Origin of the sequence: Streptomyces sp. NPDC003456, assembly GCF_042878735.1 — a bacterium.
Classification (GTDB): Bacteria; Actinomycetota; Actinomycetes; order Streptomycetales; family Streptomycetaceae; genus Streptomyces.
Map to the genome: position 1 here is coordinate 192,841 of NZ_JBIAOK010000005.1, position 57,671 is coordinate 250,511.

Below are 57,671 nucleotides of genomic sequence, written 5' to 3' on the forward strand. Positions count from 1 at the left end.
GCGGGGGGGGGGGCGCGGGGGGGGGGGGGGGGGGGGGGGGGGGGGGGGGGGGGGGGGGGCCGCGGGGGGGGCCGGGGGCGGGGGGCGGGGGGGGGGGGGGGGGGGGGGGGGGGGGTGGCGGGGGGGGGGGGGGGGGGGGGGCGCGGCGCGCGGGCGCCGCCGTCCCCTTGCGCGCGCGGAAGCGAACAACCGGGAACGGAAACGCGCGAGGAGCGCGTCAATGCGGCCTTCCGTGGTCAGGATGGAGGCATGGCATACCACGTCCACTCCGAGTCCGGGCGGCTGCGCCGCGTCATCCTGCACCGGCCCGACCTGGAACTCAAAAGGCTCACCCCCAGCAACAAGACCTCGCTGCTCTTCGACGACGTGCTGTGGGTGCGCCGGGCGCGCGCCGAGCACGACGGTTTCGCCGACGTGCTGCGCGACCGCGGTGTCGAGGTGCACCTCTTCGGTGACCTGCTGGCCGAGACGCTCGAGGTCCCGGCGGCCCGGACCCTCGTCCTGGACCGGGTCTTCGACGAGAAGGAGTACGGCCCGCTGGCCACCGACCACCTCAGAGCCGCCTTCGCGGCCCTGCCCGGCCGGGAGCTGGCCGAGATCCTGGTCGGCGGCATGACCAAGCGCGAGTTCCTGGACGCGCACCCGGAGCCGACGTCCGTGCGCTTCCACGTCATGGAACTGGACGACTTCCTCATCGGCCCGCTGCCCAACCACCTGTTCACCCGCGACACCTCCGCCTGGATCTACGACGGCGTGTCCATCAACGCCATGCGCTGGCCCGCCCGGCAGCGCGAGACCGTGCACTTCGAGGCGATCTACCGGCACCACCCGCTCTTCCGCGACGAGTCCTTCCGCGTGTGGTCGGAGGGGCAGAGCGACTACCCGTCCACCATCGAGGGCGGGGACGTGCTCGTCATCGGCAACGGGGCCGTCCTCATCGGCATGAGCGAGCGCACCACTCCGCAGGCCGTCGAGATGCTCGCGCACAAGCTGTTCGCCGCGGGTTCCGCCGAGACGATCGTGGCGCTCGACATGCCGAAGCGGCGGGCGTTCATGCATCTCGACACCGTGATGACCATGGTCGACGGCGACACCTTCACCCAGTACGCGGGCCTGGGCATGCTCCGCTCGTACACCATCGAGCCGGGCGTCGGGGAGAAGGAGCTGAAGGTGACCGACCACCCGCCGGAGCACATGCACCGGGCCATCGCCGCCGCGCTGGGCCTGAGCGAGATCCGGGTGCTCACCGCCACCCAGGACGTCCACGCGGCCGAACGGGAGCAGTGGGACGACGGCTGCAACGTGCTGGCGGTCGAACCGGGGGTCGTCGTCGCCTACGAGCGCAACGCCACCACCAACACGCACCTGCGCAAGCAGGGCATCGAGGTGATAGAGATCCCGGGCAGCGAACTGGGACGGGGCAGGGGCGGGCCGCGCTGCATGAGCTGCCCGGTGGAGCGCGATCCGGTGTAGCCGCGGCGGGGTGCTCCAGGACCGTCTCCGTATAGACATGCTGACACACGTATACTATTTCAATCGTCCGTGTCCCCGCATCCCTGGAGCGCCCCCATGGCGACTGTCCCGACCGCCCTCGCCGGCCGCCACTTCCTCAAGGAGCTGGACTTCACGGGGGAGGAGTTCCGTGCCCTGGTCGAGCTGGCCGCGGAGCTCAAGGCCGCCAAGAGGGCCGGGGAGGAGACCCGGCACCTGCGGGGCCGGAACATCGCCCTGATCTTCGAGAAGACCTCCACGCGCACCCGCTGCGCGTTCGAGGTCGCGGCCGCCGACCAGGGCGCCTCCACCACCTACCTCGACCCCGCCGGCTCCCAGATCGGGCACAAGGAGTCGGTCAAGGACACCGCGCGCGTGCTGGGCCGGATGTACGACGCGATCGAGTACCGGGGCGACAGCCAGCAGAAGGTGGAGGAGCTGGCCGCACACGCCGGGGTGCCCGTCTACAACGGGCTCACCGACGACTGGCACCCCACCCAGATGCTCGCCGACGTGCTGACCATGACCGAGCACTGCGCCAAGCCGCTCACCGGGATCTCCTTCGCCTACCTGGGCGACGCCCGCTTCAACATGGGCAACTCCTACCTCGTCACCGGCGCGCTGCTCGGCATGGACGTCCGCCTGGTCGCGCCCAAGGCCTACTGGCCCGCCGAGGAGGTCGTCGACCGGGCCCGGGAGCTCGCCGAGGTCAGCGGGGCGCGCCTGACGCTCACCGAGACCGTCGACGAGGGCGTGCGCGGCGCCGACTTCGTCGCCACGGACGTCTGGGTCTCCATGGGCGAGCCGAAGGAGGTCTGGGCCGAGCGCATCGCCGCCCTGGCGCCCTACGCCGTGACCATGGACGTGCTGCGCGCCACCGGCAACCCGGACGTGAAGTTCCTGCACTGCCTGCCCGCCTTCCACGACCTGGGCACCCAGGTCGGCCGGGACGTCCACGCCGCGCACGGCCTGGACTACCTGGAGGTCACCGACGAGGTCTTCGAGTCGGCCCACTCGGTCGTCTTCGACGAGGCGGAGAACCGGATGCACACCATCAAGGCGGTCATGGTGGCAACGCTGGCCTGAACAGGCCCTATGCTGACCGGCGGCCCGGAACCACCCCTCCTCCGGGGCCGCCCGCGCGACGCACCCGTCGCACTCCGCACCACCAGAAACGAGCACCACCCGCATGCCCCGCTACAAGTCGCCCCATCTGCTGGTGGCCGAATCCGGCGCCGACCGCGAAGGCCACGGCCTCAAGCGCACGATGGGCCTCTTCCAGCTCGTCTGCTTCGGCGTCGGTGCCATCGTCGGCACCGGCATCTTCGTCGGCCTTTCCGACTCCGTCGCCCAGGCCGGTCCGGCCGTCGTCGTCTCCTTCGTCCTGGCCGCGATCACGTGCGTCTTCACCGCGTTCGCCTTCGCCGAACTGGGCGGCGCGATCCCGGTGTCCGGCTCCTCGTACTCCTTCGCCTACGCCGGGCTCGGCGAGGGCACGGCCTTCCTCGTCGGCTGGTGCCTGCTGCTGGAGTACGGCGTGTCGGTGTCCGCGGTGGCGGTCGGCTGGAGCCAGTACGTCAACGAGCTGCTCGACAGCCTCCTCGGGGTGCAGCTGCCCGCCGCGTTGTCGGCGGGGCCGGCCGAGGGCGGGGCCGTGAACCTGCCGGCCGTCCTCGTCATCGCCATGGCCGCCGTGCTGCTGGTCCGCGGGGTGCGCGAGAGCGCCCGGGCCACGGCCGCGATGGCCGTGCTGAAGCTGGCCGTGCTCGTGGCCTTCGTCGCGATCGGCATGACCGCCTTCGAGGACGGCAACCTCACGCCGTTCTCCCCGGAGGGCCTGGCCGGCATCGGCGCGGGCACCACCGCCGCCTTCTTCTCCTACATCGGCTTCGACGCGATCACCACGGCCGGTGAGGAGGCGAAGAACCCGCGCCGGGACATCCCCGTGGCGATCCTCGTGTGCATCGGCCTGGTGACGCTGCTGTACTGCGCGGTCGCCCTCGTCGCGATCGGCGCCATCGGGGGCGACGCGGTCGGCGGCCGTCCCGCCGCCCTCTCCTACGTCGTCGACCAGGTGACCGGCTCCACCGTCGGCGGCGGGGTGATCGCCTTCGGAGCGGTCGTCGCCATCGCCTCGGTGGTGCTCGCCGTGATGTACGGACAGACGCGGATCCTGCTGTCCATGTCCCGCGACGGACTCGTCCCGCGCGTGTTCGAGAAGGTCTCGCCGCGGACCTCCACGCCGGTCGCCGGCACGCTGATCGTGGCGGTCGTCTTCGCCGTGCCGGCCGCCTTCGCGCCGCTGGACGCCGTCGTGAACCTCTGCACCATCGGCACGCTCGCCGTCATGGCCGCCGTCAACATCGCGGTGCTCGCCCTGCGCCGCCGCGAGCCGGACCTCGCCCGCACCTTCCGGGTGCCGCTGTACCCGGTCACCCCGCTGCTCGGTGTCGGCTTCTGCCTGTATCTGATGTACGAGACGGGCGTGACGACCTGGATCCAGTTCGCGGTGTTCCTGGCGGTCGGGGCCGCCCTGTACCTGCTCTACGGGCGCCGGAACTCCCGGCTCGCCCGCGTCACCGCGGCGGACGCCGAGGAGCGGGTACCGCAGGCAGTCTGAACCAGACCGCCTTGCCCGACTCGGTCGGCCGGTGCCCGCAGGAGGAGCTGAGGGCGCGGATGAGGAGCAGTCCGCGCCCGTGCTCCTGCCAGGGGTCGGGCGGCCCGCCGGCCGGGCGGGTGAGATCGCCGGGCGGGGCCGGGTCGGTGTCGTGCACCTCGACCCGGCAGCCCGACGGCATCAGCTCCACGACCAGCTCTATCGGCTTCTCGCCGGTGGTGTGCTCCACGGCGTTCGCCACCAGCTCGGCCGTGAGCAGCTCCGCGGTGTCGCAGTCCGCCCCGTGCTCCAGCTCGGCCAGCGCCGTGCGGACCAGGGCACGGGCCACGGGCACCGCGGCGGCGGTGTGCGGCAGCGCGACGCGCCAGGAGGCGGGGGCTGAGGGGAGTTCGTACAAGGCGGGTCCGTTCATGGAGCAGGACATCCTGCTTTCAACCTGATGAATGGTACGGCGCCGCTTTCCGGAGACGTCCGAGGGGCACCGCGGGAGGCACCGTCGCCCCCTCGCCGGACGGCTTACCCAGGTGAACGCGTGCTTGCGCACCGTCGCTCCCGCCGTTACGCCGGTGTGGACGATCTGTGACGGATGTAACCGGCCCAGGTCACCTCCGGGCCCCTCACCGGGTGTCTACCCGCACGGCGTATCGCGCACTCATGACGACGGTCACGAATGAGTGATAGCTTCGTGGGGTAGAGCTCAGTGAGGCAGTGCCCGCCCGAGGAGGCCGCACGTCATGAGTCCCTTCACCGGCTCCGCCGCCCGCACCCCGCGCTGGGAGCATCTGCGCGTCGAGGTCTCCGACGGCGTCGCCACCGTCACCCTGGCCCGCCCCGAGAAACTCAACGCGCTCACCTTCGGCGCCTACGCCGACCTGCGCGACCTGCTCGCCGAGCTGTCCCGGGAGCGGTCCGTACGGGCGCTGGTGCTGTCCGGTGAGGGCCGCGGCTTCTGCTCCGGCGGCGACGTCGACGAGATCATCGGCGCCACCCTGGCCATGGACACCGCCGAGCTGCTGGACTTCAACCGGATGACCGGCCAGGTCGTCCGGGCGATCCGCGAGTGCCCGTTCCCGGTGATCGCCGCCCTGCACGGAGTGGCGGCCGGCGCCGGCGCGGTCCTGGCCCTGGCCTGCGACTTCCGGATCGCCGACCCCACCGCCCGCTTCGCCTTCCTCTTCACCCGGGTCGGGCTGTCCGGCGGCGACATGGGCGCGGCCTACCTGCTGCCCCGCGTCGTCGGTCTGGGCCAGGCCACCCGCCTGCTCATGCTCGGCGACCCGGTCCGCGCCACCGAGGCGGAGCGCATCGGCCTGATCAGCGAACTGACGCAGGAGGGCCGGGCCGACGAGGCGGCCGGGCAGCTCGCCCAGCGCCTGGCACAGGGCCCGGCCCTGGCGTACGCCCAGACCAAGGCCCTGCTGACGGCGGAGCTGGACATGCCCCTGGCCGCGTCGGTCGAACTGGACGCCTCCACCCAGGCACTGCTCATGCACGGCGCGGACTACGCCGAGTTCCACGCGGCCTTCACGGAGAAGCGCCCTCCCAAGTGGAGCGGACGATGACCGGCCGGGCCCGGCGCGTCGCGGTCATCGGCGGCGGCCCCGGCGGCCTCTACGCCGCCGCCCTCCTCAAGCGCCTGGACCCCGCCCGCGAGATCACCGTCTGGGAACGCAACCCCCCGGACACCACCTTCGGCTTCGGCGTGGTCCTCTCCGACGAGACCCTCGGCGGCATCGAGCACGCCGACCCGGAGGTCTACGAAGCCCTCCAGCAGGACTTCGTCCGCTGGGACGACATCGACATCGCCCACCGCGGCACCCGGCACACCTCCGGCGGCCACGGGTTCGCCGCACTCGGCCGGCAGCGCCTGCTGGAGATCCTGCACGCCCGCTGCCGCGACCTCGGCGTCGACCTGCGCTTCCGCGCCGAGGCCCCGCCGGACCTCGCGCGGACCCACGACCTGGTCATCGCGGCCGACGGCGTCCACAGCACCACCCGCGAGCGGCACGCGGACGTCTTCCGCCCCCGCGTCACCCCGCACCGCTGCCGCTACATCTGGCTCGCCGCCGACTTCGCCTTCGACTCCTTCCGCTTCGAGATCGCCGAGACCGAGCACGGCGTGATGCAGCTGCACGGCTACCCCTACTCCCCGCACGCCTCGACGGTGATCGTCGAGATGCGCGAGGAGGTCTGGCACGCCGCCGGCCTCGACGAACTCGGCGAGAGCGAGTCCGTCGAACGCTGCGCCAAGATCTTCGCCGACGCCCTGCACGGCCGTCCCCTGCGGTCCGGCAACTCGACGTGGACCACGTTCCGCACGGTGGTCAACGACCGCTGGTCGCACGGCAACGTCGTGCTCCTCGGCGACGCCGCCCACACCGCCCACTTCTCCATCGGCTCCGGCACCAAGCTCGCCGTCGAGGACGCCCTCGCCCTGGCGGCCTGCCTGAGCGAGCACCCCACCGTGCCCGAGGCCCTGGCGGCCTACGAGGCGGAGCGGCGCCCCGTCGTGGCCTCCACGCAGCGCGCCGCCCGGGCCAGCCTGGAGTGGTTCGAGAACCTCGCCCTCTACCTGGGCCAGCCGCCCCGCCAGTTCGCCTTCAACCTGCTCACCCGCAGCCGCCGCGTCACCCACGACAACCTGCGCCTGCGGGACGCCCGGTTCACGGAGGCGGTGGAGCGCGAGTTCGGCTGCCCGCCCGGCACGCCCCCGATGTTCACCCCGTTCCGGCTGCGCGGCCTGACCCTGCGCAACCGGGTCGTCGTCTCCCCGATGGACATGTACTCGGCGACCGACGGCGTCCCCGGCGACTTCCACCTGGTCCACCTGGGCGCCCGGGCGCTGGGCGGGGCCGGGCTGGTGATGACGGAGATGGTGTGCGTCAGCGCGGAGGGCCGGATCACGCCCGGCTGCGCGGGGCTGTACACGGGCCGGCAGGCCGAGGCCTGGAAGCGCGTCACGGACTTCGTGCACGAACAGGCGCCGGGCACCGCGATCGGCGTGCAGCTCGGGCACAGCGGCCGCAAGGGCTCCACGAAGCTGATGTGGGAGGGCATGGACGAGCCGCTGGACGAGGGCAACTGGCCGCTCGTGGCCGCCTCCGCGCTGCCCTACAAGCCGGGCGGACCCACACCGCGCGAGCTGTCGCGGGCCCAGCTGACCGACCTCCGCGAGCAGTTCGCGGCCGCCGCCTGCCGGGCCGCCCGGGCCGGGTTCGACCTGCTCGAACTGCACTGCGCGCACGGCTACCTGCTCTCCGGTTTCCTCTCCCCGCTGACCAACCGCCGCACCGACGCCTACGGCGGCTCCCCGGAGAAGCGGCTGCGCTTCCCGCTGGAGGTCTTCGACGCCGTGCGCGCGGTGTGGCCGGGGGAGCGACCCATGACGGTGCGCATCTCCGCCACCGACTGGGCGGAGGGCGGCACCACGGCCGAGGAGTCCGTCGAGATCGCCCGGGCCTTCGCCGCGCACGGCGCGGACGCCATCGACGTGTCCACGGGGCAGGTGGTGGCCGACGAGCGGCCCGAGTTCGGCCGCTCCTACCAGACGCCGTTCGCCGACCGGATCCGCCACGCCACCGGCGTCCCCGTCATCGCCGTCGGCGCGATCTCCTCCTGGGACGACGTCAACTCCCTCGTCCTGGCGGGCCGCACCGACCTGTGCGCCCTGGCCCGCCCCCACCTGTACGACCCGAACTGGACCCTGCACGCCGCGGCCGAACAGGGCTACACGGGCGGGGGAGCGGTGTGGCCCGCCCCCTACCGCGCGGGCAGCCGCCCCCCGCGGACGGGACGCACGGACGCGCCGAAGCCCCGCCTGAGCCTGTAGAGCGTCCCGGCCCCTAGGAGGCGCCCTCGCCGAAGTCGGTCTCCTCGGCCGTGGTGATCCGGGCGCCCATGTTGAGCTCCATCATCTCCAGGGCGGCGGAGGCCAGATGCGGATGGATGGAGGCGACGGCATCCTTGGGCACCGTGACCTCCAGGTGCCGGATGTGCGCGTCCAGGGCGGAGTACAGCACGCACTGCTCGGTCACCTGGCCGGTCAGCACCACATGGCCGACCCCCAGGCTCCACAGCAGGTAGCCCAGGGGCGTCTCGTAGAAGACGGAGTGGCGGGCCTTCATCACGAAGAGCGACTCGTCGTCGGGCCGGATCGGCTCGATCAGGTCCGCGTGCGGCCGCGCGAGCGCGGTGTCGACCAGCTCCCCGTGGTGCGAGCGCCACCGCCCGAAGTTGTCGTTGGCGTAGATGACCGGCGCGTCGGCCTCCCGGGCCCGGCCGATCAGCTCCGCGATGACCGGCACGACCTTCTCGACGGAGGGCAGCAGCAGTTCCGCGTCCTCGTGGTCGTACGTGTTGATCATGTCGACCACGATCAACGCCGGCCGCTTGGGGCCCGACTGTTCTTCCATGGCCGTGTCTCCCGGTGTGCGGCGTGGGATGCGGGGACGCGCCGGGTACCCGGGGGTCAGGGGAGACTAACGACACCGTACGGGCAGGTCACAGCCCCACGAAACCGGCCCCCGCGTCCCGCAGCCGCTCGTGCAGCCCCCGGAAGACCTCCGCCGAGCGGACCCCCGGCCAGTCCCCGGGCAGCAGCGCCGAGGGCAGGCCCGGGTCGGTGTAGGGCAGGTGCCGCCAGGAGTCCAGGGCGAGGAGGTAGTCGCGGTAGGCCTCCTCCTCGGGGGTGTCGTCGCGCTTCTCCCACGCGCGCAGCACGCGTTCGTGGCGGTCGAGGAACGCCTCGTGCTCCTTGGCGATGGCGGCCAGGTCCCACCAGCGGGCCACGGCCTCCGCGGTCGGCGCGAAGCCCAGGTGGTCGCCGCGGAAGAAGTCGACGTACGCGTCGAGCCGCAGCCGCTCCAGGGTGTGCCGGGTCTCCTCGTACAGCCGCGCGGGCGCGATCCACACGCCCGGGGCCGCCGTGCCGAAGCCGAGGCCGGCCAGCCGGGAGCGCAGCACGTGCCGCTTCTGCCGCTCCGACTCCGGCACCGAGAACACCGCGAGCACCCAGCCCTCGTCCTCGGGCGGGGCGGTCGCGTAGACGCGCCGGTCGCCGTCGTCGAGCAGCTGGCGGGCGTCCGGCGACAGGGCGTACCCGGCGGCGCCCTGCGCGGTGCGGGCCGGCACCAGCAGGCCGCGTCTCTTCAGCCGCGACACCGAGGAGCGCACCGAGGGGGCGTCCACGCCGACCGCGGCCAGGAGCCGGATCAGTTCGGCGACGGGCACGGGGCCCGGCGCGAAGCGCCCGTACGCGCCGTAGAGCGTGACGATGAGAGACCGTGGGGCATGCTGGTCGGACACGTTGATCATCTTAGGTCGTACGGGTCAGTGCCGGTCCTCGTCCGCCGTGCTGCCCCCGCTGCCCGCCGTACGCAGCCGGAAGCGCTGGAGCTTGCCCGTGGCGGTGCGCGGCAGGGCGTCGAGGAAGACGATCTCGCGCGGGCACTTGTAGGGCGCCAGTTCGCTCTTGACGAAGGCGCGCAGCGCCTCGGCGTCCCGGGCGGCGCCCTCCTTCAGGACGGCGAACGCCACGACGACGTGCCCGCGCGCCTCGTCCGGGCGCCCCACGACGGCCGCCTCGACGACGTCCGGGTGGCGCAGCAGCGCCTCCTCCACCTCGGGGCCCGCGATGTTGTACCCGGCCGAGATGATCATGTCGTCGGCGCGGGCGACGTAGCGGAACCAGCCGTCGGGCTCGCGGACGTAGGTGTCGCCGGTGATGTTCCAGCCGCCGCGGACGTACTCCCGCTGCCGCGGGTCGGCCAGGTAGCGGCAGCCGACCGGACCGCGCACGGCGAGCAGTCCGGGCTCCCCGTCGGGGACCGGGTTGCCGTCCGGGTCCTGCACGCGCGCCTGCCAGCCCGGGACGGCCGTCCCGGTGGTGCCGGGCCGGATGCGGTCGTCGGCGGCGGAGATGAAGATGTGCAGCAGTTCGGTGGCGCCGATGCCGTTGATGATGCGCAGGCCCGTCCGCTCCTGCCAGGCCCGCCAGGTGGCCGCGGGCAGGTTCTCGCCGGCCGAGACGCAGCGGCGCAGGGACGACACGTCGTGGCCGTCCAGGTCGTCGAGCATGGCCCGGTAGGCCGTCGGGGCCGTGAACAGCACCGACACCCGGTGCCGGGCGATCGCCGGCAGCAGCTGCTTGGGCCCGGCCTGCTCCAGCAGCAGCGCGCTCGCCCCGGCCCGCAGCGGGAAGACCACCAGGCCGCCGAGGCCGAAGGTGAAGCCCAGCGGGGGGCTGCCGGTGAAGACGTCGTCGGGGCCCGGCCGCAGGACGTGCCGCGAGAAGGTGTCGGCGATCGCCAGCACGTCCCGGTGGAAGTGCATGCAGCCCTTGGGGCGGCCGGTGGTCCCGGAGGTGAAGGCGATCAGCGCCACGTCGTCGGCCGCCGTGCCGGCGGGCTCGTAGGGGGTGCCCGGCGCGGGGCGGGCGAAGAGGTCGTCGGGGCCGTCCCCGCCCCAGGTCGTGATGCGCAGCTCCGGGACTTCGGCCTTGGCGAGGTCGTCGACGGCCCGGATGTCGCACAGCGCGTGCCTGACCCGGGCGATCGCGCACAGGGTGCCCAGCTCGTGCGGCCGCTGCTGCGCGAGCACCGTGACCGCCACGGCCCCCGCCTTCAGCACCGCCAGCCAGCAGGCGGCGAGCCAGGGCGTGGTGGGGCCGCGCAGCAGCACGCGGTTGCCGGGGACGACACCGAGCTCGCCGGTGAGCAGATGGGCGACGTGGTCGACCCGGGCCCGCAGCTCGCCGTAGGTCCACCGCTCGCCCGCCGGGGTGAGGAACGCCGGGCGGTCGTCGGGCGGGCCGCTCAGCAGCTCGGCGGCGCAGTTGAGCCGGTCGGGGTAGTGCAGCTCCGGCAGGTCGAAGAGCAGCTTGGGCCACTGGTCCGGGGGTGGCAGATGGTCGCGCGCGAAGGTGTCGACGTGGGCGGTGCGCCGTGCATCCATACGGTTCGCCCCCTTGGCGTGGGTGGCTCGCTCCTGGAGCGTATCGTGTTGGTGACGACAGTCAACGGTTCGCGATAGCCTCGGAGTGGCCCGGCCGGAACGCAGGGTGGCGGAGAAGGGACCGGCGATGACCGCATTCTCGCTCGAACCGGCACAACTCGCCTGGTGCGCCGAGCTGCGTGCCCTCGCCGCGGAGCGGCTGCGCCCGTACGCCGAGAAGGGCGAGCCGGGCCGGGTGAACCGCGCCCTGGTCGCCGAACTCGGCCGGGCGGGACTGCTCGGCCGGCTGTTCACCTCCGGCGCCCTCGACCTGTGCCTGATGCGCGAGTCCCTCGCCCACGGCTGCACGGAGGCCGAGACGGCCCTGGCCCTCCAGGGCCTCGGCGCCCACCCCGTCCACCTGCACGGCACCCCGGGGCAGCGGGAGCGCTGGCTGCCCGGCGTGGCCGACGGCACCACGATCGCGGCCTTCGCGCTGAGCGAGCCGGGGGCCGGGTCGGACGCCGCCGCCCTCGCGCTCGGCGCCGTCCCCGACGGCCCCGCCCGCTGGCGTCTGACCGGCGAGAAGTGCTGGATCTCCAACGCCCCCGAGGCCGACTTCTACACGGTCTTCGCTCGTACCGGCCCCGACACCGGGGCCCGCGGCGTCACGGCCTTCCTGGTGCCCGCCGACCGCCCGGGGCTGACCGGCCGCGGACTGGACATGCTCTCCCCGCACCCCATCGGCGCGCTCGACTTCGACGCCGTCCCGGTCACCGGAGACGACGTGCTCGGCGAGGTGGGCGCGGGTTTCCGGGTCGCCATGGGCACCCTCACCCTCTTCCGGCCCAGTGTCGGGGCCTTCGCGGTCGGCATGGCCCAGGCGGCCCTCGACGCCACCGTGGCCCACACCGCGGCTCGGGACGCCTTCGGCGGCACCCTGCGCGACCTGCAGGCCGTCTCCCACCAGGTCGCCGAGATGGCCCTGCGCACGGAGGCCGCCCGGCTGATGGTCCACGCGGCGGCCACCGCGTACGACGCCGGCGACCCCGGGGTGATCCGGCGTTCGGCCATGGCGAAGCTGCTCGCCACCGAGACCGCCCAGTACGTCGTCGACGCGGCCGTCCAACTGCACGGCGCCCGGGCGCTGCAACGCGGCCACCTGCTCGAACACCTCTACCGCGAGGTGCGCGCCCCGCGCATCTACGAAGGGGCCAGCGAGGTGCAACGGGGCATCATCGCCAAGGAGTTGTACGCCGACCAGGAGGACCGCCGGTGACCACCGACCGCGTCAACCCGCCCCACCTGGCCCCGCCGGCCGGTTTCTCCCACGCCGTGGTGGCCTCCGGCTCGCGCGTGGTGTTCCTGGCCGGCCAGACCGCGCTCGACGGTGACGGCAAGGTGGTCGGCGCGACCCTGCCGGAGCAGTTCGCGCGGGCCCTCGCCAACCTGCTGGCGGCGCTGGCGGCCGCGGGCGGCTCCCCGTCCGACCTCGCCCGGGTCACCGTCTACACCACCGACGTCGAGGACTACCGCGCCCACGCGCCCCGGCTCGGGGAGATCTGGCGCGAGGCGGCCGGCCGGGACTACCCGGCGATGGCGGTCGTCCAGGTCGTCCGCCTGTGGGACGCGGAGGCCCTGGTGGAACTGGACGGCTTCGCCGTCCTGCCCTAGCGGCCGCGTCCAGTTCCGGCAGCGGCGTCCTGTTCCGGCAGTCCCGTTCCGCCCCGGCCGCCGCGTCCCGCCCGGCCGGCCGCCGTCCGGTCGACTCCCGGCGCCCGCGCGTCAGGCCGCGACGGTCAGGCCCTGCGCGGTGACCCGGTGGGGCTCCACCACCCGGCCGTCCGGCAGGAGTTCGCCGGTGTCGTCGAAGACGATCGCGCCGTCGCACAGCAGGCTCCACCCCTGCTCGGGGTGGGCGGCGACGACGTGCGCGGCGGAGGAGCCGGTCGCGGGGCACTGGGTCCGGTGGGCACACATGGCGCACCTCCACGTCGATAGGGCCGTGTGAAGCATTCCCATACCTCTTACGGACAGACGATCCTCCCGTCTCGACCGCGGCGGAACGGCGTGGCGGCAAGCGTGACGAGTCCAGGACATCGCCGCGACCGTTCCACGACGGCCGGTGCGGACTCGCCACCGAAGGGGTGAGGGTCACGGACCCCGGCCCGGAGGGCCGGTACCAGTGAGGTTCGGACAATTCACCTCATTCGGGAGGTTTCCCCCATGCGTCCACGTTCCCTTCTCGGCGCGGCGGCCGGTGCCGCGCTGCTCCTGCTGACCGGCGCGGGCGCGGCCCCCGCCACCGCGTCCACCGCCGCCGTGGCGGACAGCGTCACCGTCGACGCCGTCGGCCGGATCGCCGCCGACGGCACGGTCACCCTGACCGGCACCTACCGCTGCGCGAGCTCCAGCGGCCCGGTCTTCGTCAGCTCCTCCGTGAGCCAGGGCGTGTCCACCACCCGCCACGGCATCGGCGGCACCCGGGCCGTGTGCGACGGCGCCGAGCACCGCTGGGTGAACACGGGCCGTCCCATGCCCGGCTCCCTCCTGCCCGGCGCGGCCCGGGTCGACGCCACGCTGATGGAGCTGCGCCTCCTCGGCGGCCTGCCGCTGCCCAGCGCCCACGCCACCTCGGCCCAGGCGGTGACCCTGATCCAGGGCTGAGCGGCGGGACACCGGCGGACCGGCGCGCGAGCCGCACACGCGGCCGCCGCCGGTCCGTCGCGCGTCCTGGACCAGCGGCTTCCCCAGGGGGGTGGTGCGCCGCGGCCCTCGTTGACGGTTTAATTGCGAGGTCTGTGCAACAGCCATATGGAAGCAACAAGGGTGTGAGGTCACATGTCGACCCGTCGGATACGAGGAGCCGCCGCAACGGCGGCGCTGGCCGCGGCGGTCACCGCCTGCTCCGCTCCCGGGGGCGGCGCGACCGACGGCGCCGGATCCGCGGCGTCGGTCGTCATCGGCGTGGCCACCGAGCCCGACACCCTCAACCCGCTGCTCGGCTACGGCAAGGACGGCAACTCCAAGATCTTCGACGGGCTCCTGGCCCGCGACGCCGAGATGAAGCTGAAGCCCGCCCTCGCCGCGGCCCTGCCCGAGATCACCGACGGCGGCCGTACGTACACCTACACCCTGCGCGAGGGCGTCGAGTTCAGCGACGGCGAGCCGCTCACCTCCGCCGACGTCGTCCACACGTACCGGACGGCGCTGGACCCGAAGACCAACAACACCTTCAAGAGCGAACTGGACGCCGTGAAGGAGGTCCGGGCCGACGGCGACGACAAGGTCGTCTTCACCCTGAAATACCCCTACGCGCCCTTTGCCGCCCGTACCGTCCTGCCCGTCGTCCCCGAGCACATCGTGGGCGGGCAGGACCCGAACACCGGCTCCTTCAACAGCAGGCCGGTCGGCACCGGCCCCTACGTCCTCGGCACGTGGAGCAAGGGCGAGAAGCTCACCTTCAAGGCCAACCCCCGCTACTGGGGCGGCAAGCCGAAGGTCACCTCGATCACCATGGCCGTCATCGGCGACGACAACGTGCGCGCCACCCGGCTGCGCTCCGGCGACCTCGACGGCGCCGTCCTGCCGCCCAACCTCGCCGCCACCTTCGAGGACGACGACGGCAAGCGCACCCACGAGGCCCGGTCCTACGACTTCCGCGCCGTCACCCTCCCCACCGCGAACGAGGTCACCGGCGACCGCGCGATCCGGCAGGCCCTGGACGCCGCCGTCGACCGCGAGGCCATGGTCGACAAGATCCTCGACGGCGCGGGCCGCCCGGCCTACGGGCCGCTGCCCGTCGACGACCCCGCCTTCACCCCCGCCATCGAGCGCCCCCGCGACCTGGACAAGGCCCGCGGCATCCTCGACGCGGCCGGCTGGAAGCCCGGCAAGGACGGCGTCCGCGCCAAGGACGGGCAGCGCGCCTCCTTCACCCTGCTCTACCCCTCCGGCGACAAGGTCCGCCAGGACCACGCCCTCGCCTACGCCTCCGACGCCAAGGAGGCCGGCATCGAGGTGAAGGCCGAGAGCGCCACCTGGGAGGTCATCGAACCGCGCATGAAGGACACCGCCGTCCTTGCGGGCTTCGGCAGCATCGGCGACCCCGATTTCGGCCTCTACACCCTGCTGCACTCCTCCCTCGCCGGCGACGGCTTCAACAACATGGCCCGCTACGACAACCCGGCCGTGGACCGCGCCCTCGACGACGGCCGCCGCAGCCAGGACCCGGCCGAGCGCAAGAGCGCGTACGACAAGCTCCAGCGCGCCCTGGTGCGGGACCCCGGCTACACCTTCCTCACCCACATCGACCACCTCTACGTGCTGGCCGACCGCTGGGACGGGCTGAGCACCCAGCTGGAGCCGCACGAGCACGGCTTCGCCAGCGGCCCCTGGTGGAACATCGAGGACTGGCAGCCCGCACGGTGACCCGCCTGCCCTGGGCCGCGATGGCGCGGCTGACGGGGCGGCGGGCCCTGTTCGCCGGCCCCGTCCTGCTCGTCGTCACCTTCGGCGTGTTCGCCATCGCCGCCGCCTCCCCGTTCGACCCCGTCAAGGCCTACGCCGGGACCGCCGCGCTCGGCGCCGACCGGCGGACCCTGGAGCGGCTGCGCGAGAACCTCGGGGTGGACGAGCCGTTCGCCGCCCGCTGGTGGCACTGGCTGACCTCCGCCCTCGGCGGCGACCTCGGCCACTCCACCGTCATGCGCCAGCCCGTCACCCAGGTCATCGGCGAACGGCTGGTGTGGTCCGCGCTGCTGTGCGCGGCCGCGTTCGCCGTCGCCGTGCTCGCCGGCACGGTCCTCGGCGTGCTCGCCGCCCGCCGCCCCGGCTCGGCGGTCGACCGCGCCGTCACCTCCCTCGCCTACACCCTGGAGGCGGCCCCGGTCTTCTGGATCGCCCTGCTGGCCGTCTGGCTGTTCGCCCTCCAGTGGGACGTCCTGCCGGCCGGCGGACTGACCGACACCGGCAGCGAACAGGTCACGTTCGGGCAGGTCGCGAGCCATCTCGTCCTGCCCGCCGGGGTGCTGGCGGTGTCCCAGCTGCCCTGGTTCACGCTGTACGTGCGCCAGGGCGTCGGGGACGCCCTGGCCGAGGACCCCGTGCGCGGCGCCCGCGCCCGGGGCCTGAGCGAGCGCACCGTCCTGCTCGGCCACGCCCTGCGCTCCGGGCTGCTGCCGGTGCTCACGCTCATCGGCTCCCGCGTGCCCGAACTCATCACCGGCGCCCTGCTCGTGGAGAGCGTCTTCAGCTGGCCGGGCATCGCCGCGGCCACCGTCGAGGCGGCCACCGCCGTCGACTTCCCGCTGCTCGCCGCCCTGACGACCCTGGCCACCGCCGCCGTCCTCGCCGGGAACCTGCTCGCCGACCTGCTGTACGGACTGTCCGACCCGAGGGTGAAACTCCGTGACATGTGACGCACCCGCGCCCGCCGGCGCCCCGGAGGAGACCGCGTGGCGGTCGCACGGTCCGCGGCGCCGCTCCACCCGCGCCCTGCGCGTGCGCACCTCCGCCGCACTGGTGGGCCTGACCGTCGCGGCCGTGCTGCTCGTCCCGCCGCTGGTCCAGCTCGACCAGCAGGCCGTCGACCTGGCCGCCAAGCTCCAACCGCCCTCCTGGGCCCACCCCTTCGGCACCGACGACGTCGGCCGGGACCTGCTGCTGCGCTGCGTGTACGGGCTGCGCGTCTCCCTGCTCGTCGGAGTGGCGGCGGCCCTGACGGCGACCGTGGTCGGCACGGCCGTCGGCGCCGCCGCCGGGGCGCTGGGCGGCTGGGCCGACCGCGCGCTCATGCGGCTGGTCGACACGTTCTCGTCCGTGCCGCACCTGCTGCTCGGCATCTTCATCGTCGCCATGTTCCGGCCGGGGGTCTGGCCGGTGGTGATCTCCGTGGCCCTGACCCACTGGCTGTCCACGGCACGCATCGTCCGCGCCGAGGTGCTGTCCCTGCGGTCCCGGCCGTACGTCGACGCGGCCGTCTCGGGCGGGGCGTCGCGGTGGCGGGTGACCGTACGGCACCTGCTGCCGGCGGTGCTCCCGCAGGCCGCCCTCGCCGCCGTGCTGATGGTGCCGCACGCCATGTGGCACGAATCGGCCCTGTCGTTCCTCGGGCTCGGTCTGCCGACGCACACCGCGAGCCTCGGCACCCTCGTCCAGACCGCCCGCGGCTCCCTGCTCGCCGGCCAGTGGTGGCCGACCCTCTTCCCGGGCCTGTTCCTCATCGTCCCGACCCTCGCCGTCGCCGGCCTCGCCGGGGCCTGGCGGGAGCGGATCAACCCCCGTCACCGATCGGAGCTGATGCTGTGAGCACCGAGACCGACTCCGGGACCGGCCCCGCCGAGACGGCCGCCGCCGGGCGGAACGCCGAGGCCGGGCGGGCGCCCGTGCTGTCCGTGCGCGGGCTGTCCGTGCGGTTCCTGATGCCGGGTGGGCGCCGGGTCGCCGCCGTGACCGATGCCCGCTTCGACGTGGCGCCGGGGGAGTGCCTCGCCCTCGTCGGGGAGAGCGGCTGCGGCAAGTCCGTGCTGGCCTCCGCCCTGCTCGGGCTGCTCCCCGGCAACGCGCAGACCGCCGGATCGGCCCTGCTCGGCGACCTCGACCTGCTCACGGCCGGCGAGCGCGTCCTGGCCCGGACCGTCCGGGGCCGCCTCATCGGCCTGGTCCCGCAGAGCCCGGCCGCCCACCTCACCCCCGTGCGCACCGTCCGTTCCCAGCTGGAGGAGACGGTCGCCGCCCTGACCGCCACCCGGGGCCGGTCCGCCCTGCGCGCCGCGGCCGAGGCCGCCGCCGAACGGGCCGCCTTCCCCGCCGACCACCTCGACCGCCACCCCCACCAGCTCTCCGGCGGCCTGGCCCAACGGGCCGCCACCGCCCTCGCCCTGGTGGGCGGCGCGCCCCTGCTGCTCGCCGACGAACCCACCACCGGACTCGACCGCGACCTCGTGGACCGCACGGTCGACGAACTGCGCCGGCACGTCGACGACCCCGCCGGGACCGACGGCCGCGGACGCGCCCTGCTGATGATCACGCACGACCTGTCCGCCGCCGAGCGCATCGCCGACCGGGTCGCCGTCATGTACGCGGGCCGCATCGTCGAACTGGCCGGCGCCCGCGACTTCTTCGGATCGCCCGGCCCCCGCCACCCCTACAGCCGCGGCCTCCTCCAGGCCCTGCCCGAGCGGGCCTTCACCCCGATCCCCGGCATGCCGCCCGAGCTCGGCGACCTCCCTGCCGGATGCGCCTTCGCCGCCCGCTGCGACCGGGCCACCGGCACCTGCGTCACGGGCGCCGCGCCGACCGGCACGGTCGCCTGCCACCACCCGTACGTGCCGGAGGACGCCCGTGCTTGAACTGCGTACCGTCACCGCCGGATACGACCGGCACGCCCCCGTGGTCCGCGGTGTCTCCCTGACCGTGGCGGCGGGGGAGTCCGTCGGCCTGCTCGGGCCGAGCGGCTGCGGCAAGTCCACCCTCGCCCGGGTCGCGGCGCTGCTGCACCGTCCCGACTCCGGCACCCTCCTGCTCGACGGCGTGCCCGTACGGCACTGGCGCCACCGCGCCCCGCGCGAGCTGCGCACCGCCTTCGGGGTCGTCTTCCAGCAGGCCAGGCTCTCCGCCGACCCGCGGCTGCCGCTGGCCGACCTGATCGCCGAGCCGCTGCGCGCGACCGGCCGGGGCGGGCAGGCGGCGCGGCGGGTCGCCGAACTGGCCCCGGCCGTCGGCCTCACCGCCGATCTGCTGACCCGCAGGCCGCACGAGGTGAGCGACGGCCAGCTGCAACGGGCCTGCCTGGCACGGGCGCTGGCCCTGCGCCCGCGCCTGCTGGTCTGCGACGAGATGACGGCGATGCTCGACGCCTCCACGGCCGCCGCACTGGTCGCCGCCGTCGAGGACTACCGGGCCGCGACCGGCGCCGCCCTGCTGGCCGTGGGCCACGACCGCACCCTGCTGCGGCGCTGGTGCGACCGCACGGTCCACTGGGCCGACCTGAGCTGAGCGGCGCCGCTCACGCTCCCCGTCCGGGGGGCGCAGGGTCAGTGGTCGTCCCAGTGACCCTCGTGGGCGGCGTGCCGGTGGCCGTCGTGCACGTAGTCGGTGTGGTCGCCGTGCCGTACGGCCTGGTGGCCGCAGTGGTCGCCGTGCTGGTGGTCGTGGTTGTGGTGCACCGCGTGGGCGCCGGCGCCGCACTCGTCGGCGTGACCCTCGTGCATCCGGTGGATGTGGCCGTCGTGGGCGTAGTCGGTGTGGTCGCCGTGGGGGAAGGCGAGGTGACCGCAGTCGTCGCCGTGGGTGTGGGCGTGGTCCTGGTGGGTGAGGTGCTCGGCGGTGGTCATGGCGGGGCTCCTTGCCTGTGTGCCGGGCCGCCCGGCGGACGCGGGGCTGGTGGCGACATCGACCTTTAGCGGCTTCTGTACCGATTGTCCCGGCGGCGGGCCGCCGTGCACCATTCGGCGGGAACGCGGACGGGTGACCGGACCGGGAGCAACCTTCGCGATCGTCCGCGGGTCGTGCCGGGCGGGTGGCCCGTTCAGCGGACCGCCACGATCACGCAGCTGTCGCCGTACTGCCAGACCGGGCCCGCCGTGCCGAAGCCGGCCCGCCGGAGCAGATCCAGGTGGGCGGGCAGGGAGAGCCCCGCGGGACGCCCGGTGGCGGCGGCGCCCTCGCGGCGGGCGCGGTCGGCCAGGAGGTCCGTCAGCTCCGGGTCGCGGGCCGCGGCGGCCCACCAGGAGTGCCAGTCCTCCTGCGCGAACGCCCGCTGCCGGACGGCCCGGCACCGCCCGACGTGCGCGGCGATCGAGGCCGGACCCCCCTCGCCCAGGGGCAGGTGGTCGCCGTTGACCAGGACGCCCCCGGGCCGCAGCACCGCGGCGAGCTGCCGGTACACGGCGGACAGGGTGTCCCGGTCGAGGTAGTGCAGAGCCGTGGTGGAGACGGCCGCGTCCAAGGGCCGGTCCAGCTCCAGGGCCCCCAGCCAGCCGGGCGCGCCGATCTCCGCGTCCACGTACCGGGCCGCGTCCGGGTGGTGGGTGCGGCCCAGTTCCAGCAGCAGCGGATCGCGGTCCACGGCCACCACCTCCGCCTCCGGCAGCCGCCGGACCAGCCGGGCCGCCAGCGAGCCCGGGCCGCAGCCCAAATCCACGACCAGCGGCCGTGCCGCACGGCCCGCCGTCACGTGCTCGACCACGTCGGCGATCACGGTGAACCGCTCCTCGCGGTCGACGGCGTACCGCTGCTGCTGCAGCTCCCAGCGGTCCACCCACCGCTGCGCCGTCGCCAGACTCAGCCCCATCCGCCTCGCGCCACCTAGCCGTCTCGCAGCCGACCTTTGCCCGCCCGAGACTACAGGTGGAAACGGTTCCCATTACGCACTGGTGGCGCCGTCACGCGAGTGAGGCGAGAACGGACAGCAGTCGGTCGATCTCCTCCTCCGTGTTGTACACGTGCAGACTCACCCGGACCGAACCGGTCCGCTCACCGGCGTCGCCCTGGCAGAGATGGTCGGAGCGGACCATGAACCCGTGGCTGAACAGGACGAAGCCCAGGTCTCCCGAGTCGACGGCCCGGTGCCGCAGGGTCACGATGCCCCGCCGCCGCTGCACCGCCGAGTCGGCGGCCAGACTCAGCGGGCAGCCCAGCACCTCGTAGGCGTCGAGACCGCGCAGGCCCTCGGTCAGCCGCGCGGCCAGGTCGACCGTCCAGCGCTCGACCCGCTCCACCCCGGCCGCGTCCAGCCAGTCCAGGGCCGCCTCCAGGGAGGCGACACCCACGGTGTTCGGCGTGCCGCTCCATCCGCCGGGCGTGAACCGCGGCCCGCGTTCCTGCCGCGCCCACACCGCTCCGGAGCCCGGCAGAGCCAGCGCCTTGTGCCCGGAGAACACCACGAAGTCCACGTCCAGGTCGTCCACGGACAGCGGCACATGGCCGACGCCCTGAGCCGCGTCCAGGCAGATCACCGCCTCGGGGCCGACCGCCCGGCGGATGCGGTGCACGTTCATGTCGCCGCCGTACACGTGGTGCACGTGGGTGGCCGCGACGAACCGGGTGCGCGGTCCCGCCCGTTCGGCCAGCGCCCGGTGGTCGTAGTCCCACGAGCCGCTCTGGTACGGCATCTCCACCACGTGGATGCGCACGCCCTCCCGCGCCAGTTGCCGCCGGGTCTCCAGCCACGGTTCGATGTTGGCCCGGTGGTCGGCCCCGGGCACGACGATCTCGTCGCCGTCGCGCAGGAGACCGGGCAGCCAGTCCCGCGCGATCGTGCGCAGCCCCTCGGTCGTGCCGCTGGTGAAGTGCACGGCGGACCGCTCGGCACGGGCGTCCCCGAGGAACCGGGCGACCCGCTCCCGGGTGCGCTCCACCAGATCCGTCGTCCGGTTGGCCCAGGTGTACGTGCCGCGCGCGGCGTTGGCGTTCGACGTGGTCAGATACGCCTGCACCGCGTCCAGCACGGCCCGCGGCTTCTGCGAGGTGGCCGCGCTGTCCAGGTACGCCAGCTCCGGGTGCCCGGTGACGATGGGGAACTGTGCGCGCAGCTCCCGCTGCCACGCGCGCAGGTCCTCGCAGGTGGTGGGTGCCGTCATGGTCAGTCCCGCACCAGGGGCGCGCCCGCGTCCCGCCAGGCGATGATGCCGCCGGCCAGGCTGCGCACGTCCGGGTGGCCCATGCGGGTCAGCAGGGCCGCGTACCGGGCGGACTGCTCGCCGACCGGGCAGGCCAGCAGGACCGGGCGGCTGCGGCTGAACGGCAGCCCGCCGCGGGCGAGTTCGGCGAGCAGCTCGTCGACGATGTTGACCGACCCGTCGATGTGCAGCGCCGCGTAGGCGAAGGGGCTGCGCAGGTCGACCACGAGTGGATCCCCGGTGTCGATCCAGCGCCGGGCCTCGTCCACGGTGACCGTCGGTGCCCCGGCGACCTCGGCCTCGGTCAGGTCCGCCGCCGAGTTCCTCCGGGCCGGCCGGCCCAGCAGATCGGGCCGGCGCTCCCTGACGTAGCCGAGGTAGCTCTCGACGCGGTCGCAGACGATGAAGACCGCGGTCCGCCGCCCGGCCGACTCCTCGTCCAGCGCGCGCAGATGGCGGACGGCGCCGAAGTAGGCCGCGCCGCCGGTGGGCCCGCCCAGGATGCCGCAGCGGCGGTTCAGCGTGAGCATCCCCTCGATGGCCTCGTCCGCCGTCACCGGTTCCATCGTGTCGTACGTCCCCGGGTCGAACAGGCCGACCTCCTGCACCTCGTCGATGGTGCGGATGCCGGGGATGAAGTCGGACTTGGCCGCGACCAGGCCGACCACGCGCACCGACGGGTCCTCCTCGCGCAGCGCCCGGGCGACGCCCGTGGACGAGCCGGCCGTGCCCACGCAGGCGACGAACCAGTCCGGGACCCGGCCGTCCAGGTCCTTGACGATCTCGGGGCCGGTGCCGGTCAGATGCGCCTCGGTGTTGCGCCGGTTGAAGTACTGGTCGGTGTGCAGGTACGAGTCGCCGGAGGCCGACAGGGTCCGGTGGAACAGGGTCAGCGGATCGTCCGTCGCGGTCGGGTCCAGGCACTCGCTCTGCCCCGGCAGTTCCTCGATCTCCGCCCCGAGCAGCAGCAGGAGGTCCTTGATCTCCGGCACCCGCATCCGGTTGGTGACGCTCCGGAAGCCCAGGCCGTGCATGCCCGCGATCACCGCCAGCGCCTTCGCCGTGTTGCCGCTGGACAACTCGACCACCTGGCTGCCCCGTTCGACCGCCTCGGCCAGCAGCGGCTCCGCCATGCTCCACGCGGCCCGGTCCTTCACCGACCCGAAGGGGTTGAGCATCTCCAGCTTGGCGTACAGGTCGATGTGGCGCAGCCCGTGCACGGCCGGGTCGATCCGCACCAGCGGGGTGTTGCCTATCGCCTCGGTGATGCTGTCGTACCTCACTGGACTCCCCCCGAGGGCGTGATCGGCCAGAACTGCTCGTCGAGACACCACCGCCACGCGTCGCCGTCCTGCCAGGCGGCCACCTTCCGTGCCGCGGGCTGCAGTTGGGCACCGGTGGCGTGGAAGTCCATCGCGTACCCGGCGGTGTTGGCGAAGGCCAGCAGGTCGCCCGGCTCCGGGCGGCGCGGCAGGAAGACCGTACGCCGGGTGATCAGGTCCGACTCCAGGCACAGGCTCCCGAAGAGATGGACCGCGACGGGCCCCTCACCTGCCGCGCCGGCGTCCCGGGGGACGACGACCGGGTCCACCAGCACGCCGTGGTCCTCCAGGGCGACGTCGTCCGCCTTCGCGGCCAGCCGTACGAGCAGGGGCCCGCCGCCGTCCGGGGCGCGCACCTCCAGCACGCGCGCCAGCGTCAGTCCGCACTGGTCCAGCAGCGCCCGGCCGGGCTCGGTGTGCAGGTCGTACAGGTGCTCCAGCAGCAGCGACGCCAGCGGGCGGCCGCCCAGCGACGCCGCGGGCCGGCCGAGCAGTTCGTCCAGGTAGGCCGCGCCCGCCACAGGCCGGTAGGCCGGGTACAGCCCGAGCGCGCCGCGCAGGGTGCCGGACTCCGCGCGCAGCCCGTACCCGTGACCGCTCCAGGTCAGCGGCGGCCGGCGGCCCAGGACGGCCGCGGTGAGCTCCGTCGTGTACGCGTCCCACTGCTCCCGCTCGGCGAGGTAGCTCACCCCGAACCCGCCGCCGATGTCGACCGCGCGGGGCCGCAGCCCCCGGCTGCGGAACGCCTCCAGCGCCGCCAGGCACCCCTCCAGGGCGACGGCCTTCTCCGCGACGCTCGTGGTGTCCAGATGGAAGGCCACCCCGGCCGGCTCCACCGCGTCACCGTGCCGTTCCACCGCCTCCAGCAGCACCTCCAGCCCCCGCACGGGCGTGCCGAACCGGCTGCGCCGGCTCAGCAGCCGGACCCCGGGCGCCTCGAACCCCGACAGTCTCAGCAGCACCGGCACCGCAGGCAGCGCGTGCTTGCGCACCAGCGCGGCCAACTGCTCCAGCTCCGCCGCGGAATCGGCGCTGACGGTGACGCCCGTGCGGGCCGCCAGCCACAGGAACTCGGGGTTCTTGGGACCGGTGGCCGTGATCCGCCGTGCGTCGAACCCGGCCCCCAGGGCGTGCTGCAGCTCGCCGAGCGAGGCGACGTCCACGCCCGCGTCCGTCGCCGCGAGCCGCCGCAGCAGGGCGCTGGACCGGCTCGCCTTGTGGGCGTAGAAGATCTGCCCGGGCAGCCGGTGCGCCCGGTACACGGACCGGAAGCCCTCCACGTTCTCCGCGATCTGGTCGGGCACCACGACGTGCAGGGGCGAGCCGAGGGCGTCGGCGAGCGCGTGCAGCGTCCCGTGCGCCGCCACGAGCGACCGGAGCCGTGGCTCCAGCCGTGGTGCGAGGTACAAGGGCTCCGGCTGTGGTTCGACGTACAAGGGCCGGCCGTCCATGCGCGCTCCCTCCCCTGAAGCCGCTGGGCCCGATGTCCGGGCACGTCGGACACTCCCCGTGTGTCGCCGTATGACCCCTATCCATTCCCCGGTCGCTTTACGCCCTGCGCGGCCCGGGCCCGTCGCCGCGCCGGTGCGCAGCGGATCACGGGCCGGGGCAGGGCGCGCGCCGGGCGCATGGGGGCGGCCGCCGCGGCGCGGCGCCCCCGCCCGGCCGCGCCCCGGCGCTCCCCGAAGCGCCCGCACGCGCCTGCCGCCCCGGCGCTCCCCGGACCGCACCCCGTGAACGAGCCGTACCGCCGGCCGGCTCAGCTCCCGGCCGGTCCGGTGGGGCCGTCGTACACCAGGAGCCCGTCGTCGCGCAGGCGGGCTCCCGGCGTCGGCCGGTGGGTGTTCAGGCGCCCGTCGTGCATCAGGTGCAGGACCGGCGCGCCCCGGGCGAGCACCGCGAAGTCGGCGATCAGCCGCCGGTGGCAGCGCCACCAGACCGCTTCGCTGCACATCACGGCGGTGCGCACGCCGGCCGCCTCCCGCAGCAGCCGGTCCATCGCGGTGACGAAGACGGGGGAGCGGGTGTGGGCGGCGTAGCCGCGGAAGGACGCGTTGCGCCAGACGACGTCCGGGCTGTCCTGCGGCAGCGGGCGGAATCCCCCGAGGTCGCGCTCCCACCGGTACGCGACACCGGCGTCCGGCAGCCACTCGGCGAGCCGCTCGCGCAGCAGGTCGGGGTCGCGCCGGCTGCCGGGAGCGGTCCGCACGTCCACGAGGCACGCGACACCGGCCCCCCGCAGCAGCTCCAGGATGCGCTCCCGGCCGGCGGTGCTGTGCCCGAAGGTCACCAGAGGTGTGTCCACCATGTCGGACCATCCCCTTCGGGCGGACGCGCGCACCGCCGCCCGACACCGCCGCGCGAGCCGGGCGACATGCCGTCAGATGTCCCGGAACGTCTCGATCTGCGCCCCGATCGAGTTCAGCCGCTCCGCCAGGTCCTCGTACCCCCGGTTGATGACGTACACGTTGCGCAGCACCGACGTGCCCTCGGCCGCCATCATCGCCAGGAGGACGACCACTGCCGGGCGCAGGGCCGGCGGGCACATCATCTCGGCGGCGCGCCAGCGGGTCGGGCCCTCGACCAGGACGCGGTGGGGGTCCAGCAGCTGGAGCCGGCCGCCGAGGCGGTTCAGGTCGGTGAGGTAGATGGCGCGGTTGTCGTAGACCCAGTCGTGGATGAGGGTCTTGCCCTGGGCGACCGCCGCGATGGCCGCGAAGAACGGCACGTTGTCGATGTTCAGGCCGGGGAACGGCATGGGGTGGATCTTGTCGATCGGCGCCTCCAGCTTGGAGGGCCGGACGGTCAGGTCCACCAGCCGGGTGCGGCCGTTGTCGGCGAAGTACTCGGGCGTGCGGTCGTGGTCGAGGCCCATCTCCTCCAGGACCGCCAGCTCGATCTCCAGGAACTCGATGGGCACGCGGCGCACCGTCAGCTCCGACTCCGTCACCACGGCCGCGGCCACCAGGCTCATCGCCTCGACCGGGTCCTCGGAGGGCGAGTAGTCCACGTCCACGTCGATGGTCGGCACGCCGTGCACGGTGAGCGTGGTGGTGCCGATGCCGTCGACCTTGACGCCCAGCGCCTCCAGGAAGAAGCACAGGTCCTGGACCATGTAGTTGGACGAGGCGTTTCGGATGACGGTCGTGCCGTCGTGCCGGGCGGCCGCCAGCAGCGCGTTCTCGGTCACGGTGTCGCCGCGTTCGGTCAGCACGATCGGCCGGTCCGGGACGGTCGAGCGGTCCACCTGGGCGTGGTACTGCCCCTCGGTCGCGGCGATGTCCAGGCCGAACCGGCGCAGCGCGATCATGTGCGGCTCGATCGTGCGCGTGCCGAGGTCGCAGCCGCCGGCGTAGGGCAGCTTGAAGTGGTCCGTGCGGTGCAGCAGCGGGCCGAGGAACATGATGATCGAGCGGGTGCGGCGGGCCGCGTCCGCGTCGATCGAAGCGAGGTTCAGCTCGGCCGGCGGCACGATCTCCAGGTCGACGCCGTCGTTGATCCAGCGGGTGCGCACGCCGATGGACGCCAGTACCTCCAGGAGGCGGTAGACCTCCTCGATGCGGGCGACGCGGCGCAGCACCGTGCGCCCCTGGTTGAGCAGTGAGGCGCACAGCAGCGCCACGCACGCGTTCTTGCTCGTCTTCACGTCGATGGCGCCAGACAGGCGCCGCCCGCCGACGACCCGCAGATGCATCGGACCGGCGTAGCCGAGGGACACGATCTCGCTGTCGAGGGCCTCCCCGATCCGCGCGATCATCTCAAGGCTGATGTTCTGATTGCCGCGCTCGATCCGGTTGACGGCGCTCTGGCTGGTGCCGAGCGCCTCCGCCAGCTGGGACTGGGTCCAGCCCCGGTGCTGCCGGGCGTCACGGATGAGCTTGCCGATGCGTACGAGGTAGTCGTCTGCCATGGGGTTGAGGTTATCTCAGATATGAGATGCCGCCCGCCCGGGGGTCCGTTCGGGTGACGAGCCGTCAACCCCGCCCGGCAGCCTCAGTGTCGGGACGAGCGCGTGGTGCGCCGCCATCCGAAGGGTCCCGGCAGGTCCATCGACGTCGTACGGCGTCCCGTGCTGCTGCGGGTGTAGCGGGGGCCGTTCTTGCCGCCGCCGGTGGTGATGGACCAGGAGCGCTTGTTGATGTTCAGCCGCACCCCCGGAAGAATCCGGAAACTCTTGCGGAACGTGAGGGGCATTCAGGGCCTCCTTCCGGTGTTCACCGGGCCCATCCCGGTCCCGTTCGCTTACCCCGGGTTCCCGGATGGATGGCACCCGGGATCCGGCCCGCCCCGGATCTCCTCGGGTCCGGGCATGACCATCCGGCCCTCGTGTACTAGAGTTATCTCGACATCGAGATATCTGCCGAGAAGCACCGCACGCCGCCACTCGGTAAGGGTTACCTAACTTAGCCTTACCTTAGCGGATCGGTCGAGATGCCGTGGCGGCAGGATCGTGGTGGTACGCGCACATCAATGAAGGAGACTGTCGTGTCGGCGAACAGCTTCGACGCCCGCAGCACGCTGCAGGTGGGCGACGAGTCGTACGAGATCTTCCGGCTGGACAAGGTGGAGGGCTCGGCCCGCCTCCCCTACAGCCTCAAGGTCCTGCTGGAGAACCTGCTCCGCACCGAGGACGGCGCGAACATCACCGCCGACCACATCCGCGCCCTCGGCGGATGGGACTCGCAGGCCCAGCCCAGCCAGGAGATCCAGTTCACGCCGGCCCGCGTGATCATGCAGGACTTCACCGGCGTGCCCTGTGTCGTGGACCTCGCGACCATGCGTGAGGCGGTCAAGGAGCTGGGTGGCGACCCGGCGAAGATCAACCCGCTGGCCCCGGCCGAGCTGGTCATCGACCACTCCGTCATCGCCGACAAGTTCGGCACCAACGACGCCTTCAAGGTGAACGTCGACCTGGAGTACGGCCGCAACAAGGAGCGCTACCAGTTCCTGCGCTGGGGCCAGACCGCCTTCGACGAGTTCAAGGTCGTCCCCCCGGGCACCGGCATCGTCCACCAGGTCAACATCGAGCACCTGGCCCGTGTCGTGATGGTCCGCGACGGCAAGGCCTACCCGGACACCCTGGTCGGCACCGACTCGCACACCACCATGGTCAACGGCCTCGGCGTCCTCGGCTGGGGCGTCGGCGGCATCGAGGCCGAGGCCGCCATGCTCGGCCAGCCGGTCTCCATGCTCATCCCGCGCGTCGTCGGCTTCAAGCTCACCGGTGAGCTCCAGCCCGGCACGACCGCCACGGACCTCGTGCTGACCATCACCGAGATGCTCCGCAAGCACGGCGTCGTCGGCAAGTTCGTCGAGTTCTACGGCGAGGGCGTCGCCGCCACCTCCCTGGCCAACCGCGCCACCATCGGCAACATGTCGCCGGAGTTCGGCTCCACCGCCGCGATCTTCCCGATCGACGACGAGACCCTGAACTACCTCAAGCTGACCGGCCGCTCCGAGCAGCAGGTCGCGCTCGTCGAGGCGTACGCCAAGGAGCAGGGCCTCTGGCTGGACCCGAAGGCCGAGCCGGACTTCTCCGAGAAGCTGGAGCTCGACCTGTCCACGGTCGTGCCCTCCATCGCCGGCCCGAAGCGCCCGCAGGACCGCATCGAGCTGTCCCGCGCCGCCGAGCAGTTCGCCGCCGACGTGCTCAACTACGTCGACGCCGGTGTCACCGGCGGCGCCGACCGCAAGCCGGGCGTCCCGCAGCAGGAGCAGCCGCACGGCGTGCAGTCCCCGGTCGACGAGGCGTCCGCCGAGTCCTTCCCGGCCTCCGACGCCCCGGCCTACGGCCACGACGACAACGGCGCCGGCGCCCCGCAGCACTCCGCCGTCGTGGCGGGCCCCGGCCCGTCCAACCCGGTGCGCGTCACGGCCCCCGACGGCTCGTCCTACGAGCTGGACCACGGCGCGGTGACGGTCGCGGCCATCACCTCCTGCACCAACACCTCCAACCCGTACGTCATGGTCGCCGCCGCCCTGGTGGCCAAGAAGGCGGTGGAGAAGGGCCTGACCCGCAAGCCGTGGGTCAAGACCACCCTCGCCCCGGGCTCCAAGGTCGTCACCGACTACTTCGAGAAGGCGGGCCTGACCCCCTACCTCGACAAGGTCGGCTTCAACCTCGTCGGCTACGGCTGCACCACCTGCATCGGCAACTCCGGCCCGCTGCCGGAGGAGGTCTCCAAGGCCGTCAACGACCACGACCTCGCCGTCACCTCGGTCCTCTCCGGCAACCGCAACTTCGAGGGCCGCATCAACCCCGACGTCAAGATGAACTACCTGGCGTCCCCGCCGCTGGTCGTCGCCTACGCGCTGGCCGGCTCCATGCGGGTGGACATCACCAAGGACGCCCTGGGCACCGACCAGGACGGCAACCCGGTCTTCCTGAAGGACATCTGGCCCTCCGAGGCCGAGGTGAACGACGTCGTCGCCAACGCCATCGGCGAGGACATGTTCGCCAAGTCCTACGCGGACGTCTTCGCGGGCGACGCCCAGTGGCAGGCGCTGCCGATCCCGACCGGCGACACCTTCGAGTGGGACACCGAGTCCACCTACGTGCGCAAGCCCCCGTACTTCGAGGGCATGACGATGGAGACCACCCCGGTCTCCGACATCTCCGGCGCCCGGGTGCTCGCCAAGCTCGGCGACTCGGTCACCACCGACCACATCTCCCCGGCCGGTGCCATCAAGGCCGACACCCCGGCCGGCACGTACCTCACCGAGCACGGTGTGGAGCGTCGTGACTTCAACTCCTACGGCTCGCGCCGAGGCAACCACGAGGTCATGATCCGGGGCACGTTCGCCAACATCCGCCTGCGCAACCAGATCGCGCCGGGCACCGAGGGCGGCTACACCCGCGACTTCACGCAGGCCGACGCGCCGGTGTCGTTCATCTACGACGCCTCGCAGAACTACCAGGCCGCCGGCATCCCGCTGGTCGTCCTGGCCGGCAAGGAGTACGGCTCCGGCTCGTCCCGCGACTGGGCGGCCAAGGGCACCGCGCTCCTCGGCGTCAAGGCCGTCATCGCCGAGTCGTACGAGCGCATCCACCGCTCGAACCTGATCGGCATGGGCGTGCTGCCGCTGCAGTTCCCCGAGGGGCAGAACGCCGAGGCGCTCGGCCTGACCGGCGAGGAGACCTTCTCCATCACCGGCGTCACCGAGCTGAACGACGGCACCACCCCGCGCACGGTGAAGGTCACCACCGACACCGGCGTCGAGTTCGACGCGGTCGTCCGCATCGACACCCCGGGTGAGGCCGACTACTACCGCAACGGCGGCATCATGCAGTACGTGCTGCGCAGCCTGATCCGCAAGTAGGCGGACCGGCACGGCGGTTCAGGACCGTGCGTGGGCCGCGTCCCCGGGTGACCGGGGGCGCGGCCCGCGCCGCGTCCGGGGCCCGGGCGGGTCGTCCTCACTCGCCGCGGTACTTGGCCGCGGCGGCCTGGGCCAGGTCCTGGGACTTGTCCAGGGCCGCGGCCACCGACTGCGTGCCCGCGACGGCCGCCGCGATCTGCTGCGAGACCGCCGTGCCCAGCACCGCGAACTCGGGGATGTCCAGGAAGCCGATGCCGCTGTAGGGGCGGGGGCCGACGCCGGGGTTGCCCGGGTCGGCGGAGTCCGTCGCCGCCGTGTACTCCTGCCGGTACCAGGCTTCGGCCGCCTGCTGGTACTCCGGGTTGGCGTACAGCGACCTGCGGTTGCCGGCGGGCGCGGCGGTCCAGCCCAGTTCCCGGCCGACCTGCTCCTGGTACTCCTTGGACGAGGCCCACGACACGAACTCCCAGGCCGCGTCCTTCCTGGTCGAGGCCTGCTGGACGCCCCAGGCCCAGGTCCACAGCCAGCCGGCCTTCTCCGTCCGCTGGTGCGGGGCCGGGACGTAGCCCACCTTGCCCTTGACGGCGGAGCCGTCGGCCTCGACCGACGACGCCAGCGACGTGGCGTCGTACAGCATCGCGCACTTGCCCGTGACGAACCGGTCCAGGACCTCCAGCACGCCCGTCCGCTCGGCGCCGGGCTGCCCGTGGGAGCGGAGCAGGCCGACGTAGAAGCGGACCGCCTCCTTGAACTCGGGGGAGGTCAGGCGGGCGTTCCAGTCCATGTCGTACCAGTGGCCGCCGAAGGTGTTGACGACCGTGTTGAGCGGGGCGAGGATCTGACCCCAGCCGGGCAGGCCGCGCAGGCAGATGCCGCTCGCCCCCTCCGTGCCGTCGACCCGGGCCGCGAGGTCGGCGACCTGCCGCCAGGTCGGCTCCGCCGGCATCGTCAGCCCGTCCCTGCGGAAGAGGTCCTTGCGGTACATCAGGAAGGAGCCCTCGCCGTAGAAGGGCTCGGCGTAGAGCCTGCCGTCGTCGCCGGTCAGCGACGCCCTGAGGTTGGGGAAGACGTCGTCCTGGTCGAAGTCCGCGTCCGCGGCCACGTACCGGTCCAGCGGGGCCAGCCAGCCGTTGTCCGCGTAGATCGGCACCTCGTACGCGCTGACGCTCGCCACGTCGTAGGTGCCGGCCTGTGTCGCGAAGTCGCGGTGCACCCGGTCCCGGCCCTCGTTCTCCGGCAGCACCGTGTAGTCGACGGTGATGCCGGTCCGCTCCGTGAAGTACTTCTCGGTGAGCCGTTCCAGGGTCCGCGTCTGGGGCACGTCCATCGCGAGCACACGCAGGTCGGCCCGGTCCCGGTCGCCGGGCGGGTCGGTGTCGGCGCAACCGGCGAGGGCCAGGCCCGCGGCGACCGCTGCGGCCACGGCGGCCCGGAGGAGGCGGCTCCGTGTCATGACACTCCGGCCCCTACCCGCCTCCGCCCATTCCAGACATAACGGGTTTTACAGGGCGTATTGGAGCACGTCAGGGGTGGTCGCGGGCCCGGGAGCGCCGGGACAGCGCGTCCACCGCGACGGCGATCAGCAGCACCCCGCCCGTGATCATGAACTGCACCGCGTCCTCGACGCCCAGCAGCGCCATGCCCGAGGCGATCGACTGGATCACCAGCACACCCAGCAGCACCGACCAGGGCGAACCCCGCCCGCCGAACAGGCTCGTCCCGCCGATCACGGCCGCCGCGATCGCGTTGATCAGCAGCATCCCGGAACCGGCGGCACGCGCCGTCGTGGGGCTCGCCGAGGTCAGGCCCGACGCCACGAACAGCCCGCCCACCGCGGCCAGCGTCCCCGACACCATGAACATCGCGACCCGCACCCGGTCCACCCCGATCCCGGCCCGCCGCGCCGCCTCCACACCGCCCCCCAGGGCGTACACCTGGCGGCCCCAGCGGGTGCGGCGCAGCACGTAGTCCGACACGACCAGGACCACCAGGAAGATCAGCAGCGCGAGCGGCAGCCCCTGGAACCGGTTGAGCGTGTGGGCGGCGGCGAAGGACACCACGGCCAGCGCGGCCGTCCGCACCCCGATCTCCCCCCGCGTCCGGTACGGCATCCCGGCGGCCCGGTGCCGGCTGCGCCTGCGGACCGCGGCGAGCGGGTAACCGGCCGTGCCGAGCGCGGCGACCGTGTACGCCGCCAGGTCGTTCCCGAAGTGCCGGCTGGTCAGCGAGGCGACCAGCCCGTCCTCGTCGATGTTGATGGTGCCGCTCGCGCCCAGCAGGTACAGCGTCAGCCCGTTCCACACCAGCAGCCCCGCGAGCGTCACCACGAACGCGGGCACGCCCACCCAGGCGAAGAACGCCCCGTGGAAGGCGCCGACGGCCGTCCCCGCGGCCACCGCCACGATCACCGCCAGCCACTCCGGCATCCCCTGGTTCACGTTCAGCACGGCGAACGCGGCCCCCGCCAGGCCGCTGACCGACCCCACCGACAGGTCGATCTCCCGGATCAGCAGCACGAAGACGATACCCACGGCCACCAGCCCCGTCCCCACGACGTCCACGCCGATGTTGGACAGGTTGCGCGGCGACAGGAAGTTGTCGTCCAGCGCCTGGAACACGGCCCAGATCACGAGCAGCCCGGCGACCACCAGCAGCGGACCGCGCTCACCGTCCGGCACACCGTCCAGCACCCGCCCGGCGTACGCCCGCAGGGCGTCCCGCCGGCCAGGCGCCGCCGGCGGCGGGCCGGCGGGGGACGGACCGGCGGACAGGCCGTCCCGGCGGGGCCCGTCGCGGCTCACGGCCACGCCTCCCCGCCGCCCTTCGTGCGATGGGCGACGGCGTTGTCCGCGGCGCCGGTCACCGAGGAGATGATCTGCTCCTGCGTCACGGTGCTCACGTCGAACAGACCGTTGTTGCGGCCCAGCCGCAGGACGGCCACACGGTCGGCCACGGCCTTGATGTCGCCCATGTTGTGGCTGATCAGGATGATGCCCATCCCGCGGTCCCGGACCTCCTCGATGAGGTCCAGCAGATGGCTCGTCTGCTCCACGCCCAGGGCCGCGGTCGGCTCGTCGAGCAGCAGCACCTTGGGCGAGCCCATCAGCGAGCGGGAGATCGCGACGGCCTGGCGCTGCCCGGCCGACAGCGTCGCCACGGGAGCCCGCACATCGGGGATGCGGATCGACAGCGCGCGCATCAGATCGCGGGCCCGGCGCTCCATCTCCACCTCGTCGAGGATCCCCACCCGGGCGATCTCCCGGCCGAGGAAGAGATTGCCCACCACGTCGAGGTTGTCGCACATGGCCAGGTCCTGGTAAACGGTCGCGATGCCGAGGGCGTGGGCGTCGTGGGGGCGCCTGATCTGCACCGGGCGCCCCTCCCACTCGATGACGCCCCGGTCCGCCGGGCCGACCCCCGACACCACCTTGACCAGCGTGGACTTGCCGGCGCCGTTGTCACCCGCGAGGGCCACCACCTCACCGGCACGCACCCGCAGGTCCACGTCCACCAGCGCCTGCACACCGCCGAACCGCTTGCAGATGCCGCGCAGCGCCAGCACGGGGGGACGAGCCACGGGGACCACCTCACTCACTCGGTGAGCCCGATCCGGGCGCAGGCCGGACGGAGTTCGGGGACGCAGATCTGCTCGACGGTGTAGACACCGCCCCGGACGAGAACGCGGTCGATGTTCTCCCGCGTCACCGGCAGCGGCCTGAGCAGCACGGCCGGGACGTCTTTCGTCGTGGGGCTGTCCACGCTCGTCGTGACCAGGGTGTCCAGGCCGTTGCCGCGCGCCAGGGCCACGGCCATCGCGGCGGCCGCCTCGGCCTCCGCACGGAACGGCTTGTAGACTGTCATGTACTGCTCGCCCCGCACGATGCGCCGCACCGCGTCGAGGTCGGCGTCCTGGCCGGTGACCGGGGGCAGGGGCGAGACACGGGCGCTCTTCAGGGCCGAGACCACCCCGGCGGCGATCGAGTCGTTGGCCGCGAGCACCCCGTCGATCCGGTCCGGGCCCAGGGCGCTGATCGCGGCCGTCATCTGGTCGTGCGCGTTCTCGGTGCGCCAGCCCACGGTGTCGTACGACCTGAGGACCCGGACCCGGTTGCGCAGGACGGACATGGCCCCCGCCTCGTACCACGCGGCGTTGGGGCTGGAGGGGTCGCCGTTCATCATCACGGCACCGCCGCCGATGCCCCGCGCGCCCATGCCCTGCAGCAGCGCCTCGCCCTGGAGCCGGCCGACCGTGCCGCCGTCGAAGCTGACGAACCCGGAGACGGGCCCCTCGGCGAGCCGGTCGTAGGCGACCACGGACACGCCCTCGCGCCGTGCCTGGCGGACCGAGGAGCGCAGGGCGCGGGGGTCGACGACGTCCAGGATCAGCACCGAGGCCCCCCGGGTGATCATGGAGGTCATCTGCTGGCGCTGCCGGGCCGCGTCGTTCTCGGCGTTGGCGTGCATCACCCTGCACTTCGGGCACAGCTCCTTGAGCCGCTTCTCCAGCAACGGCTTGTCGGCGTTCTCCCAGCGCGGCACCGCCCGGCTCGGCAGCAGCACCCCGACGGTGAGGCCCCCGCCGCCGCTCCCGCCGTCCTCGGAGCACCCGGCCAGCGACACCGCCAGCAGCGCCGCGAGGAGGGCGACGGCCGCGCGCCACGCACGCCCCCTCACCACGGCCCCGACTCCCCGGGCCCCGACGCCTCCCGCCCGGACCCGCGCAGCCGCGCACGGCCGGTGTCCCTGCCCCGCCCCCGGTTGCGGGCGCGGCCCATTCCCCAGCTCCGGCCCGGTGCCGGGTCCGTCGTCTCCTCGGGCCCGGACTCCGGCTCCTCGTGCGCACCCGCTGCCGGATCCGTCTCGGCCCGGTCGACCACCAGCTCGCTCCACACCTGCTTGCCGCCGCCGACCGGCACCGATCCCCAGGCCGCCGACACCGCCTCGACGAGGAACAGTCCCCGGCCGCCCGTCGCCTCCCAGTCCACGACGACCGGTTTGGCGGGTGCGCGCGGCGAGGAGTCGCTCACCGTCACCCGCAGCCGGTCCGCCGCCAGGGTCAGGTCCACGCGGACCGCGCCCTGCGTGTGCACCAGCGCGTTGGTCACCAGCTCCGACACCACCAGCAGCACGGTGTCGGCCTCCTCGACCACGCCCCACGAGCGCAGGGTGCGCGCGCTGAACCGGCGGGCGTGCATCACCGCGTCCGGCAGCCGCCACACCACCCAGCCCGCCCGCACCGGCCGCACCCGCATGCCGTCGTAGCGCAGGAGCAGCAGTGCCACGTCGTCCTCGCGGCGGCCCTCCTCGCCGAGCAGCTCGTCCGCCATCCCGCCGGGGTCCGCCGGATCGGCCGCGGCGAGTGACGCGCGCACGAGCCGCATGCCCTCGTCGACGTGCAGATCGGCCGACTCGACCAGACCGTCCGTCACCAGCACGAGCACCGAGCCGGGGGCCAGCGCCCGGGCGGTGAGCGGGAAGTCCGCGTCGGCGAGGACGCCCAGCGGCAGCCCGCCCTCCACCGCGATCTCCTCGGTGCCGCCGTCGGGGTGGCGCACCAGCGGGGCCAAATGCCCGGCCCGCACGAACAGCGCGTCGCCCTCCTCCATGTCCAGCTCGACGTAGCAGCACGTGGCGAACAGATCGGTCTCCATGCCGGTGAGCAGCCGGTTGGCGTGCGCGACGACCACGTCCGGCGGATGGCCCTCGACGGCGTAGGCCCGGACGGCGGTGCGCATCTGGCCCATGATGGTCGCGGCCGCCGCGCTGTGGCCCTGCACGTCCCCGATGACCAGGGCCACCTTCGACTCCGACAGGGCGATCACGTCGTACCAGTCGCCGCCCACCTGCAGCCCGCGCCGGGCCGGAAGGTAGCGGGCGACCGCGATGCCGCCGGGCAGCCGGGGCAGGCGGCGGGGGAGCAGGCTGCGCTGGAGCATCGTCGCCAGCTCCTGCTCGGCGTCGTAGGCGTGGGCGCGCTTGAGGGCCTGCCCCACCAGTCCGGCCGTCGCGGTCAGCAGGGCCCGCTCGTCGGGGGCGAACTCGTGCGGGGCGTCCCAGCCGACCAGGCACACCCCCGCCACCCGGTTCCTCGCGGGCAGCGGCAGCACCGCGAGACCGCCCGGGCCGATGCCCGTGAGCCCCGGCTCCAGCGCCGCACCGGCCGGCCACAGGCTCATCCGCCCGCCGCGCAGCGCCGCCTGGAGCGTGGGCAGGGCGCTGATCGGTGCGTCCGGCCACTCCGAACGCCACTCGGCCCGCCACAGCTCCGGCCATGCCGCGGGCCCCGGCGGATCGAGGACGGTGACCGCGAGCCGGTCCTCCAGCAGTTCGGCGAGCGCGATCCGGTCGGCGCCCAGCGGCTCGCGCAGCGCGGCCACGACGACCCGGCTGACGTCCCGTACGGTCGTCGCGTCGTCGAGCGCGGCCGTCAGCCACTGGAGCCGGGCCACGTCCCCGGAGCCCCGGCGCAGCACGGGCGCCGCGCTCACCACCCCCAGGACCCGCTGCGGAGCGCCCTCGGCCCCCTTGCGCACCCGGCAGTCCAGCCGCAGCCAGCACAGCTCGCCGGTGGGCCGGCGGATACGGAACTCCAGCTCACGGCGGCCCGGCGCCTGCGCCGACGGCTCGATGACCGACAGCAGGGCGGGCACGTCCTCCGGGACGCTGCACGCCAGCAGGGTGTCGGTCTTGCCGTCGAACGCGCCGTCGGGGATGCCGAGCAGTTCGAGCAGGGCCGGGTCCGTCTCGACCAGCCCCGTGCCGGGCGTCAGGGCGAACGACCCGACGCCCATCGCCCGCAGCGCCGGGTCCAGGAGCGGCGAAGGCGCGGACCGGTCGGCCTCGCCCCGCAGCCGCCCGGCGACCGCCTCGGCGTACCGCTCCAGGAACTCCCGCTGTTCCACCCCGAAGCCCTCCCCGGTCTCACCCACGACCAGCAGACACCCCAGCCAACCGCCCGCCGCGCCCAGCGGCAGCGCCCCGAGGGGCGCGGTGGGGACTCCGCCCTCCTCGGCGGCTGCCGCGCCCTCGCGCCACAGGGGCCGGCCCCGCAGGTAGGCGTCGGCCACCAGGGCTTCCGGCGCCCGCGACCGTGCCGCGCCTCCGCCGTCCCGCGCCCGGGCGGTCGCCCCACCGGCCTGCTCGGGAAGCCGCACGTCGGGCGGGAGCGCGTACGGCCCGGCCTCACCGCCGGCCCACTCCACCGCCCGGAGCCCGGCCCCGGTCTCACTCGTCACGTACACCGCCGCGAGGGTCACCCCGGCGAAGGCGAGCACACGTTCCCTGGCCGCGGACGCGGGCGCGGGGCCGGGGCCGGAGGGGCCGGCGGGGTGGTCGGGCGAGGGACCGGACGGGGCGGTGCCACTGGCGTCCGTGGAGTGGGGCCGACCGGTCCGGCCGTCGCCGCCGGTCCCCGGCAGCTGCCCGCCGGGTGGGGCGGAGCGGGATTCGCCGTCGTGGGGCATGTCCGCTTCCACCTCCCGTCCGTGCCGCGGCCACCGGCAGGTGGGAGTCCCCGGGACTCGGGCGACGCCGGCACGGACACGGCACCGGGACCGGGACCAGCGGCGCCGGGCCGTGCCTCCCACGGCGGACACCCGCCGCGCATGAGCGGCAGGGCACCCACACCTCAGAATCGCATACCTGAAGAACACCGACATATGGTGCGGAAGACCGTCGGGCGGCCTCCGCGCCGGGTGCGTACAGCCGCGCAGGTGCGTGCAGCGTGTGCAGGGGGCGGCTGCCGAGCCGACGAGCCCGTGCCGGTGCCGTGACGGCCTGGCCCGGACCGCCGCCGGGGCGTGAGCCTCACTGCTGTCCTCGGGCATCGGGGCGGGCTACGCACGCCGGCTCGCCGCCGATGGCCACGACCTCGTGCTGGGTCATGATGTCCCTCCCCGCATGCGTGGCTCACCGCTGGCGCCCTCGCTCGGACACCACCCGGGTTCCAGTACCGCCGCCGGCTGCACGGAGGGGACGGCGCCGGCTCGCGGGAGGACCCGCGACGCAGCGGGGCCGGGCCGTGCGCGCCGCCTTCCGGCGGTCCCGCACGACCCGGCCCCGAAGGCCGGCCCGACGACGAGCCCGGCTCGTCGGCTCAGCCCAGCAGTTCCACCTCCGCCAGGGTCGCCTCGCCGTCGAGGACCAGGCGGTACTTCGCGTACGTGCCCGGTGTCCGCACCGAGAACGCCCGCGTCTGCCGGTCCCAGGCGAAGGACTCCCCGGAGCGCCGGTCCAGCGTCTGCCACGTCTCGCCGTCCGAGGACCCCTGGAGGGTCCACGCGGCAGGCGCCTTCGTACGGTCCCCGGACGACGTCAGCGTGTACTGCACGGCCTCGGTGCCCTCGCGGGCCGGCAGGTCCGCCGACGTCAGGCTCGCCTCCGTCGCCGACGTGCCGTCGAACAGGGCGCCGTCGCCCTTCAGCAGGTCCGCCCGGGGCTCGGGCACCTCGTCGTCCTCGGTGATCGACACCGGTGCCGCGTCCTTGCCGGTGCCCCAGGACGACGGCCTCGGGCCCATGTCGAACTCCAGGACACCGCCCCTGGCGACCACCGAGTGCGGCAGGGAGGTCTTCGACCAGGTACGGCCGTTGACCTTCAGCCCCTGCACATAGACGTTCCTCGCGCTGTTGCGCGGCGCCTTCACCACCAGTTCGCGCCCGTTCTCCAGGTGCACGGTCGCCTTCTCAAACAGGGGCGAGCCGATGGCGTACTCGCCGCTGCCCATCACCAGCGGGTAGAAGCCGAGCGCGGAGAACAGGTACCAGGCCGACTGCTCGCCGTTGTCCTCGTCGCCGTGGTAGCCCTGCCCGATCTCGCTGCCGGTGTACAGGCGCGACAGCACCTCGCGGACGTTCTTCTGCGTCTTCCAGGGCTGCCCGGCCGCGTCGTACATGTACAGGGCGTGGTGGGCCACCTGGTTGGAGTGGCCGTACATGCCCATCCGCACGTCCCGCGCCTCGGTCATCTCGTGGATGACACCGCCGTAGGAGCCGACGAACTCGGGGGAGGCCGTCTCGGGGGTGGAGAGGTACTCGTCCAGCTTGTCGGCGAGGCCCTTGCGCCCGCCGTACAGGTTGGCCAGGCCCCGGCTGTCCTGCGGGGCGGTGAAGGCGTACCCCCACCCGTTGGTCTCGGTGTAGTCGTGGCCCCAGACACGCGGGTCGTACTTCGACGACTCGACCCGCCAGTCGCCCTCGGCGTCCCGGCCCTGGAAGAACCCGGCCTTCGAGTCGAAGAGTTTCACGTAGTCCTGCGCCCGGTTCAGGAAGTACTCCGACTCCTCCTTGTAGCGCTGCCGACCGGTCTCCTCGTACAGCTTCCGGCCCATCCGGGAGATGCCGTAGTCGTTGAGGTAGCCCTCCAGCGCCCAGGACAGGCCCTCGTGGGTCTCGGTGCTCGTGTAGCCGAGGAACGGGGAGGTGGCCATGCCCTTGCGGCCGACGCCCGGGTTCGGCGGCACGACCGTCGCGTTCTTCACGGCCGCCTCGTACGCCGCCTTCGCGTCGAAGTCCACGCCCTTGACGTAGGCGTCCGCGAACGCCACGTCCGAGGAGGTGCCCGTCATCAGGTCGGCGTAGCCGGGGGAGGACCAGCGGGAGGTCCAGCCGCCGTCCTTGAAGTGCTGCACGAACCCGTCGACCAGCTCACCGGCCTGAGAGGGCGTCAGGAAAGAGTAGGCGGGCCAGGTAGTCCGGTAGGTGTCCCAGAAGCCGTTGTTGACGTACACCTTGCCGTCGACGATCTTCGCGCCGGTGTGGGTCGGCGAGTCCGGCTCGGGCATGCGGGAGAACGGCGAGGCGTACTTGTACTCGCCGCCGACCTTCTCGTGCCCGGAGTTCGGGTACAGGTACAGCCGGTACAGGCTGGAGTACAGGGTCGTCAGCTGGTCGGGCGTGGCGCCCTCGACCTCGACCTTGCCGAGCAGCCGGTCCCACTGGCGCTGTGCGCTCTTCTTGACCGCCTCGAAGGACCGGCCCTGCGGGATCTCCTGGCGCAGGTTGTCCTTCGCCTGGTCGATGCTGATGAGCGAGGTCGCCAGGCGCAGGGTGACGGTCCGGTCGTCGGCGTCGAAGCGCAGGTAGCCCTTGACGCCGCTGGAGTCGCCCCCGGTCACCGGCTTGTCGAACTCGCCGTAGACGAACAGCCGGGTGGCGCCCGTGGACAGGCCGGACTTGACGTCCGAGTAGCCGGTGACGACGCCGTTGTCCTGGTCGAGGGTCAGGCCCGCCTGGTCGGTCACGTTGTCGAAGACGACGCTCGCGTCGTCGCCCGGGTAGGTGAAGCGCAGTGCCGCCGCGTGGTCGGTCGGCGCCATCTCGGCCTTCAGCCCGTTCTCGAACCGCACCCCGTAGTAGTACGGCCGTGCCGTCTCGTTCTCGTGCCGGAAGGCCAGCTCCCGCGCCTCCCGGCCGAGTTCGGGCGTTCCGGCCGCCACGGACGGCATCACCTGGAAGGTCTGCCGGTCGCCCATCCAGGGGCTCGGCTCGTGGCTGGCGCTGAACGCCTGGATCGTCGGCAGGTTGTCCGCGTTGTTCGCCCGCGCGTAGTCGTACAGCCAGCTCAGCGAACCGGCGTTGGTCACCGGCGTCCAGAAGTTGAAGCCGTGCGGGACGGCCGTCGCCGGGAAGTTGTTGCCCCGCGAGAATCCGCCGCTGGAGTTGGTGCCGCGGGTGGTCACCGCGTAGTCCGACAGGTGCGCCTTCGGCCGCTCGGGCGCGACGGAGGCGAGGCTCACGTCGTCCAGCCAGCCGCGGAACTTCGCCGGGCCCTCGGGGGAGTCGTAGGCCACCAGGATGCGGTCCACGGTCTTGCCGGCCGCGACCGAGCCGATCCGCGAGGCCACGTTGTTCCACTGGTTGACGTAGAGGACCTTCGAAGCGCCCTGACCCTGCGGGGTCAGCGGGAAGCCGTGCTGGTCGGTGGCGCGCAGCTCGCTCAGGTGGGTGCCGTCGGTGAAGGCCAGGTCGACCGAGACGTTCGTGGCGTCGTAGTCGAGGTCCCCGTCCGCCATGGACGGGAAGATCCGGTACGACAGCTGCGTGTTCCGGCCGACGGCCACGTTCACGTCGAAGACCTTGTTGTACGAGTACGCCCGCCCCTCGGCGGTGTGCCGGCCGGCGTAGCGCAGCGCCCGCTTGCCCGTGAACCCGGCACCGGCCTTCGCGGTGGGGGAGCCGCTCGGACCGCGGTCGACCAGCGAGAGCATGTCCTGGGGGACCGGCCCGTCGCTGCCGCCCGTGGACAGCTGGAGGTCGGCGAGCTGCAGGATGCCGCCGCCGTTGTTCCGCGTCACCTCCAGCCGGACGTGCGCGTACTCGGCCGCCTCGGCCAGGTCGTACGTCTTGGTCTGGAACCGCTCCGCGAAGGACTCCCCGGAGCGGGTGTCGAGCGTCGTCCACTCCTTGCCGTCGGCCGAGCCCTTCAGGGTCCAGTCCCTGGGGTCGCGCTCGTCGGCGTCATTGGCCGACGTCAGCGCGTAGCGCGCCAGCTTGACCGGTTTGTCCAGGTCGAACTCCACCCAGCCCGTGGGCGCGAAGGCGAGCCACTTGGTGCTCGGTTCGAGGTCGACCAGGTTCTCCTTCACCTCGCCGCCGCCCGCGTTCTCGGCACTGGCCCGGACGTCCGTGACCCGGTCGGTCACATTGCCCGGTATGCCGCTGCTGTAGCCGCCGTCGACGCCCGAGGCGCGCTTGGCGCCGCCGGGACCGGTGTCGACCGTGTTCGTCCAGTCCGGAAGCGGGTCGTCCGCCTCGAAGGAGGACGCGAATCCCCGGTCCGGTTTCGCCGGGGCCTGGGGCAGTGCGACCGCAACGCCCTGCGAACCCAGTGCCATGGCGAAGGCGGTCGCCGACACGACCGCCGAACCCCATCTGTGCCGAGCTTTCCGCTGCTTCAACGGGTACCCTCCCTGCGCAGTGGACAACGTTGTCAGCTTCAATGCGCAAGGACCAGTAGTTGCTCAAGTGCCGGGGTGTGTCAAGGGTGTTGCCTGTGGCATCGGAGGGCGGCGACCGGGATTTTTCCGTCGGGAAACGTACAGGACGCACATACTTCCGCGAGGTCTCAACTCGGATAAGACCCGCGGCGAACCTTGTGTTCGATCTTGATCCGCTGGCGGGAAGTGGACTATACCTGTCGGGCGATTCACACGATCCGCACGTCACCAACCGCACTTTCCTGCACGACCCAGCTTGACCCGATCGCGGTGCCGGCAAGGATCCGGTTCACCGCCTGAGTCCTGGAGAAGGCGAGGACTTGAGCATGGGATCCACTTCCGCCGAGCACCGCGGCACCGAGGGTGTCGGCCGCCGCAGTCTGATCAAGAGGTCCGCCGCACTCGGGCTGATCTCCGTCCCCACCATGAGTTTCCTGTCCGCCTGCGCGAGCAGCGGCGGGGACGACAGCGGGGACAAGGCCAAGGCCGGCAAGAAGACCGCGAAGAACCCGCTCGCCGTCAATGACACGGCAGGCATGGAATTCGTCCTGTTCGACGGTGGTTTCGGCAAGGAGTACGCCGAGGACGCCGTGAAGATCTACGAGAAGAACTTCCCCGAGGCCTCGGTGAAGTTCTCCGCGACCCAGAAGATCCAGTCCACGCTCCAGCCCCGCTTCAACCAGGGCACCCCGCCGGACCTCATCGACAACTCCGGCGCCGAGCAGATGGACATGGGCGTCCTGGTCGGCAAGAACCAGCTCACCGACCTCACCCCCCTGCTGGACGCGCCCTCCTACGACGACCCGGCCAAGAAGGTCCGCGACACGCTGCGCCCCGGCATCGTGGAGATGGGCCAGTTCGACGGCGAGAAGGTCTGGATCCTGTACTACGCCTACACGGTGTACGGCGTCTGGTACTCGCAGAAGGCCCTCGACTCGCTCGACGAGCAGTACCCGGAGACCTGGGACCAGATGCTCGCGGTCTGCGCCAAGGCCAAGAAGAAGGGCATGGCGGGCTGGACGTACGCGGGCAAGTACCCGTACTACATCCCCTTCTCGCTCTACCCGATGATCGGCAAGGTCGGCGGCCGCGAAGTCCTCGACGCCATCGACAACCTGGAGCCGAACGCCTGGAAGCACCCGGCCGTCAAGGCCTGCTTCGAGGCCTACTACGAGCTCTACAAGAAGGGCTACGTCCTCAAGGGCACCCCGGGCCTGGACCACATCCAGTCGCAGACCGCCTGGGCCGAGGGCAAGGCGCTGTTCCTCCCGAACGGCTCCTGGGTGGAGAACGAGTCGGCGAACGTCATCCCGAAGGACTTCGACCTGGCCGTCTCCGCGCCCACCGGCCTGGACTCCTCCGACAAGCTGCCCTTCGGCACCATCTGGGCCTCCGGCGGCGAGCCGTTCATCGTCCCGGCCAAGGCGAAGAACGCCCCCGGCGGCATGGAGCAGCTGCGCATCATGCTCAGCGAGGCGTCCTCCAAGAACTTCACCAGCAAGGTGAAGTCGCTGACCGCCTACAACGGCGGCACCGACGGCATCCCCCTCACCCCCGGCCTCAAGTCCGGCGTCGCGGCGCTGGAGAAGGCCGGCGAGAACGTGGTGAATCCCCGTCTGCAGGACTGGTACGTGCAGTTGCAGAAGGAGAAGATCGGGGTGTCCGGTCTCGGCGAGATGATGGCCGGCCGCCTCACCCCGGCCGAAGCCATCAAGAAGATCCAGGGCTTCGCCGACGAGACGGCCAAGGACGACTCCATCAAGCGCTACAAGCACCAGTAACGGCACCGGAAACCCAATTTCCGCAACGGCACCGGAGTGGCGATGCAGCACGGCAAGTACCGGTTCATCGTGGGCTTCCTCGCGCTGCCCCTGGGACTGTACGCGCTCTTCGTGGTCTGGCCCTTCATCCAGTCCATCTATTACTCGTTCACGGACTGGACCGGCCTGAGCCCCGAATTCAGGATGGTCGGTCTCGACAACTACAGCCGGATGCTCGACGACGACATCTTCTGGAAGTCGTTGCAGCACAGCCTGCTGTTCGCCCTCCTGCTGCCGGTGGTGACGATCGGCCTCGCGCTGTTCTTCGCCTTCATGATCAACGTGGGCGGCAGAAAGAGGAGGAACGGCCCGGTCGTCACCGGTGTCCGCGGCTCCTCCTTCTACAAGATCGTCTACTTCTTCCCGCAGGTCCTCTCGATCGCCATCGTCGCGCTGCTGTTCGCGTTCGCGTACAACCCGGACAGCGGTGCGATCAACTCGGTCCTGCGCGGGGTCGGCCTCGACGGCATCCAGCCGCTCTGGCTGGGCGATCCCGACCTCGCGCTGTGGGCCGTGATGGCGGTCCTCGTCTGGTCCACGGTCGGCTTCTTCGTGGTCCTCTTCTCCGCCGGCATGGCCTCCATCCCGGCGGAGATGTACGAGGCGGCCCTGCTGGACGGGGCGAACCGCGTCACCACGTTCTTCCGCGTCACCCTGCCCCTGCTGTGGGACACCGTGCAGTCCGGCTGGGTCTACATGGGCATCCTCGCCCTGGGCGCCGAGTCGTTCGCGGTCGTGCAGATCATGACGACCGGGCCGGGCGGACCCGACTACTCGACCACCGTCATGGTCCTGTACGTGTACCAGAAGGCGTTCCGGGACGGGCAGGCCGCCTACGCCACCACCATCGGTGTCGCCCTGCTCGTCGTCACGCTGGCCTTCGCCGCCGTGGTGATGCGGCTGGGCCGCCGCGAGCGGCTGGAGTACTGATGAAGACCACCGAAACCCCCGCTCCGCTCCCGGCCGAGTCCGGTGCCGTCCTCACCAAGGAGGACCTGCCGCCGGCCCCGCCGCCCCGGGCGAAGAAGGAGGGCACGGTCCTCAACGTCTTCTCCCACGGCGTCCTGGTCATCTGGGCGATCATGGTGGTCATGCCGCTGCTCTGGGCGGTCATGACGTCCTTCAAGGACGACCGCTCGATCTTCAGCTCGCCCTGGTCCCTGCCGGACTCGCTCCACTTCGACAACTGGTCGAGGGCGTGGACCGAGGCCAACATGAGCGACTACTTCCTCAACACGGTCCTCGTGGTGGGCGGTTCGCTCATCGGCACGCTCGTCCTGGGGTCGATGGCGGCGTACGTCCTCGCCCGCTTCGACTTCCCGGGCAACCGCTTCATCTACTACCTGTTCATCGGCGGCATGAGCTTCCCGATCATGCTCGCCCTGGTCCCGCTGTTCTACGTCGTGAACAACATGGGGCTGCTGAACACCATCCACGGCCTGATCCTGGTCTACATCGCCTACTCGCTGCCGTTCACGGTGTTCTTCCTGACGGCGTTCTTCCGTACGCTGCCGACGTCGATCGCCGAGGCGGCCTTCGTCGACGGCGCCTCCCACAGCCGCACGTTCTTCCAGATCATGCTGCCCATGGCCAAGCCGGGCCTGATCAGCGTGGGCATCTTCAACTTCCTGGGCCAGTGGAACCAGTACATGCTCCCCACGGTCCTCAACACCGACCCCGACAAGCGGGTCCTCACCCAGGGCCTGGTGCAGCTCGCGGTGAGCCAGGGCTACAAGGGCGACTGGTCGGGCCTGTTCGCGGGCCTGGTCATGGCGATGCTGCCGGTCCTCGCCGCGTACATCGTCTTCCAGCGGCAGGTGGTGCAGGGGCTGACGGCGGGGGCGCTGAAGTAGCCGGGGGCCGGGAGCCGGGAGCCGGGAGCTGGGGGCCGGCGGGCCGGGGGCCGCTGGCCCGTGCGGGCCCTTCCCCCTCTCGCTTCCGCCGCCCGCCGCCGCGCGGGTCCGTCCGCGCGGTCAGATCCTGGGGCCGGCATTCCTCGGCTGACCGCCCATCCGGTGGTCGCTCCAGTCGATGCCGTCGTCGTGCTCCTTGCTCGCCGCGAGTCCGAGGAAGCCGAGCAGGGGGAGGGCGACGAGGACGGCTCCGCACAGGCTGCCGATGACGACGTAGGCCGCCGCGGCGGTGAGGGCCCAGAACAGGACGTCGCAGCCGATCCGGATCCACGGCGGAAACGGGGCGCGCCACGCGTGGTAGCGGCGGTACATCCGCACGAGCCTGCCCGACGCCCGCCGGGACCGGCCGGCTCGACTCCGCCCCGTCCTGGCCGTACGGCCGTTGCCGAGCGGACGCCCCTTCCTCTCACTCATGGCCTGCGAGTCCCTTCGCGTGCGCGCCGGCTCTGCGGGTCTGCCCGGCGGTGTCAGCTGTCCAGGACACACACCCGGACCCGGCCGGTTGCGCGGCGAGGTGGCCTACATCTGTTCGAGACACCCCGGCGAAGAGGAGGGACCGGCGTGCGGGCCGTACGCCTGAGGCCTCCCGCAGCGGCGGATGGCGAAGGTGCGGCGCCGGCGCACGCGTGCCGCAGTGCGGCGGCGGTCAGGGGAGTGAGTCGGCGCACAAGCCGCTCGCCGGGGTCCGCGGGCGGACCCCTTCTCGCGCGGGCCCCCGCCCGGCCCGGGTGAGAAGCCGACTCCCCGCCCTGCCAGCGCAGTCGCGCGGGCCGCCGCACGTCGGCGCGACAGAAAGCGCGAACCACCACGTAGCACTGCGCAATCGAGCGCGTACCCCCTGGAATCAGTTCAACCTCTTGACGGGAGGCAACCCGAACGGCTCAGCTTAGAGTTCACTAGTTGGACATAGACGGGGCCTCATCGATGCGGTCCCGCGCGCAGGAGGTCGTCGTGGAGACTCCGGGGTCGCAGTCGTCGCTGCACCGAGCCAACCTGGAGCGTGTCGTACGAGCCGTGCGCCTGGCGGGCTCCCTCACCCAGGCCGAGATCGCCCGGACGACGGGCCTGTCCGCGGCGACGGTCTCCAACATCGTCCGGGAGTTGAAGGACAGCGGCACCGTGGAGGTCACCCCGACCTCCGCCGGCGGCCGCAGGGCCCGCAGCGTGTCCTTGAGCGGCGACGCCGGCATCGTCATCGGCGTCGACTTCGGCCACACCCACCTGCGCGTCGCCATCGGCAACCTCGCCCACCAGGTGCTGGCCGAGGAGTCCGAGCCCCTGGACGTCGACGCCTCGTCGGCCCAGGGCTTCGACCGTGCGGAACAGCTGGTCAGCCGCCTGGTCAAGGCGACCGGCGTCGACCGCTCGAAGATCGCCGGCATCGGCCTCGGCGTGCCCGGCCCCATCGACGTGGAGTCCGGCACGCTCGGCTCCACCGCCATCCTCCCGGGCTGGACCGGCACCAACCCCGCCGAGGAGCTCCGCGGCCGCCTCGGCGTCCCCGTCCACGTGGACAACGACGCCAACCTCGGCGCCCTCGGCGAGATGGTCTGGGGCAGCGGCCGGGGCGTGCGCGACCTGGCGTACATCAAGGTCGCCAGCGGCGTCGGCGCCGGGCTCGTGATCAGCGGGAAGATCTACCGGGGTCCCGGTGGCACCGCGGGAGAAATCGGGCATATTACACTTGATGAATCAGGCCCCGTCTGCCGTTGCGGCAACCGCGGCTGCCTGGAGACCTTCGCGGCCGCCCGCTATGTGCTCCCGCTCCTCCAGTCCAGCCACGGCACCGACTTGACCATGGAGGGCGTCGTGCGGCTGGCGCGGGACGGAGACCCGGGCTGCCGTCGGGTGATCGCCGACGTCGGCCGCCACATCGGCAGCGGGGTGGCCAACCTGTGCAACCTGCTGAACCCGAGCCGCGTCGTGCTCGGCGGTGATCTCGCCGAGGCCGGCGAGCTGGTGCTCGGGCCCATAAGGGAGTCCGTCGGACGCTACGCGATCCCCAGCGCGGCACGGCAGTTGACCGTCCTGCCCGGTGCCCTCGGCGGCCGTGCGGAGGTGCTCGGGGCCCTCGCCCTGGCCCTCAGTGAAATGGGTGATTCGACCCTGCTTGACGGGACTGCCGCGGCACCCCGGCAGGCGGTCACCCCTGCCTTCACTTAGAGAACGGATGGCACCGTTGCCATCTCGTTAAGGATTTACTTCTTGACGTCGCACGCGTGGCCGAGTTGACTTCCAGCCACCTCGGCCGCAATGTCGCGGCCTCGTCAGGGAGGTTTCTGAAGTGAACACGCGTATGCGTCGCGCCGCCGTTGCGATTGCCGCCGGTGCCATGGCTGTTTCGCTTGCTGCTTGTGGCAGCGCCAAGGAGTCCGGCGACAAGGCCGACTCCTCCGGGTCCGCCAAGAAGGGCGACGACATCAAGGTCGGCCTGCTCCTTCCCGAGAACGCGACGGCCCGTTACGAGAAGTTCGACCGTCCGCTCATCGAGAAGAAGGTCAAGGAGCTCACCAACGGCAAGGGCGAGGTCGTCTACGCCAACGCCAAGCAGGACGCCAGCACGCAGAACCAGCAGGTCGACACGATGGTGACCAACAAGGTCGACGTGCTGATCGTGGACGCGGTGGACTCCAAGGCGATCGCCGGCTCGGTGAAGAAGGCCAAGGACGCGGGCATCCCCGTCGTCGCCTACGACCGCCTGGCCGAGGGCCCGATCGACGCCTACACCTCGTTCGACAACGAGACGGTCGGCAAGACCCAGGGCGAGGCCCTGCTGAAGGCGCTGGGCGACAAGGCCAAGGACGGCCAGATCGTCATGATGAACGGTTCCTCCACCGACCCCAACGCCGCCCAGTTCAAGAAGGGCGCGCACTCCGTGCTCGACGGCAAGGTCAAGATCGGCCGCGAGTACGACACCAAGGAGTGGAAGCCGGAGAACGCCAACGCCAACATGGAGGGCGCCATCTCCGCCCTCGGCAAGGACAAGATCGTCGGCGTCTACTCCGCCAACGACGGCATGGCGGGCGGCATCATCACGGCCCTCAAGGCCGCCGGCATCGCCGACATCCCCGTCACCGGCCAGGACGCCGAACTCGCGGGTGTGCAGCGCATCGTCACCGGTGAGCAGTACATGAGCGTCTACAAGCCCTACCCGCAGGAGGCGGACGTCGCCGCCGAGATGGCCGTCCTCCTCGCCCAGGGCAAGTCGCTCGACTCGATCGCCAAGGACAAGGTCGACAGCCCGACCACCAAGGCCGTCCCGTCCGTCCTCGTCCCGGTCGTCTCCCTGACCAAGGACAACATCAAGGACACCGTCATCAAGGACGGCATCTACACCGTGAACGACATCTGCACGGGCAAGTACAAGGCCGCCTGCGACAAGATCGGCCTCAACTAAGCAGCCGCCTCGTCCCCGGGACACGGGAGTCCGCCCGCGGACTCCCGCACCCACCCGGGGACCGGTTGCCCCCGAGTTCCTCCGGCGCCCCGCCACATCAGCCCCGCAAGCTATGCGGGGCGCCGGAGTGATCACTCCTCCCACCCTTCTGCACAACCTCCCGCCGGGTCAGGCGGCGAAGGAGATGGTTCACGTGTCCGCTACGCCCGTGCTGGCGTTGCGCGGGGTCTCCAAGCGGTTCGGTGCCGTTCAGGCGCTCACCGACGTAGAGCTTGAGGTCCACGCCGGTGAAGTGGTCGCCCTGGTGGGCGACAACGGCGCCGGAAAGTCCACGCTGGTCAAGACGATCGCCGGCGTGCACCCCATCGATGAAGGCGTCATCGAGTGGGACGGCAGGTCCGTCCAGATCACCAAGCCGCACGACGCCCAGAACCTGGGCATCGCGACCGTCTACCAGGACCTCGCGCTCTGCGACAACATCGACGTCGTCGGCAACCTCTACCTGGGCCGGGAGATCCGCAAGCGCGGCGTCCTGGACGAGGTGGAGATGGAGCGCCGCTCCCGCGAGCTGCTCGACACGCTGTCGATCCGCATCCCCAGCGTGCGCATCCCGATCGCCTCGCTCTCCGGCGGTCAGCGCCAGACGGTGGCGATCGCCCGTTCCATGCTCGGCGAGCCCAAGCTGGTCATCCTGGACGAGCCCACCGCCGCCCTCGGCGTCGAGCAGACCGCGCAGGTCCTCGACCTCGTCGAGCGGCTGCGCGAGCGCGGCCACGCCGTCATCCTCATCAGCCACAACATGGCCGACGTGAAGGCCGTCGCGGACAAGGTCGCCGTGCTGCGCCTGGGCCGCAACAACGGCGTCTTCGAGGTCAAGTCGACCTCGCAGGAGGAGATCATCTCCGCCATCACCGGCGCCACCGACAACGCCGTGACCCGCCGTGCGGCGCGCACGAACGGGGAGGTTTCCAAGTGAGCATCGACAAGACCTCCGCGGCTCAGGAAGAACACGTCGTGGAGAACCCCGAGGCGGCCAAGGCCGCCGTCACGGTGGTCGACCCCCGGCTGCTGGTGCGCGAGCAGGGACTCAAGGGCTACGTCAGCGAGTTCAAGCGCAAGATGAAGTCCGGCGACCTCGGGTCCATCCCGGTCGTCATCGGCCTGGCGATCATCTGGATCATCTTCGCCAGCCTGAACTCCAACTTCCTCACCGCCGGCAACCTGTCGGACATGTCCGTCGCCATGGTCGGCACCGGCATGATCGCCGTCGGCATCGTGTTCGTGCTGCTGCTCGGCGAGATCGACCTGTCGGTCGGCTCGGTGTCCGGTGTGGCCGGCGCCAGCTTCGCGGTGCTGAACGTCACCAACGGCATGAACGAGTGGCTCGCCTTCGTGCTGGCCATCCTCACCGGCACGGTCGCCGGCGTCCTGCACGGCTTCTTCTTCGCGAAGATCGGCGTCCCCGCGTTCGCCGTCACCCTGGCCGGTCTGCTGTTCTGGAACGGCTTCATGCTCCAGATCCTGGGCGACAACGGCACCATCAACCTCGACCCGGACGGGGTCGTGGCCCAGCTGACCAGCTACTACTTCTCCGACGTGGCCGCCGCGTACGCGCTGGCCGCGGTGGTGACCGCCGGGTACTTCCTCAGCTCCTTCCTGGGCAACCGCCGCCGCGAGGCCGCGGGTGTGCCGTCCCGGCCGCTGAGCGAGACGATCGTGCGGACCGTGCTGCTGGCGGTCCTCGCCTTCGCGGTGGCGATCATCTTCAACCAGTACAAGGGCCTGCCGCTGGCCGTGGTGATCTTCATCGTGGTCCTGCTGGTCACGGACTTCGTCCTGCGCCGCACCGCGTACGGCCGCAAGGTGTTCGCGCTCGGCGGCAGCGTCGAGGCCTCGCGCCGGGCCGGCATCAACGTGGAGATGGTCCGCATCTCCGTGTTCGCCATCTCCGGCACCTTCGCCGCGGTGGGCGGTCTGTTCATCGCCTCGAAGATCGCGGCGGCCAACCAGGGCGCCGGCGGCGGTGACCTGCTGATGAACGCGATCGCCGCCGCGGTGATCGGCGGCACGTCGCTCTTCGGCGGCCGCGGACGCACCTGGAACGCGCTGCTCGGTGTGCTGGTCATCGTGTCGATCCAGTACGGCCTGGCCCTGGAGGGCATCGCCTCCCCGGTCCAGTACATGATCACCGGTGGTGTGCTGCTGGCCACCGTCGTCATCGACGCCGTGACGCGCAAGACGCAGAAGACCGCGGGTCGCGCGTAACCCCGGACCGCACGCCTGTGCCCGGTACCACCCGGTACCGGGCACACGTGCGTCGTGGACGGGGCGCATCATGGGTAGAGCCGAACGCGTGACGTACGTCCCGGAGCCACGGCGCCGCCCGCGAGGGCGGAACATTAGACTCGACAAGCCCGGCAACAGCTCTACTGCAAGGAGGCACGGGTGCCGCTGCTGACCCGTATCAGGGGACCGCGCGATCTGGACCGGCTCAACCTGGAGGAGCTGAACCAGCTGGCGGAGGAGATCCGGACCTTCCTTGTCGAAGCCGTCTCCAAGACCGGCGGTCACCTCGGCCCCAACCTCGGCGTGGTGGAGCTCACCATCGCCCTGCACCGGGTCTTCGACTCGCCCAAGGACAAGGTGCTCTGGGACACCGGCCACCAGTCCTACGTCCACAAGCTGCTCACCGGCCGCCAGGACTTCTCCAAGCTGAAGATGAAGGGCGGCCTGTCCGGCTACCCCTCGCAGGCGGAGTCCGAGCACGACGTGATCGAGAACTCGCACGCCTCGACCGTCCTCGGCTGGGCCGACGGCATCGCCAAGGCCAACCAGCTGCACAAACGCGACAGCCACGTCGTGGCGGTGATCGGCGACGGCGCCCTGACCGGCGGCATGGCCTGGGAGGCGCTGAACAACATCGCCGAGGCCAAGGACCGCCCGCTGGTCATCGTGGTCAACGACAACGAGCGCTCCTACGCGCCCACCATCGGCGGCCTCGCCAACCACCTGGCCACGCTGCGCACCACCGACGGCTACGAGCGCTTCCTCGCCCGCACCAAGGACATCCTGGACCGCACCCCGGTCGTCGGGAAGCCGCTGTTCGACACCCTGCACGGCGCCAAGAAGGGCCTGAAGGACTTCATCGCCCCGCAGGGCATGTTCGAGGACCTGGGCCTGAAGTACGTCGGCCCCATCGACGGGCACGACGTCGAGGCCCTGGAGTCCGCGCTCGCCAAGGCCAAGCGGTTCGGCGGGCCGGTCATCGTGCACTGCCTCACCGAGAAGGGCCGCGGCTACCAGCCCGCCCTCCAGGACGAGGCCGACCGCTTCCACGCCGTCGGCAAGATCCACCCCGACACGGGCCTGCCGATCGCCAGCTCCGGCGCCGACTGGACCTCCGTCTTCGGCGAGGAGATGGTCAAGCTCGGCGAGGAGCGCGAGGACATCGTCGCCATCACGGCCGCGATGCTCCAGCCGGTGGGCCTCGACAAGTTCGCCAAGCGCTTCCCCGAGCGGGTCTACGACGTCGGCATCGCCGAGCAGCACGGCGCGGTGTCCGCGGCCGGCCTGGCCACGGCCGGCGTCCACCCGGTGTTCGCCGTGTACGCCACCTTCCTCAACCGCGCCTTCGACCAGGTGCTGATGGACGTGGCCCTGCACAAGTGCGGCGTCACCTTCGTGCTCGACCGGGCCGGGATCACCGGCACCGACGGCGCCTCCCACAACGGCATGTGGGACATGTCGATCCTGCAGGTCGTCCCCGGCCTGCGGCTGGCCGCCCCGCGCGACGCGGACCAGGTGCGCGCCCAGCTGCGCGAGGCCGTCGCCGTCGAGGACGCGCCGACCGTGGTCCGCTTCTCCAAGGGCGCCGTGGGCCCCGCCGTACCGGCCGTGCGCCGCGTGGGCGGGATGGACGTGCTGCGCGAGCCGGGCGCGGACCGGCCGGACGTGCTCCTGGTCTCCGTCGGCGCGCTCGCCCCGATGTGCCTGGAGATCGCCGCGCTCCTCGACCAGCAGGGCATCTCCACCACCGTCGTCGACCCGCGCTGGGTCAAGCCCGTCGACGAGGCCATGGCCCCGCTCGCCGAGCAGCACCGCGTGGTCGTCACCGTCGAGGACAACAGCCGGGTCGGCGGAGTCGGCTCGGCGATCGCCCAGGCGCTGCGCGACGCGGGCGTGGACGTGCCGCTGCGGGACTTCGGCATCCCGCCCCGCTTCCTCGACCACGCCTCCCGCGCCGAGGTCATGGCCGAGATCGGGCTGACCGCACCGGACATCGCCCGCCAGGTGACCGGGCTGGTCGCCAAGCTGGACGGCCGGTACGAGCGCAGCACGGCGCAGGCCGTGGAGTCCGCGCGCGACTGACCGGCGCGCGCTCGCGCCGACGGACGCGACCGGACAGACCGGAATGGGCCGGTTACCCCGCCGTGAGGGTGGTGTAACCGGCCCGTTGGCGTGAATGCGTCCGTGCCGGGGCACACGGAGGGTGCCACCTCTCGATCATGTCGAGGACGACAAGCGTGGGAGGTACCCCGTGAGCAGTACCCTCTTCCGGACGAAGAAGGTCGAGCAGTCCATCCGCGACACCGAGGAGCCGGAGCACGCGCTCAAGAAGTCCTTGTCCGCGCTGGATCTGACCGTCTTCGGCGTCGGTGTGATCATCGGCACCGGCATCTTCGTCCTCACCGGCACAGTCGCCAAGAACAACGCCGGGCCCGCCGTGGCCCTGGCGTTCGTGGCGGCCGGCATCGCGTGCGCGCTCGCCGCGCTCTGCTACGCCGAGTTCGCCTCCACCGTTCCGGTCGCCGGGTCCGCCTACACGTTCTCGTACGCGTCGCTCGGCGAACTGCCCGCCTGGATCATCGGCTGGGACCTCGTCCTGGAGTTCGCGCTCGGGACGGCGGTGGTGGCCGTCGGCTGGTCGGGCTACATCCAGTCCCTCATGGAGAACGCGGGCTGGACGATGCCCGCGGCCCTGGGCAGCCGCGAGGGCTCCGACGTGTTCGGCTTCGACATCCTCGCCGCCGTGCTCGTGCTCGTCCTCACCGGCATCCTCGTGCTCGGCATGAAGCTGTCCGCGCGCGTCACCTCGGTCGTCGTCGCCATCAAGGTGACGGTCGTCCTGGTCGTGATCATCGCGGGCGCGTTCCTCATCAAGGGCGACAACTACGACCCGTTCATCCCGAAGTCCAAGCCGGTGGAGGCCGGGGCCAGTCTGGACTCCCCGCTGATCCAGCTCATGTTCGGCTGGGCGCCGTCCAACTTCGGCGTGATGGGCATCTTCACCGCCGCGTCGGTCGTGTTCTTCGCGTTCATCGGCTTCGACGTGGTGGCCACGGCGGCCGAGGAGACGCGCAACCCGCAGCGGGACATGCCGCGCGGCATCATCGGCTCCCTGATCATCTGCACCACGCTGTACGTGCTGGTGTCCATCGTCGTCACCGGCATGCAGAACTACACCAGGCTGTCGATCGACGCGCCCCTGGCGGACGCCTTCAAGGCCACCGGGCATCCGTGGTTCGCGGGCTTCATCAGCTTCGGCGCCGCGGTCGGCCTGACGACGGTGTGCATGATCCTGCTGCTCGGGCAGACGCGCGTGTTCTTCGCCATGAGCCGGGACGGCCTGCTGCCGCGGTTCTTCTCGCACGTCCACCCGCGCTTCAAGACCCCGCACCGGCCGACGATCCTGCTGGGCGTGATCATCGCGATCCTCGCCGGCTTCACGCCGCTGACCGAGCTGGCCGCCCTGGTCAACATCGGCACGCTGTTCGCCTTCGTGGTGGTGGCGATCGGCGTGATCATCCTGCGCCGGACGCGTCCGGACCTGCCCCGCTCCTTCCGCACCCCGTGGGTGCCGGTCATCCCGATCCTGTCGGTGTGCGCCTCCCTGTGGCTGATGATCAACCTGCCCGCCGAGACGTGGGTCCGGTTCGGCATCTGGATGGCCGCCGGGTTCCTCCTGTACTTCCTGTACGGCCGTACGCACAGCCGCCTGGCCAAGGGCGAGGAGCCGGCGGCGCCGGTGGACCAGCGCTAGCCCGTGCCGGCGGCGCCAGGGCGGGGTACGCCCCCGTCCGGCCGCCGCGGCGACAGCCGAAGGCCCGGCCACGTCGACGACGTGGCCGGGCCTTCGCCTGCCAGGTCTTCGGCGGCCGGGCCTCCGCCTGGCGGGCCTTCGCAGGTCCGGCCTTGCGCGGCCTGCCTCCACCGGGCCGGTCCGAGCTTCCCCGGCCGGCCCTCGCCGCCCGGAACCGCTACGGGCGGGCCTCCCGCGGACCGAAGCCGACGACTCGGGTCTGCTAGGGCCGGGCCGTCCGGGGGCCCGCCACGTCCGCCCCCAGCTCCCCGACCCGGCCCCGGAGTTCGCGGTCCGCCGTGATCACCAGGACGCGGCGGTCGCCCGCCGCCGCGACGACCTCCACGATGTGGTCGTCGCCGCTGCCCGGTGCCGGCGACACCCGCACACCGGGCACGGACCCGACACCCCGCGCCGCGCCCTCGACCACGAGGACGATCTCGACGGGTTCCGGCACCCCGGCGATCCCGTCCGACGCGAGCCGGTCCCGCAGCCGCTCCGCCGCTCCCTTCCGGTCCCGCCACCACCCGTCCGGCACCGATCCGACGACATTGGCCGCGTCGACGACCACCAGGACAGGCTCAGGCGCGTTCATGTGGCCAGGGTCGCACGGCGCAGGGACCGCTACACGGGGGTGGGCCGCGCGCCGGGCACCGGCACCCGCATAAAGTGAACTGGTGAACGGCGACTGGCTCATCCGCGGCCGCGACGGCCGCCTCACCGTCTACCTGCCCTCCGGCGAAGCCGTCCTGTGCCGCGCGGAACGCGGCCCGGGAGGCCCCTGGGAGGACGTCCCGCGCACCGTCGGCGGCAGCCAGAAGCTGCACCCCGGCGGGGCGGTCGGCCAGGGCACCGACCGCTACGCCCACCTGGCGGCCTGGCGTCCCACCGTGCGGGGGGAGTCCGGCCTCGTGCACACCACGCACTTCCGGCCCCGGCTGGCGCCCCTGGACTGGGTGCCGATCGGCCACCCGGACAAGCAGGGCGAGCGGACGGGCCCGCCGGCCGTGGCCGTCGACGGCCCGGGACGCGGCTACGTCTTCGTGCGCAACGGCGCCGGCCGGGTCAGCCTGCGCAACCAGAAGGTCAGGGGCGGCTGGGGCGGCTGGCACGACCTCGGGGGCGAGGACGTCGGCGAGCAACTGGCGCCCGTGGCGGCCGAGTCGGGCCGGATCGAGCTGTACGCCTCGGCGCCCGGGGCGATCCTGCACTGGGTGCAGGAGGGGGACGGGAAGAAGCCGGTGCCGGCCGAGACCCTGGAGGTCGCCGTCCGGCCGGGGACGCTGCGCGCGCTCGCCACCTCCGCCGAGCACACCACCGTCTTCTTCACGGACGAGTCCGGCGACCTGTGCGCCTGGCGTCCCGGTGAGAAGCCGGTGAGCCTCCTCGCGGCCGCCGGGCCGGGGCCGGTCCGCGCCGTGCGGTGCGTCATCGAGGGGCACGACTGCACGGTGCTCGCCCAGCGGTCGGCGAGCGGCCGGGTCGCCTTCGCCGCCTACCCGACCGAGCAGGAACCTGCCGGGGCCTGGTGGACCGAGTCGGGCCCGCAGCTGCCGTCGGACGCCCTGGTGGCGCTGGCGCTGGACGAGCACGGGGAGGTCGTCGCGGCCACCTTCTCGCCCTCCACCGGCATGCTCCGCCTCGCCCGCCGCAAGGACGAGCCGGGCCTGGCGCTCACCGCGTGGCGCGAACTCTGAGCAGCCGGTCCGCCGGGGCGCCGGACGGCACCCGCACATGACAGGAGGGCCTCCGCACGATCGCGAGAGGCCCTCCTGCCCGTCAGTTCAGCACGGGGCTACGCCGGGACGGACGCCACGCCCTGCGCGAGGAACCGCTTGCCGTTGACCCGCTCGGAGACGCCCTCGCGGTCCAGGTACGGCGTGATGCCGCCCAGGTGGAAGGGCCAGCCGGCGCCCGTGATCAGGCACAGGTCGATGTCCTGCGCCTCGGCGACGACGCCCTCGTCGAGCATGATGCCGATCTCCTGCGCCACCGCGTCGAGCACGCGGTCGCGGACCTGCTCCTCCGTCAGGACGGTGTCGCCCTGCTTCAGCAGTGCGGCGACCTCGGGGTCCAGCTCCGGCTTGCCGGAGTCGTAGACGTAGAAGCCGCGCTTGCCCGCCTCGACGACCGCCTTGAGGTTCGGGGAGACCGTGAAGCGGTCCGGGAACGCCCGGTTGAGCGTCTCCGAGACGTGCAGACCGATCGCCGGGCCGACCAGC

The 57,671-nt window shown here is 72.4% G+C and carries 46 protein-coding genes (1 of these 46 running past the window's edge); 24 read left to right on the forward strand and 22 right to left on the reverse strand.

Annotation, left to right across the window (positions count from 1 at the left end; translation table 11 throughout):
• Positions 1-249: 249 nt before the first annotated feature.
• From ACFYWG_RS21910 to ACFYWG_RS21920, 3 genes are all read left to right on the forward strand, one after another.
• Complete coding sequence (locus ACFYWG_RS21910) at positions 250-1,473, forward strand: arginine deiminase (protein ID WP_376334015.1); 1,224 nt, start codon at positions 250-252, stop codon at positions 1,471-1,473.
• Positions 1,474-1,569: 96 nt separating this feature from the next.
• On the forward strand, positions 1,570-2,577 hold the full coding sequence (gene argF / locus ACFYWG_RS21915) for an ornithine carbamoyltransferase (RefSeq protein ID WP_385420692.1): 1,008 nt from the start codon (positions 1,570-1,572) through the stop codon (positions 2,575-2,577).
• 103 nt (positions 2,578-2,680) lie between these two features.
• Entirely contained in the window at positions 2,681-4,111 is a 1,431-nt protein-coding gene (locus ACFYWG_RS21920; RefSeq protein WP_383503744.1) for an amino acid permease, read from the forward strand.
• On the opposite strand, the gene ACFYWG_RS21925 is transcribed toward ACFYWG_RS21920, so the two are convergent.
• Complete coding sequence (locus tag ACFYWG_RS21925; protein WP_376334009.1) at positions 4,068-4,535, reverse strand: ATP-binding protein; 468 nt, start codon at positions 4,533-4,535, stop codon at positions 4,068-4,070. The two genes, ACFYWG_RS21920 and ACFYWG_RS21925, sit on opposite strands and share 44 nt — an antisense overlap.
• 310 nt (positions 4,536-4,845) lie before the next feature.
• On the opposite strand from ACFYWG_RS21925, the gene ACFYWG_RS21930 reads away from it, so the two are divergent.
• Together ACFYWG_RS21930 and ACFYWG_RS21935 are read left to right on the forward strand one after the other, a co-directional pair.
• A complete protein-coding gene (locus ACFYWG_RS21930; protein WP_389202974.1) occupies positions 4,846-5,673 on the forward strand; it encodes an enoyl-CoA hydratase family protein in 828 nt (275 codons plus the stop codon).
• The gene (locus ACFYWG_RS21935; RefSeq protein ID WP_389202976.1) at positions 5,670-7,940 is read left to right on the forward strand and encodes a bifunctional salicylyl-CoA 5-hydroxylase/oxidoreductase; all 2,271 of its coding nucleotides are present in this window, start codon (positions 5,670-5,672) and stop codon (positions 7,938-7,940) included. The genes ACFYWG_RS21930 and ACFYWG_RS21935 overlap by 4 nt, the downstream gene beginning before the upstream one ends.
• 13 nt (positions 7,941-7,953) lie before the next feature.
• Here the strand turns inward: ACFYWG_RS21935 and ACFYWG_RS21940 are convergent, their stop codons facing one another.
• From ACFYWG_RS21940 to ACFYWG_RS21950, 3 genes are all read right to left on the reverse strand, one after another.
• Positions 7,954-8,523: a cysteine hydrolase family protein gene (locus ACFYWG_RS21940; protein ID WP_383503746.1), complete on the reverse strand. Its 570-nt coding sequence runs from the start codon at positions 8,521-8,523 to the stop codon at positions 7,954-7,956.
• An 88-nt stretch (positions 8,524-8,611) separates the two neighbouring features.
• Positions 8,612-9,424 (reverse strand): PaaX family transcriptional regulator C-terminal domain-containing protein, encoded by an 813-nt coding sequence (locus tag ACFYWG_RS21945; RefSeq protein ID WP_383503747.1) that lies wholly within the window; start codon positions 9,422-9,424, stop codon positions 8,612-8,614.
• Positions 9,425-9,439: 15 nt separating this feature from the next.
• A complete protein-coding gene (locus ACFYWG_RS21950) occupies positions 9,440-11,062 on the reverse strand; it encodes an AMP-binding protein (RefSeq protein WP_385420698.1) in 1,623 nt (540 codons plus the stop codon).
• A 127-nt stretch (positions 11,063-11,189) separates the two neighbouring features.
• On the opposite strand from ACFYWG_RS21950, the gene ACFYWG_RS21955 reads away from it, so the two are divergent.
• Complete coding sequence (locus ACFYWG_RS21955) at positions 11,190-12,320, forward strand: acyl-CoA dehydrogenase family protein (RefSeq protein WP_376334000.1); 1,131 nt, start codon at positions 11,190-11,192, stop codon at positions 12,318-12,320.
• Positions 12,317-12,715, forward strand: a complete 399-nt coding sequence (locus ACFYWG_RS21960) for a RidA family protein (protein WP_383503750.1) — start codon at positions 12,317-12,319, stop codon at positions 12,713-12,715. The genes ACFYWG_RS21955 and ACFYWG_RS21960 overlap by 4 nt, the downstream gene beginning before the upstream one ends.
• A gap of 111 nt (positions 12,716-12,826) precedes the next feature.
• On the opposite strand, the gene ACFYWG_RS21965 is transcribed toward ACFYWG_RS21960, so the two are convergent.
• On the reverse strand, positions 12,827-13,021 hold the full coding sequence (locus ACFYWG_RS21965; protein WP_376333996.1) for a DUF5999 family protein: 195 nt from the start codon (positions 13,019-13,021) through the stop codon (positions 12,827-12,829).
• 246 nt (positions 13,022-13,267) lie between these two features.
• Between ACFYWG_RS21965 and ACFYWG_RS21970 the strand changes: the two genes are divergently transcribed.
• From ACFYWG_RS21970 to ACFYWG_RS21995, 6 genes are all read left to right on the forward strand, one after another.
• Positions 13,268-13,708: a DUF6299 family protein gene (locus tag ACFYWG_RS21970; RefSeq protein WP_389202980.1), complete on the forward strand. Its 441-nt coding sequence runs from the start codon at positions 13,268-13,270 to the stop codon at positions 13,706-13,708.
• A gap of 174 nt (positions 13,709-13,882) precedes the next feature.
• Entirely contained in the window at positions 13,883-15,472 is a 1,590-nt protein-coding gene (locus ACFYWG_RS21975) for an ABC transporter substrate-binding protein (protein WP_389202982.1), read from the forward strand.
• 20 nt (positions 15,473-15,492) lie between these two features.
• Entirely contained in the window at positions 15,493-16,461 is a 969-nt protein-coding gene (locus tag ACFYWG_RS21980; protein ID WP_389203511.1) for an ABC transporter permease, read from the forward strand.
• Entirely contained in the window at positions 16,451-17,350 is a 900-nt protein-coding gene (locus ACFYWG_RS21985; protein WP_376333991.1) for an ABC transporter permease, read from the forward strand. Before ACFYWG_RS21980 ends, ACFYWG_RS21985 begins: the two co-directional genes overlap by 11 nt.
• Positions 17,351-17,463: 113 nt before the next feature.
• Positions 17,464-18,393: an ABC transporter ATP-binding protein gene (locus ACFYWG_RS21990; RefSeq protein ID WP_385420747.1), complete on the forward strand. Its 930-nt coding sequence runs from the start codon at positions 17,464-17,466 to the stop codon at positions 18,391-18,393.
• Positions 18,386-19,039, forward strand: coding sequence for an ABC transporter ATP-binding protein (locus tag ACFYWG_RS21995; protein ID WP_389202985.1), 654 nt, complete (start codon positions 18,386-18,388; stop codon positions 19,037-19,039). The genes ACFYWG_RS21990 and ACFYWG_RS21995 overlap by 8 nt, the downstream gene beginning before the upstream one ends.
• A 38-nt stretch (positions 19,040-19,077) precedes the next feature.
• Here ACFYWG_RS21995 and ACFYWG_RS22000 read toward each other — a convergent pair whose 3' ends face one another.
• The 8 genes from ACFYWG_RS22000 to ACFYWG_RS22035 form a co-directional block, all read right to left on the reverse strand.
• Complete coding sequence (locus ACFYWG_RS22000; protein WP_389202987.1) at positions 19,078-19,377, reverse strand: hypothetical protein; 300 nt, start codon at positions 19,375-19,377, stop codon at positions 19,078-19,080.
• A gap of 194 nt (positions 19,378-19,571) precedes the next feature.
• Positions 19,572-20,336, reverse strand: a complete 765-nt coding sequence (locus tag ACFYWG_RS22005) for a class I SAM-dependent methyltransferase (protein ID WP_389202990.1) — start codon at positions 20,334-20,336, stop codon at positions 19,572-19,574.
• A 91-nt stretch (positions 20,337-20,427) separates the two neighbouring features.
• Positions 20,428-21,624, reverse strand: coding sequence for an aminotransferase class V-fold PLP-dependent enzyme (locus ACFYWG_RS22010; RefSeq protein WP_389202992.1), 1,197 nt, complete (start codon positions 21,622-21,624; stop codon positions 20,428-20,430).
• 2 nt (positions 21,625-21,626) lie between these two features.
• Entirely contained in the window at positions 21,627-22,946 is a 1,320-nt protein-coding gene (locus tag ACFYWG_RS22015; protein ID WP_389202994.1) for a pyridoxal-phosphate dependent enzyme, read from the reverse strand.
• Entirely contained in the window at positions 22,943-24,436 is a 1,494-nt protein-coding gene (locus ACFYWG_RS22020; RefSeq protein ID WP_389202996.1) for a Y4yA family PLP-dependent enzyme, read from the reverse strand. The genes ACFYWG_RS22015 and ACFYWG_RS22020 overlap by 4 nt, the downstream gene beginning before the upstream one ends.
• Positions 24,437-24,744: 308 nt before the next feature.
• Positions 24,745-25,293 carry a DUF488 family protein gene (locus ACFYWG_RS22025; RefSeq protein WP_389202998.1) on the reverse strand — a complete coding sequence of 183 codons (549 nt, stop codon included), beginning with the start codon at positions 25,291-25,293 and terminating at the stop codon, positions 24,745-24,747.
• Between the two features lie 72 nt (positions 25,294-25,365).
• Positions 25,366-26,895: a helix-turn-helix domain-containing protein gene (locus ACFYWG_RS22030; protein WP_376325021.1), complete on the reverse strand. Its 1,530-nt coding sequence runs from the start codon at positions 26,893-26,895 to the stop codon at positions 25,366-25,368.
• A gap of 83 nt (positions 26,896-26,978) precedes the next feature.
• On the reverse strand, positions 26,979-27,179 hold the full coding sequence (locus tag ACFYWG_RS22035) for a DUF4236 domain-containing protein (protein ID WP_376325022.1): 201 nt from the start codon (positions 27,177-27,179) through the stop codon (positions 26,979-26,981).
• Positions 27,180-27,455: 276 nt separating this feature from the next.
• On the opposite strand from ACFYWG_RS22035, the gene ACFYWG_RS22040 reads away from it, so the two are divergent.
• Positions 27,456-30,305, forward strand: a complete 2,850-nt coding sequence (locus ACFYWG_RS22040) for an aconitate hydratase (protein ID WP_383503759.1) — start codon at positions 27,456-27,458, stop codon at positions 30,303-30,305.
• 97 nt (positions 30,306-30,402) lie between these two features.
• On the opposite strand, the gene ACFYWG_RS22045 is transcribed toward ACFYWG_RS22040, so the two are convergent.
• The 6 genes from ACFYWG_RS22045 to ACFYWG_RS22070 form a co-directional block, all read right to left on the reverse strand.
• Positions 30,403-31,758 carry an ABC transporter substrate-binding protein gene (locus tag ACFYWG_RS22045; RefSeq protein WP_389203001.1) on the reverse strand — a complete coding sequence of 452 codons (1,356 nt, stop codon included), beginning with the start codon at positions 31,756-31,758 and terminating at the stop codon, positions 30,403-30,405.
• A gap of 70 nt (positions 31,759-31,828) precedes the next feature.
• The gene (locus ACFYWG_RS22050; protein WP_389203003.1) at positions 31,829-33,112 is read right to left on the reverse strand and encodes a sugar ABC transporter permease; all 1,284 of its coding nucleotides are present in this window, start codon (positions 33,110-33,112) and stop codon (positions 31,829-31,831) included.
• Entirely contained in the window at positions 33,103-33,882 is a 780-nt protein-coding gene (locus ACFYWG_RS22055) for an ATP-binding cassette domain-containing protein (protein WP_383503761.1), read from the reverse strand. Before ACFYWG_RS22055 ends, ACFYWG_RS22050 begins: the two co-directional genes overlap by 10 nt.
• A 14-nt stretch (positions 33,883-33,896) precedes the next feature.
• The gene (locus ACFYWG_RS22060) at positions 33,897-34,979 is read right to left on the reverse strand and encodes a substrate-binding domain-containing protein (protein ID WP_389203514.1); all 1,083 of its coding nucleotides are present in this window, start codon (positions 34,977-34,979) and stop codon (positions 33,897-33,899) included.
• Positions 34,976-37,768 carry a SpoIIE family protein phosphatase gene (locus tag ACFYWG_RS22065; RefSeq protein WP_389203006.1) on the reverse strand — a complete coding sequence of 931 codons (2,793 nt, stop codon included), beginning with the start codon at positions 37,766-37,768 and terminating at the stop codon, positions 34,976-34,978. The genes ACFYWG_RS22060 and ACFYWG_RS22065 overlap by 4 nt, the downstream gene beginning before the upstream one ends.
• Before the next feature lie 632 nt (positions 37,769-38,400).
• Positions 38,401-42,138 carry a GH92 family glycosyl hydrolase gene (locus tag ACFYWG_RS22070; protein WP_389203516.1) on the reverse strand — a complete coding sequence of 1,246 codons (3,738 nt, stop codon included), beginning with the start codon at positions 42,136-42,138 and terminating at the stop codon, positions 38,401-38,403.
• Positions 42,139-42,566: 428 nt separating this feature from the next.
• Here ACFYWG_RS22070 and ngcE point away from each other — a divergent pair, with 428 nt between their 5' ends.
• Genes ngcE through ACFYWG_RS22085 form a run of 3 tightly spaced genes read left to right on the forward strand, consistent with a single transcriptional unit; the run spans position 42,567 to position 45,913 of the window.
• A complete protein-coding gene (gene ngcE / locus ACFYWG_RS22075) occupies positions 42,567-44,021 on the forward strand; it encodes an N-acetylglucosamine/diacetylchitobiose ABC transporter substrate-binding protein (protein ID WP_376325041.1) in 1,455 nt (484 codons plus the stop codon).
• A gap of 42 nt (positions 44,022-44,063) precedes the next feature.
• Positions 44,064-44,990, forward strand: coding sequence for a carbohydrate ABC transporter permease (locus tag ACFYWG_RS22080; RefSeq protein WP_383503764.1), 927 nt, complete (start codon positions 44,064-44,066; stop codon positions 44,988-44,990).
• Positions 44,990-45,913, forward strand: a complete 924-nt coding sequence (locus tag ACFYWG_RS22085; RefSeq protein ID WP_376325047.1) for a carbohydrate ABC transporter permease — start codon at positions 44,990-44,992, stop codon at positions 45,911-45,913. The genes ACFYWG_RS22080 and ACFYWG_RS22085 overlap by 1 nt, the downstream gene beginning before the upstream one ends.
• A gap of 120 nt (positions 45,914-46,033) precedes the next feature.
• On the opposite strand, the gene ACFYWG_RS22090 is transcribed toward ACFYWG_RS22085, so the two are convergent.
• A complete protein-coding gene (locus tag ACFYWG_RS22090; RefSeq protein WP_389203009.1) occupies positions 46,034-46,387 on the reverse strand; it encodes a hypothetical protein in 354 nt (117 codons plus the stop codon).
• 537 nt (positions 46,388-46,924) lie between these two features.
• On the opposite strand from ACFYWG_RS22090, the gene ACFYWG_RS22095 reads away from it, so the two are divergent.
• The 6 genes from ACFYWG_RS22095 to ACFYWG_RS22120 all read left to right on the forward strand — a co-directional run bounded on the left by ACFYWG_RS22095 (position 46,925) and on the right by ACFYWG_RS22120 (position 55,410).
• The gene (locus tag ACFYWG_RS22095; RefSeq protein ID WP_376325053.1) at positions 46,925-48,136 is read left to right on the forward strand and encodes an ROK family protein; all 1,212 of its coding nucleotides are present in this window, start codon (positions 46,925-46,927) and stop codon (positions 48,134-48,136) included.
• Between the two features lie 133 nt (positions 48,137-48,269).
• Positions 48,270-49,370: a sugar ABC transporter substrate-binding protein gene (locus ACFYWG_RS22100; RefSeq protein WP_383503771.1), complete on the forward strand. Its 1,101-nt coding sequence runs from the start codon at positions 48,270-48,272 to the stop codon at positions 49,368-49,370.
• Between the two features lie 184 nt (positions 49,371-49,554).
• Entirely contained in the window at positions 49,555-50,346 is a 792-nt protein-coding gene (locus ACFYWG_RS22105) for an ATP-binding cassette domain-containing protein (protein ID WP_030838725.1), read from the forward strand.
• Positions 50,343-51,635 carry a sugar ABC transporter permease gene (locus ACFYWG_RS22110; RefSeq protein WP_376325057.1) on the forward strand — a complete coding sequence of 431 codons (1,293 nt, stop codon included), beginning with the start codon at positions 50,343-50,345 and terminating at the stop codon, positions 51,633-51,635. Before ACFYWG_RS22105 ends, ACFYWG_RS22110 begins: the two co-directional genes overlap by 4 nt.
• Positions 51,636-51,815: 180 nt before the next feature.
• Positions 51,816-53,738, forward strand: a complete 1,923-nt coding sequence (dxs, locus tag ACFYWG_RS22115; protein ID WP_376325059.1) for a 1-deoxy-D-xylulose-5-phosphate synthase — start codon at positions 51,816-51,818, stop codon at positions 53,736-53,738.
• A 169-nt stretch (positions 53,739-53,907) separates the two neighbouring features.
• Positions 53,908-55,410 carry an amino acid permease gene (locus ACFYWG_RS22120; RefSeq protein WP_383503766.1) on the forward strand — a complete coding sequence of 501 codons (1,503 nt, stop codon included), beginning with the start codon at positions 53,908-53,910 and terminating at the stop codon, positions 55,408-55,410.
• A 262-nt stretch (positions 55,411-55,672) separates the two neighbouring features.
• On the opposite strand, the gene ACFYWG_RS22125 is transcribed toward ACFYWG_RS22120, so the two are convergent.
• Entirely contained in the window at positions 55,673-56,044 is a 372-nt protein-coding gene (locus ACFYWG_RS22125; RefSeq protein WP_383503885.1) for an NTP pyrophosphohydrolase, read from the reverse strand.
• Between the two features lie 82 nt (positions 56,045-56,126).
• Here ACFYWG_RS22125 and ACFYWG_RS22130 point away from each other — a divergent pair, with 82 nt between their 5' ends.
• A complete protein-coding gene (locus ACFYWG_RS22130) occupies positions 56,127-57,146 on the forward strand; it encodes a hypothetical protein (protein ID WP_385420730.1) in 1,020 nt (339 codons plus the stop codon).
• A gap of 98 nt (positions 57,147-57,244) precedes the next feature.
• Here ACFYWG_RS22130 and ACFYWG_RS22135 read toward each other — a convergent pair whose 3' ends face one another.
• Positions 57,245-57,671, reverse strand: partial view of a 3-hydroxyacyl-CoA dehydrogenase NAD-binding domain-containing protein gene (locus tag ACFYWG_RS22135; protein WP_376325068.1) — the 3' end only. The gene runs 1,703 nt beyond the window's last position; only the last 427 of its 2,130 coding nucleotides appear in the window; the start codon falls outside the window, past its right edge; the stop codon is at positions 57,245-57,247.

Excerpts from the sequence above, each read along its gene's own strand:
- ACFYWG_RS21920 (WP_383503744.1), top strand. The coding sequence starts at position 2,681 with ATGCCCCGCTACAAGTCGCCCCATCTGCTGGTGGCCGAATCCGGCGCC.
- ACFYWG_RS21930 (WP_389202974.1), top strand. The coding sequence starts at position 4,846 with ATGAGTCCCTTCACCGGCTCCGCCGCCCGCACCCCGCGCTGGGAGCAT.
- ACFYWG_RS22035 (WP_376325022.1), bottom strand. The coding sequence starts at position 27,179 with ATGCCCCTCACGTTCCGCAAGAGTTTCCGGATTCTTCCGGGGGTGCGG.
- ACFYWG_RS22065 (WP_389203006.1), bottom strand. The coding sequence starts at position 37,768 with ATGCCCCACGACGGCGAATCCCGCTCCGCCCCACCCGGCGGGCAGCTG.
- ACFYWG_RS22020 (WP_389202996.1), bottom strand. The coding sequence starts at position 24,436 with ATGGACGGCCGGCCCTTGTACGTCGAACCACAGCCGGAGCCCTTGTAC.
- ACFYWG_RS22080 (WP_383503764.1), top strand. The coding sequence starts at position 44,064 with ATGCAGCACGGCAAGTACCGGTTCATCGTGGGCTTCCTCGCGCTGCCC.
- ACFYWG_RS21950 (WP_385420698.1), bottom strand. The coding sequence starts at position 11,062 with ATGGATGCACGGCGCACCGCCCACGTCGACACCTTCGCGCGCGACCAT.
- ACFYWG_RS22085 (WP_376325047.1), top strand. The coding sequence starts at position 44,990 with ATGAAGACCACCGAAACCCCCGCTCCGCTCCCGGCCGAGTCCGGTGCC.
- ACFYWG_RS22100 (WP_383503771.1), top strand. The coding sequence starts at position 48,270 with ATGCGTCGCGCCGCCGTTGCGATTGCCGCCGGTGCCATGGCTGTTTCG.
- ngcE (WP_376325041.1), top strand. The coding sequence starts at position 42,567 with ATGGGATCCACTTCCGCCGAGCACCGCGGCACCGAGGGTGTCGGCCGC.
- ACFYWG_RS22070 (WP_389203516.1), bottom strand. The coding sequence starts at position 42,138 with ATGGCACTGGGTTCGCAGGGCGTTGCGGTCGCACTGCCCCAGGCCCCG.
- ACFYWG_RS22040 (WP_383503759.1), top strand. The coding sequence starts at position 27,456 with ATGAAGGAGACTGTCGTGTCGGCGAACAGCTTCGACGCCCGCAGCACG.
- ACFYWG_RS22125 (WP_383503885.1), bottom strand. The coding sequence starts at position 56,044 with ATGAACGCGCCTGAGCCTGTCCTGGTGGTCGTCGACGCGGCCAATGTC.
- ACFYWG_RS22005 (WP_389202990.1), bottom strand. The coding sequence starts at position 20,336 with ATGGGGCTGAGTCTGGCGACGGCGCAGCGGTGGGTGGACCGCTGGGAG.
- ACFYWG_RS22000 (WP_389202987.1), bottom strand. The coding sequence starts at position 19,377 with ATGACCACCGCCGAGCACCTCACCCACCAGGACCACGCCCACACCCAC.
- ACFYWG_RS22105 (WP_030838725.1), top strand. The coding sequence starts at position 49,555 with ATGGTTCACGTGTCCGCTACGCCCGTGCTGGCGTTGCGCGGGGTCTCC.
- ACFYWG_RS21925 (WP_376334009.1), bottom strand. The coding sequence starts at position 4,535 with ATGTCCTGCTCCATGAACGGACCCGCCTTGTACGAACTCCCCTCAGCC.
- ACFYWG_RS22090 (WP_389203009.1), bottom strand. The coding sequence starts at position 46,387 with ATGAGTGAGAGGAAGGGGCGTCCGCTCGGCAACGGCCGTACGGCCAGG.
- ACFYWG_RS22045 (WP_389203001.1), bottom strand. The coding sequence starts at position 31,758 with ATGACACGGAGCCGCCTCCTCCGGGCCGCCGTGGCCGCAGCGGTCGCC.
- ACFYWG_RS21940 (WP_383503746.1), bottom strand. The coding sequence starts at position 8,523 with ATGGAAGAACAGTCGGGCCCCAAGCGGCCGGCGTTGATCGTGGTCGAC.
- ACFYWG_RS22030 (WP_376325021.1), bottom strand. The coding sequence starts at position 26,895 with ATGGCAGACGACTACCTCGTACGCATCGGCAAGCTCATCCGTGACGCC.
- ACFYWG_RS21970 (WP_389202980.1), top strand. The coding sequence starts at position 13,268 with ATGCGTCCACGTTCCCTTCTCGGCGCGGCGGCCGGTGCCGCGCTGCTC.
- ACFYWG_RS21955 (WP_376334000.1), top strand. The coding sequence starts at position 11,190 with ATGACCGCATTCTCGCTCGAACCGGCACAACTCGCCTGGTGCGCCGAG.
- ACFYWG_RS21910 (WP_376334015.1), top strand. The coding sequence starts at position 250 with ATGGCATACCACGTCCACTCCGAGTCCGGGCGGCTGCGCCGCGTCATC.
- ACFYWG_RS21990 (WP_385420747.1), top strand. The coding sequence starts at position 17,464 with ATGCCGGGTGGGCGCCGGGTCGCCGCCGTGACCGATGCCCGCTTCGAC.
- ACFYWG_RS21965 (WP_376333996.1), bottom strand. The coding sequence starts at position 13,021 with ATGTGTGCCCACCGGACCCAGTGCCCCGCGACCGGCTCCTCCGCCGCG.
- ACFYWG_RS21980 (WP_389203511.1), top strand. The coding sequence starts at position 15,493 with ATGGCGCGGCTGACGGGGCGGCGGGCCCTGTTCGCCGGCCCCGTCCTG.
- ACFYWG_RS21945 (WP_383503747.1), bottom strand. The coding sequence starts at position 9,424 with ATGATCAACGTGTCCGACCAGCATGCCCCACGGTCTCTCATCGTCACG.
- ACFYWG_RS22025 (WP_389202998.1), bottom strand. The coding sequence starts at position 25,293 with ATGGTGGACACACCTCTGGTGACCTTCGGGCACAGCACCGCCGGCCGG.
- ACFYWG_RS22010 (WP_389202992.1), bottom strand. The coding sequence starts at position 21,624 with ATGACGGCACCCACCACCTGCGAGGACCTGCGCGCGTGGCAGCGGGAG.
- ACFYWG_RS21935 (WP_389202976.1), top strand. The coding sequence starts at position 5,670 with ATGACCGGCCGGGCCCGGCGCGTCGCGGTCATCGGCGGCGGCCCCGGC.
- ACFYWG_RS21975 (WP_389202982.1), top strand. The coding sequence starts at position 13,883 with ATGTCGACCCGTCGGATACGAGGAGCCGCCGCAACGGCGGCGCTGGCC.
- argF (WP_385420692.1), top strand. The coding sequence starts at position 1,570 with ATGGCGACTGTCCCGACCGCCCTCGCCGGCCGCCACTTCCTCAAGGAG.